We start from the raw sequence: 55,096 nt of genomic DNA on the forward strand, positions 1-55,096 counted from the left end.
CCACGCACCCCGAACCCCGCACCGGATTCGACTGGCGTGCCGCCGCCGACCAGGTCGGCGACGTGGTCCCGCCCCGCTTCGTCGAGGCCCCGCTCACCGCCGACGGCAGCGGCGACCCCGACGACGCGTCCGCCTGGGACGTCGACACCCCCGGCGCGGTGCGGCTCGCCGACGTCGGCGGGATGCGGGAGGTCAAGGAGCGCCTGGAGGCGGCGTTCCTCGCGCCCATGCGCAACCCCGAGCTGCGCAGGCTGTACGGCAAGAGCCTGCGCGGCGGCCTCCTCCTGTACGGGCCGCCGGGCTGCGGCAAGACCTTCATCGCCCGCGCGATCGCCGGTGAACTGGGCGCGGGCTTCCTTTCGGTGTCGGTCAACGACGTCCTCGACATGTGGATCGGCAACTCCGAGCGCAACATGCACGAGATCTTCAAGACCGCCCGCCGCCAGGCCCCCTGCGTCGTCTTCCTCGACGAGCTCGACGCGCTCGGCGCCAAGCGCAGCCGCACCCAGCACAGCGGCCTGCGCAACACCGTCAACCAGCTCCTGACCGAGCTGGACGGCATCGACTCCGCCGCCAACGAGGGCGTGTTCGTGCTCGCCGCCACCAACGCGCCCTGGGACGTGGACATCGCGCTGCGCCGACCGGGACGCCTGGACCGCACCCTGCTCGTGCTGCCGCCCGACGCCCCGGCCCGCGACGCGATCCTCCGCTACCACCTGCGGGAACGCCCCGTCGAGAACGTCGACGTGGCCAAGCTCGTCAAGGCCACGGACGGCCTGTCCGGCGCCGACCTGGCCCACCTGTGCGAGGCGGCGGCCGAGAGCGCCCTGCTCGACTCGGCGCGCACCGGAACGGTCCGCATGATCAACATGACGGACCTGCTGCACGCCGCACGGCAGATCGTGCCCTCGACCGAGCCGTGGTTCGCCGCCGCGCGCAACGTCGCCATGTACGCGAACGAGGGCGGCGTGTACGACGATCTGATCGCCTATCTGAAGAAGAAGCGGAAGCTGTGAGCACGCTGCACCCGACCGTCGAACAGGCCCAGGCCCTGATCGAACTCGACCGCTACGACCAGGCCCTGGCCCTCCTCGGCCGTCGTGTCGCCGAGGCTCCCGACGACGTACGCGCCTGGGTCAAGATCGGCTACTGCCACCTCAACACGGAGCAGCTCGCCCGGGCGGGGGAGGCGGCCGACGAGGCGCTCAAGCTGGCCCCCGAGGACTACGGCGCGCTCATGCTGCGCGCCCAGGTGATGGTGCGCGACAACGGCTGGCTCAAGGTCGAGCCCGTCCTGCGGGAGGCGATCCGTGTCGCCCCGTACGACTCGTACCCCCGTGCCATGCTCGCGGACGCCGTGTGGCGGCGCGCGCTCGTCGACTTCGCCAACGCGACCGGCGCCAAGCGGCTCAGCAACAGCGACATCGACGGCGTCTCGCGCGAGGCGGCCGACCTGGTCATGGAGGCGCTGCGGCTCGGGCCCGAGGACGTCTACGCGCACGAGGTCGCCCAGCGCATCGCCAGCGCCGCGGGCAACGGCACGGTCGCCGACCAGCTCGACGAAGCCATCCTCCGCATCAACCCCCAGCACGGCGAAGCCCTCGCCCGCCAGACGCACAAGGCCGCCGAAGCGCCGGGCGTGGGCGCCACCCAGGCCGCGGAGCTGTACGCGGACGCCCTCGCCGCGGAGCCCAACTCCCGCTCCATGCAGGAGCAGCTCGACCACGCCACCTACCGCCTGCTGCGCGGCACCCGGTGGCTGGCCGTGCTCTGCGTGCTTCTGGCGGGCGCCATGATCGACCTGTTCCCCTCGGACGACCGGCCCGCCACGGAGCTGCCCGTTCCGCTCGCCCAGCGTCTGTGGATCCTTGTGGTCATGGCGGTGATCTGGGCCTTCGGTGCCTGGCGCCGCTATCGCAGGCTCCGCGCGGGCGTCCAGCTCAACGTCCAGTCCCTGATCCGCCGCGGCCGCTGGGCCCGCGTCGTCCTGGCCCAGGCGGGGTGGGCGATGCTGTGCGCCGTGCTGATCGCCGAGGTCCCCTGGACGGACCGGTCGGCGCCGGTGTTCATCTTCTGGGCGGGGCTCGCGCCCACGGCGGCCACGATCTGGTTCGACAGGAAGAAGACCCGCTGAGCGAACACCCGCCAAAGGGTGTCCCGTTGGCGGTGGCGGGCGCGTCCGTCGTGGAGCTCCGCTGCTATCCGTTGGAGTCGGCCCGGACGGTGAACGGTTCGCCCGCGTGGATGATCGCGTCGAGCATGGTGTGGGCGGCCCGGAGCTCTTCGATGGAGCGGCTCAGGCGCTCGCGTTCGTGCGTGAGCTCCTGGGCCATTTCCTCACAGGTCGGCGCCAGGATGGCGCCCTCGTCGGCCATGCAGGGCAGTACCTCCCGGATCAGGTCGGTATTCAGCCCGGCCGTGAGCAGGATCCGGATCCGGCGCACGGTGGCCACGTCGGATTCGGCGAACTCGCGGTAGCCGCTGGCCCGTCGCTGCGGTCGCAGCAGCCCCTGCTCCTCGTAGTACCGAAGACCTCTGGTGCTGACGCCGGTGCGCCGCGACAGCTCGCCGATGAACATGTGGCTCCCGACACAGAAGTTTGACTCTGACGTCAACGTCAAGCTTTAGCGTAACCGCCATGACAACGAACCACAGCACCCACCGCTCTTCAGCCGTCGCCCCGAAGCCCCTGGAAGGCAAGAAGGCCGTCGTCACCGGCGGCACCGTCGGCATGGGCCGAGCCATCGTCCAGGCCCTGACCGACCGCGGCGCCGAAGTGCTGTACACGGGGCGCAGCGATCAGCGACTCGCCGAGGCCCAGGCGGCACTTGGCACCCCGCTGGCCCACCCGGTGCGCTCCGACGCCACGGATGCCCGTGCCATCGCCGCCCTCGGCGACGAGGTCGCCGACCGCCTCGGCGGCATCGACTACCTGTTCGTCAATCAGGGCATCGCCGAGTTCCAGACGCTCGAAGAGGTCACCGAGGAATCGTGGGACCGCATTTTCGACGTCAATGCCAAGGGCGCCTTCTTCACGGTGCAACGGCTGGCGCCGTTGCTGTCCGAGGGCGGCTCGATCGTGTTCACCACCGTCTCCAACGACCAGATCTTCCCCGGTCTCAGCGCCTACTCGGGAGCGAAGGAGGCCGTCGCCGCCTTCGCCAAGGTGCTCGCCGCCGAGCTGCTGCCCCGCAGGATCCGCGTCAACGCGATCGCCCCGGGCTTCATCCTCACTCCCACCATGGGCGTCGCCGAACTGACCGAGGAGCAGCGCGCCGAGTTCATCGAACAGGGCAACGCCTCGACGCCGATGGGCCGCGGTGGCACCGTGGACGAGATCGCGGCCGCCGCCCTGTACTTGGCCGTCGAAGCCACCTTCACCACTGGCGTGGAACTGCCCGTGGACGGCGGGTTCGGCCAGGGCATCGGCGCATGACGGACCGCGCCCGCTAAGCGAGCCCGGATCGAATCCGCTGCGCAGAAGCGAACTTACGCAGACGGCAACCTGTCCTCCGCGTGGTGGGGCGCGTCTCCCGGGGCGCGTCTCACCGCCAGGCGCCCGACGGCCAAGCAGGCAGGTCGCCGAGTTCCCCAACCTGACCTAGGAGGAAGGCCCCTCCCAGGTCAGGACATCCCGGACCGGTCGGGGTCCGACCCCTTGCGCGATTGACGCGAGCATGCCACGTTCCTGCTCGGTACGTCCCACACGTACCGCGGTACGTCACACGTCACCGGCAAAGGAGCCCCCCCACATGAGACGCACCACTTGTGCGCGCCTCGGCCTGTCCGCCCTGCTCGTCACCGGATCCCTCGCCCTGGGCGTCACCCCCGCAGGCGCGCAGGGTGAACCGGCCCCCGCTCCGTCCCGTATCAACGCCCTCAACGCCCAGGTCGAGCGGCAGCTCGGCGCCGACAGCGCCGGCACCTACCTCGACCGGACGACCGGGAAGCTCGTCGTCACCGTCACCAGCGACTCCGCCGCCGAACGCGTCCGCGCGACCGGCGCCACCCCCAAGCGGGTGCAGCGCAGCGCGGCCCAACTCGACGCGGCCATGGAGACGTTGGAGTCCCGCGCCAAGATCACCGGCACCTCCTGGGGCGTCGACCCGCGGAGCAACCGCATAGCCGTGCAGGCCGACAGGTCGGTCTCGGCCCGCGACCTGGCCCGGCTGCGCCGCGTCGCCGCGTCCCTCGACGGGGCCGTACACGTCAGCCGTGTGCCCGGCACCTTCCACCGCGAGGTCGCGGGCGGCGACGCCATCTACGGCGGCGGCTCGCGCTGCTCGGCCGCCTTCAACGTCTCCAAGGGCTCCACCCGGTACTTCGTCACGGCGGGGCACTGCACCAACCTCAGCGCCAACTGGTCGGCCACGTCCGGCGGCTCCGCCGTCGGGGTGCGCGAGGGCACGAGCTTCCCGACCAACGACTACGGCATCGTCCGCTACACCAACGGCTCGTCCCCCGCCGGCAACGTCAACCTCTACAACGGCAGCTACCAGGAGATCTCGTCCGCGGCCGACGCCGTCGTGGGCCAGCAGATCCGGAAGAGCGGCTCCACCACCAAGGTGACCAGCGGCTCGGTGACCGCGGTCAACGTCACCGTCAACTACGGCGACGGCCCCGTCTACGGCATGGTCCGCACCACCGCCTGCTCCGCCGGCGGCGACAGCGGCGGCGCCCACTTCGCGGGCACGGTCGCCCTCGGCATCCACTCCGGCAGCTCGGGCTGCACGGGCACCAACGGCTCCGCCATCCACCAGCCGGTGCGCGAGGCGCTGGCCGCGTACGGCGTCAGCGTGTACTGACGCACTGACGCGCGGACGGCCTGCCGCCCGGAAGGGGCGGCGGGCCGTCATGCCGTAGGCGGCGGGTCTCAGCCGTCGAGCAGGGCGCGCGTCCACAACTCCGCACGCCGCTCGATGTAATCGGTGTCGTTGCGCCAGGTGTCGCCGTGGCCCTCGGCCCAGAGGGTCGCCCAGGGCTGGTTGCCCAGGGCGGTCTGGTCGCGCAGGAAGTCGTGCATGGCGCGGGTGCGGCGCCCGAGGAGGGGCACCAGGTCACGCCGTTCGCCCTCGTCGAGTCCGTAGGCGTCGGCGAAGGCCCGCATGCGGGCCGGGGCGTCGCCGCGCTGCCAGTCGGGATCGGCGGACAGCGGGATGAAGCCGTGCAGGGCGTAGGCGACATCCCAGAGGCGGGTGCCGGGCGCGGCCACGTCCCAGTCGATGAAGGCCCACTCGTCCTCGCCGCCGACCACGAGGTTCCACGGCGCGAGATCGTGGTGGGCGATGATGTCGGCGCCGTCGGCGGGCATGAGCACTTGCCACTGCGCGTCGGGCGGTGGCGTGAAGCCCTGCACGGCATCGTGGAAGTCCCTGATCAGCCGCGCCACGCGGGCGAGCCGCGGCAGCGGCTCCAGGTCGGCGAACCGGTCGGGCCAGACCATGTCGCCCGGCATGAACGTCAGCACCTCCCGGCCCTGGTCGTCGATGCCGAGGGGGCGCGGGGCGGCCGTGAAGCCCGTCTCGTGAAGGTGGGTCAGCAACGCGTGCACGGCCGGCGTCCACGGCCCCGCCGGGCGGCGGACGGTATCGCCGACCCGGACGACACCGGAGCTCACGTTCCCGCCCGACAGCGGCTGCTCTTCCTCATGCTGCATGCGGCCAGTGTGGCCCGCGATGATCAAGAGTCCTAGCGAATATCCGAGGTGCCCCAGCCGTGCTGGAGGACATCGACCGGGACAACACCCCCGCGCGACGGCGCCGACCCCGCCCGGGCCCTCCCTCCGTACGGAACCCGGACCGCACGCGTGGATACGCTCAGCCCATGCTTTTTGAGACGCCCCGTCTTCACCTGCGCCGCGGGTGATCCCGGGCGGCCCGGCTGGTTCCAGTACGTGATCGAGCGCAGGACCGCCCCGGGCTTGATCGGCGACGTGGCGGTGTGTCCGCACGGCAACGGGATGCAGGCCGACCTCGGCTTCACCCTCGCGCCCCCGCGTCGTGACGGAGCGTCAGGCAAGCAGGTCGATCCGTTGCCCGATGCCGAGCCGCTCCGCCTGCCGATAGGCGGCCCAGGCCAGGGCGAGGTCCTGCCAGGGGAGGCCCACGGGAGCGTAGACGGAGCGGGCCTCGGCGCTGGTGCGCCCCGGATGGTCGCCGCGCAGGACGTCTCCGAGGGTGGCATCGGCGGCTGAGGCCGGGAGGTGGGCTGCCGCCAGGGCGCCCATGTCCGCGGCCAGTTCCCGGTCGTCGACGACGAGCAGCGCGGAGGCGAGGAGGTCGGCGGCCAGCTCCTGCTTGCCCGGCTCATCGGCTCCCAGGCTGGTGAAGTGCTGGCCGGGCCGGGTGTCCGCGCGGCGGAGCAGGGGGGTGCGGGCCCAGGTGGCCAACAGGACGGTGTCGGCCGCCGAGGCGACCGCCCGCGCGGACGGCAGTGCGCGGCCGCCGTGGCGGGACGCGAAGTCGGCGGCGCGGTCGGGATCCGTGTCATGGACGACGAGTTCACGGTGGCGCCGCAGGGTGCGCAGGCCGCGCACCATCAGCTCGGCCTGCGCGCCCGCCCCGATCACCCCGAGCACCGCGTCGCCCGCGGGGGAGGGGACGGCGAGGAGGTGCGTGCCGAGCGCCGCGGCAAGACCCGTGCGCCACGCCGTGACAGTGGCGGAGTCCAGCAGGGCCAGGAGCTCGCCGTCCCGGCCGCTGTGCAGACAGATCACTCCGCGCAGAGCCGGCCGTGCTCCGGGGAACTTGGCGTTGACCTTCACCGTGTACGCCTCGACGCCGGGCAGCACTCCGGGGATGAGCGCCGTGGCCGTACCCGGGAACGGCAGGTCGGTCCGCACCCGTTGCCCCGCCACCTCGGACGCCGCGCTGCGGAAGCCGTCGCTCAGCGCGGCGATGCAGGAGGCGGGATCGAGCACGGCGTGCAGGTCGCTTCGCGCCAGTATGCGGGTCACCCGGTCATGATCCATGCGGCGGGCGCGAAAACGTACCCCCGTCGTGCCGCCGCAGCAGCAGGCTCCCCAGCGCGGTACGCCGGTGCAGCACCGCCCGCCCGGCGCGGACCGTGGAGATCAGGCCGCCGCCGCGCAGCGCGGCGGTGTGGGCGGAGACGGTGGCGTTGCTGATGCCGAGTCGGCGGGCGAGACCGCTGGTGGTGTGCTCGTCGGCGAGCAGCAGCAGGATGTCCAGGCGGGTCCTGCCGAGCACGCGGGCCAGCGCGTCGTCCGCGCCGCCCGCCGCCGCGTCGGGTGCGGGCGGCAGGCCCGTACCGGCCGGGTACGTCAGGAACGCGGGGCTGTCGGGAAGGTCCGCGACGAGGGGGTGGCCGGTCCAGTGGAACGTGGGCTGGAGCACCAGACCACGCCCGCCAAGCACGAGATCCCCGTCGCGGGGTGCCTCGAACTCCCAGATGTCCTCGCGCAGTCGGCTTCCCGGAAGCAGCGCGGTGAGTGCGGCGGCCGTGCCGTGTTCGGCCACGGTCACGGCGTAGCGGGTGAATTCCGCCTGGTGCAGATCCTGGACCAGCGGCCAGACCGGGCGCAGCGCCGCCTCGAAGGCCGCCTGCTGCGCGCGGCGCAGGACGCGCCACGCATCGGCGTCACCCCGGTGCAGGCGGCGCAGCCACGGCGGAGGCGGGGCGGGGTGCCCGGCGTAGACCCGCTCGATCTCGGAGCGGACCAGGGCCGGGGCAGCGGCACGCACCGCGTCCAGGCCTTCCGCCAGGTCGGCGCTGAACACATCGATGAACCGGGGTGCCTGCGCGCCGGGCACCAGGTCCGCGAACGGCTCCGCCGCGGCCGGCAGGGACCGCAGCAGCCGCTGCCGCCACCGCCCGAACAGCAGCGCGTCGTCCGGGCGGCACAGCGTCATCAGGGCCACGTTCAGCTCCTGCAACGGCGCAGGCCGAGGCGCGAACCGGACCCGGGCGAAGTCGGCGGCCGTGAAGTGGATCCGTATCACTACTCTCCCCGGCGGCACCCCGCCATCGTTTCGGACCAGGCCTCAACCCTCGCCCGGCCTGCCCGCCGGACGACAGCATGCCCAGCATGTCAACTCCTCCCCACACCTTCAGCACGGACCGCCGCAGCGTCGTCAAGTACGCCGCGCTGGCGGCCGGGTCCCTGCTCATCGCGGGCAGCGGCAGCGCACGGGCCACGACGCCGCCCGGCGACGGCGTCACCGTACGGCTGCCCGCGCCGACAGGACCGCACCGCGTCGGGGTCACCACCCTCTACCTGGTCGACCGCTCCCGGCACGACCCGTGGGATCGCACGATCCCCGTGCGGGAGGTCGTGACCACGGTGTTCTATCCGGCCCGAACCGTCCACGGCCACCCGGTCGCGCCACAGCTGACCGCGAGCGCCGCGGCGCTGTTCCACGCCATCGACGTCCCCCTGCACGGGCTGCCCCCGTCCGGTGTGAACTGGGCCGCCACCCTCTCCCACGCGCACACGGACGCGCCCGCGCAGCCCCTACGCCGCCCGGTGCTCCTGTACAGCCCGGGCGGCGGCGACCCGCGCACCCTCGGCACCGGGCTCGCCGAGGACCTGGCGAGCCACGGTCACGTGGTCGTGACCGTCGACCACCCCGGCGACGCCAGCGCCGTCGAGTTCCCGAACACCACCGCGTACCGGGCGAAGCCCTACCGCGTCACGGTCTTCCGCGACGACCCCCGCAAGGACCCACGACGCTTCCGCACCATGATCAGATCCCGGATCGCGGACCTGCGCTTCGTCCTCGACCAACTGGCGGTCCTGGCAGCCGGGCGCAACCCCGACGCGGTGGGACGCGCACTGCCGGAACACCTGGGCCGGGCCCTGGACCTGCGGCGGGTGGGCGCCTACGGACACTCGGCCGGAGGCACCGCCGTGGCGCAAGCGCTGTACGAAGACCACCGCATCGCCGCCGCGGCCAACCTGGAGGGCCATCTGGGCCGACCGCCGGAGCGACCCGGCCGGCCGGGGGAGCTGTACCCCGTCGCCCGCCACGGAGTGGACCGGCCGCTGCTCCTCCTCGGCACCGACGGATTCATCGGCCAGGAGACGGCGGCCAAGGAGCTGGAACACTCGTGGCAGGCCATGCTCGCCCACCCCCACGGGCGCACCCGCCGCCGGCGGATCGACCACGCCCGACACTGGGTGTTCACCGACTACGCGGCGATGGCACCCCAGTTGCAGCGCGCCGGGCTCATGACGGCCGACGCCCGGCGCGCCCTGGTCGGCACGGTCGACCCGACCGTGTCGGTGCCCGCGGTGCGACGCCACGTACGGTCGTTCTTCGCCCGGCACCTGTAGGGAGGGGAACCGACAAGGATTCAGCCCTCCTGCGGGCGGCGCGCGACGAAGACGAACTCCCGGCCCGGCCGGTCCGGCGCGTCCCGCACGCCCTCCACCACGAACCCCTGCGCGGCGAGGTCCGCCGCGACCTCCTCGCGCTCACGGAAGCGCAGCGTCGAATCCGACGTGAGCACCTGCCCGTCCGCGGCGAACACATACGTCCAGCGGAACGTCACCAGCGGCTCACTCACCTCGACCAGCTCCACCCAGCTCTCGACCGCGCCGACGCCCGGGATCTCCGTCACCGCGTACGACGCCTCGCGGCGCCACTCCTCCCAGGCGCGCCGGGCCGGATCGCGGGTCTCGAACACCAGGCGCCCGCCGGGCCGCAGGGCGTCGTGGGCGCCGCGCAGGGTGCCGCGCCACTGCTGGGGACCGACGATCGCCTGGGCAACGTTCGCCGTCATGGTCGCGAGATCGACCCGCAGCGGCGGCAGCGCCGTCGCGTCCCCGTGGATCCACCGCACCCGTTCGCCGCCCGGCTTGCCCCGCGCCACCTCCAGGGACGCCCCGGCGGGATCGACACCGACGACCTCGACCCCGTCGGCGGCGAGCAGCAGCGCGAACACCCCGGTCCCGCAGCCGATGTCCAGGACGCGTCGCGCCCCGAACTCCCGCGCCATGCGGACGTACGCGTCGAGATCGCCGCGGTCGGGGTCGAGCACGTCGTAGAGCGCGGCGAGCCGTGGGTGCCCGAAGATCTCGTCAGCCATGCGGCCGAACGTAACCAGGGCTTCGGGCGCGGAGCCAGTCAGTTTTGCTCTCGGCCGGGCGCGGTGTCGGGGCCGAGGACGACGGGGAGCTCGCGGTGTCCGTTGGAGATGAACGAGGCGGTGGGGTGCAGCGCCGACGCGGGGACGGCGAGCTTCATGTGCGGGAAGCGCGTGAAGAGGCCGCGCAGCGCGATCTCGGCCTCGAGCCGGGCCAGGGCGGCGCCGAGGCAGACGTGGACGCCGTGGCCGAAGGCGAGATGGCTCTTGTCGAGGCGGTGCACGTCGAAGGCGTCGGCGGTGGGGCCGTAGAGGTCCTGGTCGCGCCCGGCGGCCGCGTAGGAGGCGAGGATCGCCTCGCCCTTGCGGATGACCAGGCCGTGGGGGAGCGCGATGTCCTCGACCGCGTAACGCATCGGGACATGGGCGACCGGCGCCTCGTAGCGCAGGGTCTCCTCGACGACGTCGTTCCAGGCGACCGCGCCCGACTGGGCGCGGGCGAGCTGGTCGGGGTGGGTGAGCAGGGCCGTGACGCTCTGGTCGATGAGGTTGACGGTGGTCTCGTAGCCCGCGCCGATCACGAGCAGCAGGGTGTCGAGGAGTTCCTGCTCGGTGAGCGCGGTGCCGTCCTGCTCGTCGCGGGTGGCGATGAGGACGGACGTCATGTCGTCGCCGGGCCGGGCGCGCTTGGTGGCGACCACGCCGGACAGGATCGCGTACAGGCCCTCGGTGTTGGCGATGGCCTCATCGGCGTCGAGCGTGGTGTCGAAGACGCCGTCGACCAGGGACCGGAAGGCGGCCCTCGCGTCCTGGGGCAGCCCCATGAGGTCGCTGATGACGCAGATGGGCAAGGGGTACGCGAAGTCGTCGCGCAGGTCCGTCGGTTCGCCGTCGGAGGCGGCGGCCAGGCCGTCGAGCAGGCTGTCGGTCAGCTGCTCGACGCGGGGCACGAGGGCGGCGATCCGGCGCGGGGTGAAGGCCGGGCTGACCAGACGGCGCAGCCGCCGGTGGTCGCCGCCGAACGCGGTGAACATGTTGTCCACGGCCACCCACAGGGCCAGCGGCCACCGCCCGACGATCTCCTCGGGGAACCGTGGCCAGTGCTGCCGCGGATCCTTGGACACCCGCGGATCTGTCAGGAGCCGTTTCAACAGGGCGGGATCGGTGACCGCCCACGCCTCCACCCCCAGGACGTCGACGCGGGAGACGGGACCACGGGCGCGCAGCGTGGCGTTCTCACCGTCGCGGTCACGGCCGGTGGGATCCAGGACAAGGATCGGGTGCTGGTTCATGCGATGCTCCTCGGGGACGGGGCGTTGGGTGCGACGAGTATTCAGTCGCCGCGTGGACAGAGGTAGGGAGCGAAAACCCCCTGCGTCGCGGCGTTGACGGATTTCCGACGCGGGAACGTCACGTCGTGCCCTGTCCCGGAGCTCTCCGGTCGGCGCCACCCGGCGCGGGCCGGGTGTGTTAGGCCGAATGCGGTGCCTTGGCCGCCACGGCGACGAGTGGCGTCCCCTTTCCGTCTACTGCCCGTTCGCATCATCGAGACGGTTTCACCTCTCCCGTCTCTCCTGTCGGAGTGACGGGCATGATGGTCGGCATGCGCATGAGCTGGACGCTGGAATGAGTACTTCCCGCGGTCCGAGCTCGAAGCGCTCCGGCGCCTCCGGAGCTCTCGGGGTGCGGGCGAGACGTAGTCCGCACCGCGGCTCGATGCCCGGGGCACACACCTACGTAGCATCTGCCCCCATGACGACACCGGCCGGCGCGGACGCGCACCCCCTCCCCATCGACCCCTTGCGTATCGACCCCTTCCGGCTCGACATCGGGCAGGACGACCTCGACGACCTCCACCTGCGGCTCGACCGGACCCGCTGGCCGGACGAGCTGCCGGGGGTGGGGTGGGCGTACGGCGTTCCCCTCGGCTATCTGAAGGAGCTCGTGAGCCACTGGCGGCACGCGTACGACTGGCGGGCCGCCGAGGCACGGCTGAACCTGTGGCCGCAGTTCACCACCACGATCGACGGCGCGAACGTCCACTTCGCCCACATCCGGTCGCCGGAACCGGACGCGACCCCGCTGCTCATGACGCACGGCTGGCCCGGCTCGATCGTGGAGTTCACCGACGTGGCGGGCCCGCTCACCGACCCGCGCGCCCACGGCGGCGACCCCGCCGACGCCTTCCACCTCATCCTCCCGAGCATCCCCGGGTTCGGCCTCTCCGGCCCCACGCGTGACACGGGCTGGGAGTTCAAGCGGGTCGCCGCCGCCTTCGCCGCGCTGATGGACGGCCTGGGATACGCGCGGTACGGGGTCCAGGGAGGCGACTGGGGCGCGGCCATCTCCCGCGAACTCGGCCGGACCCGGCCCGACCGCGTCATCGGCGTACACCTGAACCTGCTGCCGGACTCGGCCCAGACACACGAGCCGAGCGCGGACGACCTGGACGCGCTCGACCCCGCCGAACGCGAACGCACGCTGGCCTCCTGGCAGCGCATGCGCACATGGCGCCGGGAGCGGCAGGGCTACGCGGACCTCCAGTCGACCCGGCCCGCGACCCTCGCCTACGGCCTCACCGACTCACCGGTGGGTCAACTCGCCTGGATCGCCGAGAAGTTCAAGGAATGGACCGACTCCCGCGACCGCCCCGAGGACGCCGTCGACCGCGACCTGATGCTCACCAACGTGATGCTGTACTGGCTGACCGGCACCGCGGGCTCCTCCGCCCGCGTCTACTACGAGCGGGCACACGCCGACTACTGGGGCACACCGCCCGAGCCGTCAAAGGCGCCGACCGCCCTCGCCGACTTCCCGCGGGACAACTTCATTCCGCTGCGCCACATCGCGGAGCGCACGAACAACATCGTGCAGTGGACGACGTACGACCGCGGCGGACACTTCGCCGCCATGGAACAGCCGGAGCTGCTCGTCGGCGACATCAGGCGGTTCTTCCGGGAACTGCGGCGCGGAGGGCATGCACCCGCCGAGTGACGGCCGTCGCGGGGTGACGGCCGGAGCCCGGAGAACCGCGCGGTTCCCCGGGCCGAGGAGCAGCCGTCAGTCCTGGCGGACGACGTCCCGGCCGGGACCGCCGGAGAGCGTGTCCCTGCCCGCCCCGCCGTACAGCTTGTCGTCGCCGCTGTTGCCGTACAGCTGGTCGATACCGGCGTTGCCGTACAGCACGTCGTTGCCCTTGCCGCCGTACAGCAAGTCGCTGCCGGAACCGCCGTAGAGCTTGTCGGCGCCGTCGTCGCCGTACAGCTGCTGGTCGCCCGCGCCGCCGCGGATCACGTCGTTGCCCTTTCCGCCGTCCGCGACGGTGGCGTCGCCGTCGGCGCGGATGGTGTCCGCGCCGTCACCGCCGAAGGCCGTCGCCGCCGCGCCCACGGTCAGGGTGTCGTTGCCCGCGTCGCCCCGGACGAAGTTGCCGTCGACGCTGCCGGTGTCGTTCAGGGTGTCCTTGCCGGGGCCCAGGAAGAGGGAGTTGGTGTAGTAGGCCTGGTCGGTGGCGTTGTGGAAGGCGACGGTGTCGTCGCGGTCGCCGACGTCCATGCTCAGGGTGGCGTACGGGTCCTGGCTGTCCACGGCGTCGGCCGTGCACGCGACCTTGGTGCGGTCCGCCCCGTCGGGGTGGACGCAGCCGCGGCCCGCGCGGACCGGGACGACGTCGTCGATGACGTAGGCGATGTCCCGGGAGCCGTCGGCGGTGAACGACTGGGTGACGGCCACCTTGTTGGTCTGCCCGAAGGCGGCGGTGTACACGACCTGACGGCCGTTGTCGCTGACAACAGCGGTGGCCGACGGCACCGCGGCGGTGGCCGTGGACGCCAGGCCGGCCGGAAGGCCAACCCCCGCACCGACGGCCAGCGTCAGCGCGGACACGGCACGTAACACCCGGCGGCTGGTGGGACGAGAGGACATGACGCAACCTCCAAGAAGCACGTGTGAGTTCACCACGTGTGAGCTCAACGGGGACAAGGGGAGCGCTTGGCGCGCAAGCGACGTAAGTGCCCCTGGCTCAGGACTAGTCAGCCCGGCTTACGCCAGCCGCACGTCCAGGTGAACATCGTGCGACCCAAACCTTGGCAACATGGTCAACGAGCCGAGTGGGGAGGGGCGTCGGTCACGACGTCGGCGACCACGCAGCTGACGTTGTCGGGGCCGCCCGACGCGTTGGCGAGGGTGACGAGTTCGTGGACCGCGCGCTCCGGGGTCGGGGTCTCGGAGAGGACCCGGTGGATCTCCTCGGTCGGGACGACGGTCGACAGGCCGTCGGAGCAGAGCAGGTAGCGGTCTCCGGGGTGTGCGTCCTGGAGGCGCATGTCGGGGGTGGCGTCGGCTCCGTGGCCCAGGGCGCGTATCAGCAGCGAGCGTTGGGGGTGGGAGGCGGCTTCCTCCGGGGTGAGGCGCCCTTCGTCGACCATCGACTGCACCAGGGTGTGGTCGTGGGTGATCTGGAACAGCTGGTGGCCGCGCAGGAGGTGGACGCGGGAGTCGCCGATGTGGACGAGGGCGAGCTGCGATCCGGTCCAGAGCATCGCGGTCAGTGTCGTGCCGGCCTCATCGGGGGATGAACCGGTCCCTGCGACGCCGTGGACGGCCTGCGCGGCCTGGTCGATGGCGTCTTCGAGGACGTTGAGGAGGTTGCCCGCCGGGATGCGGTCGCTTTCGAGGTGCTTGAGCGCGTCGACGGCGGCCGCACTCGCGGGGGCTCCCTGGCGGCCGTAGCCGTCGGCGACGGCGAGCAGGCGGGAACCCGCGTAGGCGGTGTCCTGATTGCTCTCGCGGACAAGGCCCGTGTCCGACAGAGCGGCGTATCGGATGCCGAGGGGCGTGGCGGTCGGGGACATGGCGGGGTCCTTCCAGGACAGGTGGTCGATGAGGAAGGTGGCCAGCTCCCGCCGCGCGGCGGTGTCGGCCTCGACCTGGGCCCAGAACGCGCGCACCTCCTGGGCCGCCGGGCCCGCATCCAGCGTGCAGACGTGCTGGATGCGGGCGAGGGGCATCCCGAGACGGCGGAGCCAGGCGACCAGTCGGGCCTGGTCCAGCTGTTCCGGGGCGTAGAAGCGGTAGCCGGTCACCGGGTCGGTGCGAGCAGGGGGCAGCAGGCCGAGCTCGTCGTAGAGACGCAGCGCTTTCGGCGACAGACGGGACGCCTTCGCGAACGCCCCGATGGTCAGCAACCCCATGCTCACTCCTCCTCATGCCGAGCACACCGCCCGGCCCCACCGATGCTGGGCGTTTCCCCAAGGTGAAGGTCAACCACCGGCCCGGCGGGGAGCGGACGCGGCGTCCCGCCGCCGTCAGGAACTCGTGAGGATGACGAGTTGCTGCGTCGCCCGGGTCATCGCGACATAGCGGTCGACCGCCCCTTCGACGCCGTCGCCGAAGCCGTCCGGGTCGACGAGGACGACCAGGTCGAATTCGAGGCCCTTCGACAGCTCGGGGGTCAGGGAGCGGACGCGGGGCGTCGTACGGAACGTGGGGTCGCCGATGACGCAGGCGATCCCGTCGGCGTGGGCGGCGAGCCAGGCGTCGAGGACCGAGTCCAGGTCGGAGGCGGATCCGTGGGTGACAGGGACGCCGTTGCTGCGGATGGACGTCGGGACGTTGGCGTCCGGGAGCGCGGCCCGGATGACCGGCTCCGCCTCCGCCATGACCTCTTCCGGCGTGCGGTAGTTGACGCTCAGGGACGCCAGCTCGACCCGGTCGAGACCGATCCGTTCGAGCCGCTCCTGCCACGACTCCGTGAACCCGTGCCTGGCCTGGGCGCGGTCCCCGACGATGGTGAAGCTCCGGGACGGGCAGCGGAGCAGCAGCATCTGCCACTCCGCGTCGGTCAGTTCCTGCGCCTCGTCCACGACGATGTGCGCGAACGGACCGGCGAGCAGGTCCGGGTCCGCGGTGACCAGTTCGGACTCGTCGACCAGGCTGACCTGGGCGTCCGCGCCGCGCAACATCGTCACCAGACCTTCGCCGTCGTCACCGTCGGCGCCGGAGGTGGACGCGGCCTCGATGAGGTTGTCGACGACCTGCGCCATGCGTTCGCGCTGGGCGGCGAGCGTGGCCTCCTGCCTGCGCTTGCGCCGGGCCGCCTCCGGGTCGCCGAGCCGCTGCCGCGCCGCGTCCAGGAGCGGCAGGTCGGACACCGTCCACGCCTGGGCCTGCGCGCGCTGGAGCCTGCGCACCTCGTCGGGGCCGAGCCAGGGAGCGCACATCCGCAGGTAGGCGGGCACCGACCACAGGTCTCCCACGAGGTCGGCCGCTTCGAGCAGGGGCCACGCGCGGTTGAAGGCCGTGAGCAGCTCCCTGTCCTGCCGCAGCGACTTGCGGAGCAGGTCGGGTGCGACGTCGTCGCCGTCGTGCTTGTCCACCAGGATCGAGAGCAGTTCCTCCCAGACCTGGTCGCGCGCCTCGTTGTGCGGCGTGCCCGGCTCCGCCGCTGAGAACGCCACGGCCCAGTCGCCGGCGCTCAGCCGGATGTCGGACCACGGGGTCGTGACCGTCATCCCCTTGCCGGGCGGCTCCTCGTAGAACGCGACGGCTTTCTCGATCGCCTGCACCAGACCCGCGGACGACTTCAGGCGGGCCACCTCCGGGTCGGCCTCGACCGCTGCCGCGGCTCCCTCGGCGACGAGGTCCCGCAAGGTGCAGGTCTGCACCCCCTCCTCTCCGAGGCTGGGCAGGACGTCGGCGACGTAGGCCAGGTAGGGCCGGTGCGGACCGACGAACAGCACGCCGCCGCGACGGTGACCGAGACGCGGGTCGGAGTAGAGCAGGTACGCGGAGCGGTGCAGGGCGACGACGGTCTTGCCCGTGCCGGGGCCGCCGTCGACGACGAGGGCGCCGCGGGATCCCGCGCGGATGATGGCGTCCTGGTCGGCCTGGATGGTGCCGAGCACATCGCGCATCCGCGGCGACCTGTTGCTGCCCAGGCTGGCGATGAACGCGGACTGGTCGTCGAGCGCGGCGTGCCCGTCGAACCCGTCCGCGGTGAACACCTCGTCCCAGTAGTCGCTGATCCGGCCGTCGGTCCAGCGGTACCTGCGGCGGCTCGCGAGCCCCATCGGGTTGGCGTGGGTGGCGCCGAAGAACGGCTCGGCCGCGGGGGAGCGCCAGTCGACGAGCAGCCGTCGGCCCGTGCTGTCCGTCAGGCCGAGCCGCCCGACGTACACCGGCTCGGCGCTGTCCGCGCTGACCATGTGCCCGAGGCACAGATCAAGACCGAAGCGGCGCAGTGCGCGCAGGCGCGCGGTCAGGCGGTGGACCTCCGCGTCCCGGTCCATCGCCGCCCGGCCCGTGCCGCCGGGCGCCCTGCGCTCGGCGTCGAGGCGGTCGGACACTTCGGAGATCGCCTGCTCAAGGCTCTCCGCTATGGCGGCGAAGTGCTGCTCGTCGTCGGCGATCAGCTTCGGCTCGGCCTTGGCGGCGAGACGGTCGGGGAGGTCGAACGCGCTGGTGGTGAGGGGGTTCATGGCATCAGTTCCGATCTGAGGTCGCGGGCGACCGTGGTGCGGCAAGGCATGCGTGGTTACGTGGTTACGTGGTGGTGGGCCGCTGTCAGCGGGGGGCCGTGTCGAGCAGCAGCCGTGCGGCCACCGACGCCCCGTCGGTGCGGACCGTGTCGGCCACGGCGATGGCCCGTGCACGGGTCTCGGGGGTCAGGGCCGTCCTGAGCGCGGCCGACAGGGAAGCGAAGGTCGGGGTCGGGCCGTCGTGTGCCGCGCCGATGCCCAGGTCGGACACGCGGCCGGCCCAGTACGGCTGGTCCGTGGCCTGGGGCACCACCACCTGGGGCGCACCGGCCCCGGCGGCCGTGGTCGTGGTGCCCGCGCCGCCGTGATGCACCACGGCGGCCACCCGGCCGAACAGGGCCTGCTGGTTGACCTCGCCGACGACGAAGCAGTCGTCCCGGTCGTCGATCAGGGCCAGGTCGGCCCAGCCGCGCCTGAGGACGACGCGGCGGCCCTGCGCCCGCACCGACTCGATGGCCACCTGGGCGGCGTCCTTCGACGCGTGCAGGGGCATGCTGCCGAAGCCCACGTACACCGGCGGCGCACCGGCCTCGAGGAACGCCTCCAGGTCGGCCGGGAGCGGGCGCTCGTCGGGCAGCGTCCACGCGCCGGTCTGTACGACGTCGAAGTCCGGGGTCTCCAGCCACGGGTCCAGGACCGGGTCCGTCGCCAGCCACGGCCGGTCGCCGATGACGTAGTCGCGGACGTCGTCCACCGGCGGCAGGCCGTGCGCCACCCGGTTGGTGTTGAGCGCCGCACCGAACAGCGCGTTGATGCTCTGGGCGTCCAGCTTCCACAGCGTCCCGTTGTCGGTCACCCCCGGCGGGAACGGCCGGCCCGGATACGCCAGCGGCGGGTGGTGCGGCGACGGCAGCGTGAGCTGCTGGAAGGTCACGGACACGGAGGGGATGCCCAGCTTCTCGGCCACCGACCGCGCCCCGGCCACGGCGGGCATCATGCCGGTCGCCACCAGCACGTCGCAGCCCTCGGCTGCCGCCGTCACCGCGTCGAACTGGCCGGCGATCAACTCGGCCGCGCGCTCGGACAGGTTCGCCGCCGTCGGCCGCGGCGCACCCGTCGTCAGCGCACGCGCCGACCGGCCGACCGGCACCAGCGGCACATCGACACCGGCCAGGCGGTGCGCGAACTCCTCGTCCGGCGGCGCGCACATCCGCACCTCCGCGCCGAGCTCCCGCAGCCGCACCGCGAGCCCCACCATGGGTTCGACGTCCCCGCGCGATCCGTACGTCGACAACAGCACTCGCACCTAGTGACTCCCATTTCCGCAGGTAGTGGCCTCGGTGGGAGATTGTGCGGGACGACGGGGGCCTTGCCGCAAGCCCCCCGGTGCGCTATAAGTTGAGAGTGGCAAGGAGAGCGTGACCTCCTTGCCTTTGCTATGTGTGGGCCCCTGGGGTCATATGTGGGCCCCTGGGATGTGTGAGCCTCCGTCCTGTGTCAGGCGCGCGGCCCGTCATGCGCGCGGCCCGAGGAACAACCCTCCGCTCGCGTCGATGACCTGACCGGTGATCCAGCGCGCCGCGTCGGACGCGAGGAACGCGACGACGTCGGCGACGTCGTCGGGCCCGCCGAGGCGGCCGAGCGCCGTCGTCGACGCGATGAGCTCGGCGAGCCCCGGCGCTTCGAAGGCCGAGCCGTTGGTCGCCGTCCGCGTGGCGCCGGGGGCGACCGCGTTCACCGTGATGCCCCGGCCCCCGAGTTCGAGTTCGTTGGCCAAGGTCCTGCTCATCGTCTCGATCGCGCCCTTCGTCATGGCGAAGGACGTCTGGCCGGGGTTGGCCATCCGGGTCGCCACGGACGAGATCGTGACGATGCGGCCGCCTTCGCGCAGCAGGGGCAGGGCCCGCTGGATGATGAAGTACGGCGCTCGTACATTCACCGCGAAGAGGTGGTCGAACTCCGCCCGTGTCGTGGCACCGAGCGGCCCGGCGGGCGGGGCCGCCGCGTTGTTGACGAGGATGTCGAGCGGCCGCCCGGCCAGGCAGGCCTCGACTCCGGCGAACAGCGTCTCGACGTCGCCCTCCACGCCCAGCTCCGCGCCGACGGCGTACGCGCTGCCACCGGCACGCTCGATCGCGTCGACCGTGGCCGTCGCGCCGTCCTTGTCCGTACCGAAGTGCGCGATGACCATGGCCCCTCGGGCCGCGAGCCGGGTCGCGACCGCCTGCCCGATACCGCGCGACGCCCCGGTCACAAGAGCTGTCCTGCCGGTCAGATCACTCATGTCCACCACCCCTGGATGCGAGTGACTATCAATCTGGTAGTCACTATCACTACGGTAGGGTCTACCACATGCCCGACCAGCACTCAACCGACCAGCACGCGACTGATCAGCACTCGACCGGCCAGCGCTCGACCGGCAGGCCCGCAACGCTGCGAGCACAGCGGCGAGCCGAGACCCAGCGCACGATCCAGGCGCACGCCGTACGGCTGTTCAGCGAGCGCGGCTACGACGCCACGACCGTGACCGACGTCGCCGAAGCGGCGGGCGTGTCGCCGATGACCGTGTACCGGCACTTCCCCACCAAGGAAGATCTGGTCCTCGCCGACCAGAACGGTCGGCTCGTCGCCGAGCGGATCGTCGCGTCGTCCGCCGCGCAGCCCCTGGTCCGCCGCATCGGCGGCGCACTCGTCGACTCGGCCGCGGCGCTGACCGGCGGCGGCCACGGAGACGGCCCTGGAGACGGCCCCGGAGACGGCACGGAGGCGGGCAAGCAGTTCCTGCTCGCCCGCCTCCGGCTGATGATCTCGACACCCGCGCTGCGGGCCAAGCACCTGGACAACCAGTACGTCCTCCAGCAGGCGATCGTCGACGCCCTCGGGGCCGACGCCGCCGATCCCGACGCGGCGTTCCGCGTCCGGGCGGCGGCCAGCGCCTGTCTGGCCGCCCTGCACACGGCCCTGGTGCGCTGGGCCGAGGACGACGGGCGGACCGACCTGCCCGACCTGATCGCGCGGGCGCTCGCCGCCGCGTTCGGCGATGACGCCGTCGGTAGGGCCCCCAACGCGTGAGACCCCGGGGCGGGGAGGGGAGTTCGGCCCTGCTCCCCCTCGCGCCCCGGGGCCGGTCTGTCCTGCGAGTCCTGCGGGGGCGTGGTTCCCCCGCTTCGCGGCTACTGGCAGACCGCGAAGGCCGTCAGGTTCTGTTCCGTGCTACCGGTGTTCGTCCCGCGGATGACCCAGTCCGAGCCGGAGGCGAACGAGTCGGTGAAGAAGATGTCGTAGCCGCTGGTCGAACCGCCGCCGCCCGTCGGGGCCGTGCCCCCGGGGCAGGTCACCGTCGCGTACCCGTGCCCGCCGTTGGGAGCCACCGGCACCGCCGTGCCGAACACCGGAGTCCCGGCCTGCGCCACCGGCGCCTTGATCGCCCGCGGCCTGGGCTTGGGAGCGTCGGAGCTGTCCGAACCCGACGACGCCGAAGCCGCCGTGGCGATCCCGATGGCCGCGATGACGGCGGTGGCGACACTGGCTGCTCGAAAGCGAGTGTTCATGCGTGCACACCCTTCTGTAACGGTGAGGAGCACCGGGCCCGATCGACCCGGCATGGCCCTCACCGTGCACGCCCTTTGCGCCGGTATGCCACCGTAGTTCCGCTCAGTGGAAACCGTTCCGCTCAGCGGACCGGAAGCTTTTCACCCGCGCTCAGGAGGGGGCATCCTCCCGCACGTACAACTGCAGGAACGAGCAGATCCCCGCGGCCCCCGCGATGACGCACACCGCCTCGGTGACGTCGGTGCCGAAGAGTTCCATCAGGTGCCGGTCGCCCGCCGCGAGGGCGAAGGTCTGGCCCGCCACCACGACCAGGCCGCCGAGGAGGAAGGCGATGAGGAGGACACGGGTCGCGTCCCTGAGGAATCGGTGGGCCACTGTGCGCATGGGGCTCTCCATCTCTTCGTAGGTCAACTCGCGTAGGTCAACTCGTGTCGGCCAACTCGTCGTCGGCCAACTCGTCGTCGGTCGACTCGACGGCGCGGCCGGGCCGTTCAGCCCGGAATCCACAGGGCGCCCACCGCTATCAGGACGCCGAACAGATAGGACGGCACCAGGTAGTAGAGGGCCACGGGCAGGAAGATGCGGGCCGGGTTGATGTCGGCGATGCCCGCGGCCACGTACAGCGGTGCCGCGCCCGGCGGTGAGCAGCCCTCCGACGAGGCCCACACGATGACCGCCGCGAAGGCCACGTGCGCGGGGATGCCGGCGGCCGTGAGCGCGGCGAAGGCGACCGGGCCGACCGCCGCGAGCGTGGAGGTCGTGTTGAGCGGGCCCGCGACGACCACGATGACCAGGCCCACCACGAGCGCCGCCACCACCGGCGGCACGTCCCGCAAATCCTCGAGATAGGGCGTGAGTTGATCGCCGAGGCCGAGGTGTTCCAGGACCTCCGAGGCGGCGAACGCCGAGACCATCGTCACGCCCACCAGGCCGAGCTGCGGGCCGATCTCAGCAAGGAGCCGCCACCACGCGGAGCCGCCGCGCGGCAGGGCCCGGCGCTCCACGAGCAGCCCGGCGACCAGCATCACGATCGGCAGCCACACCAGGAGCGGCACCGCGTCGGCGGCGTCGAGCCCGCCGAGCCGGTCCGTCGCCCAGTCGTCGCCCGGCGACGTGGTCAGCAGCACAGGTACGGCGACGGCGGCCAGGACCAGGAGCGAGGTCCAGCCCGCGCCGAACGACTCGCGCAGCGGCCGGATGTCCTCCGGTGCCATGGTGCCCACGCCCCGCCACCGCACGATCGCGTACGCGATGACCAGGCGCATCGCGACCATCCACGCGCCGGTGACGAACAGCGTGGCGACGACGTCCGACGAGGAGAGCACGGGCACCACGGTCGGCGCGGCGAGCAGCACGAAGAACGCGCCGCTGAAGGGGAAGGTCGCGCCGACCCCGGCGTTGCCGGACAGGACGAGCGCGGCCGTCTCCCCGCTGGCCCGCGACCGCTTCATCCACGGAATGGCCAGCGAGCCCACGGTGGCGACGATCGCCGCGCCGTTGTGCGCCACGGCCCCGAACAGGCCGGAGGCGACGGTCGCCGCGTACGCGGACCCGCCCTTGCGGCGGCCGAGCAGCGAGCTCAGGATGTCGATCATCCGGTGCACCAGGCCCGTACGAGTGAGGAGTTCGCTGACGAAGACGAACGCGAGCGCCGCGAACGTGATCTCCGACTTCAGGCCCTCGACCAGGCTCTCCCAGGCCACACGAGGCGCGTCGGCGCCGCCGAACGCGGCGCTCGCGAGGAACCCGAGGCCCATGGCCTCACCGATGTTCCGCTTGAACGTCACGTTCCACACGATGATGACCCCGATGAACGCCACCAGGGCGAGGATCGCGTTCATGACCGTGGCTCCTCGAGCCCGGCCGCGCGGTACGCCGCCCGCGCGGGACCGTCCGTGAGGTGCCGCAGCAGCGCGGCGGCCTCGGCGCTGCCCTGGGCGTGCGCGCCCAGGGCCACCGACAGATCCGTGTAGTGCTGGAGCTCCTCGGGCAGGGGGCCGACGACCTGGACGCCCGGGACGAAGCGCAGCTCGCTCAGCTGCTGCACCGCCAGATCGGCGCGCCCGTCGGTCACCGCGAGCGCCGTGAAGCCCTTCTCGACCACGGTGGCACGGGAGTTGACCTCGTCCGCGATGCCAAGGCGTTCCAACAGGGCCGCGAACGCGACGCCGCTCGCGCCGGTACGGGAGTACGCCACCGACCGCGCCGACGTCAGCGCCCGCACGAGCGCGTCGGTGCCGTCGATGTCCGGAAGGGCCGCGCCCGGCGGTACGGCCACGCCGATCCCCACCCGGGCGAGCGGCCGCAGCGACGACGGGCTGAGCACCCCGGAAGCGGCCAGCTTCTCCAACGCGCCCGTCACGCCGACCATGACGTCCGGGCGCGCGCCGTCCTCGACCAACCCCAGCAGGACGTTCGTGGGCTCGTAGGCGCCGTCGACACTGATTCCGGAGGTGCTCGTGAAGGCCTCCAGGACGACGTCGTCCAGTGCCTTCTTGATGGCCAGAGCGCTGAACAGGGCCACCGGGCGCGGCGGCCGGGGGGAGAGGGCGGCGCGCTGCTCGGCAGACAGGCAGGCGTGATCGGTGCCCGTGCCGCCGCGCAGCAGCAGAAAGATCCGCGCTGTCTCTTCGAGCTCCGCCACGGCATCGAGCGCCGCGTCGAGCCCGGCGGCCGCCACGACGGGCCCGTGGTGGCGAAGCAGCAGCGCCGCATGCGTACGGGCCCGCTCCTCGGCGGCGGCCGCGAGCCGCGCGTCGCCGGGGGCGAAGTACGGAAGCAGCGGGAGCCGTCCGACGCGCATCGCGTAGTAGGCGGTGAGCGGCGGCAGCGCGTCGTCGGTGTCGAGGCCGTTGAGGCAGGACACGGCGGCGGCGTGCGTCGAGTGCGTGTGCACGACGGCGCGCGCGTCGGGCCGGGCGCGCAGCACGGCCGCGTGCAGGAACGCCTCCTTCGACGGCGGCGGCCCTTCGAGGTGGCGCCCGTCGGCGTCGACGAGCGAGAGGTCCTGCGGGCGGAGGTCCGCGAGGTCGGCGCCGGTCGGGGTGACGAGGATCAGGCCGTCGCGGGTGCGCAGCGACACGTTGCCGGTGCGGCCGTGGACGAGGGATCGGGCGGCGAGCGCGTGGGCGGTGGCGACGACGGCGGCGCGCCCGGCCGGGTGGGACAGGGCCGGGTGGGACAGGGACGGGTCGGCGGCGGCCATGGGCGAGACGGTCATGGGCGGGCTCCTGGGCGTCGGCTGTGCGGGTGCGGGTGCGGGTGCGGGGAGTCGGAGCGGTCCGGGCGTGGCGGGGACGTGGCGGAGGCGGTGGCGAGGAAGTCGGGGGCGCCGAAGTTGCCGGACTTGAGCAGCAGCGCGATCCGTGGCCCCGTGATCGGATGGATCCAGGGCACGCCCGGGGCCGCGGCGCGTCCGATGCGGCCGCCGGTCACGCCGAGCGCGGCCACCACGGCGCCCGATGTCTCGCCGCCCGCCGCGATGACACGCCGCACTCCGCGCGCCACGAGCCCGGCGGCGACGCGCCCGACGGCCTCCTCCAGCACGGCCGCCGCCCGCTCGACGCCCAAGGCCTCCTGGATGGCGCGCAGGTGGTCGGACGGTACGGAGGAGTGCAGGACGGGCGCGCCCCGGGCCCCGTCGCGCGGCAGTGCGTCGTACCAGCGCAGCGCCCGCTCGGCGAGGGCCCCGGGATCCGGCTCGGCGACCGGATCGAGCCGGTGCACCGGCCTGTTCATGGCGCGCAGGACGTCGAGTTGCTCAAGCGTGCGGGCCGAGCAGCTCCCGCAGAGCACGGCCGCGGGCCCGGCCGCCAGGGGATCCTCCTCTTCGTCCGCGTCCGCGTCGCCGCCCGGGACGGCCTGGGCGAGCCCCGCGGCGAGCCCGGCGGCACCGGCGGTCAGCGGGGCGTCGGCGGCGACCCGGCCCAGCGCGCGCAGGTCGTCCTCGTCGAGCGCGTCCGCCAGCAGATAGCGGATGCCCTGCGCCGCCGCGTCGGCGACGGCCGCGCGGACGGCTCCCGTGCCCGCGCGCACGGTGTCCCGGCGGACGAGCCCGACCGGCCGGTCCGTCTGCGCCCGCAGCAGCCGGGGCAGCGACGAGTCCGTCATCGGCGTCAGGGGGTGGTGCCGCATGGGCGACTCGGCCAACGGCACGCCGTGCACGAAGAGCTGGCCCTCGTACTGGGTCCGGCCGTGCTGCGGCGAGCTCGGCGTCAGGAGGACGACCGGCGCGTCCAGGGCGTCGGCGAGCGCGTCGAGGACCGGGCCGATGTTCCCGTCGGCGGTGGAGTCGAAGGTCGAACAGAACTTGAAGTACACCTGCCGCACCCCGTGCCCGCGCAGGACGCGCAGCGCGTCGAGCGACGCGGCGACGGCCTGCCCGGGTGCCGCCGTGCGGCTCTTGAGCGCGACGACCACGGCTTCATACGGCGGTGCTTCATACGGCGGTGCTTCATACGGAGCTGCTTCATGCGGTGCGATGGGCGCCGCTCCGAGGCCCGGCACCCCGAAGTACAGGACGGTACGCAGACCGCTCTCATGCAGGGCGAGGGCCACATCGGTCGCCCCGGTCACGTCGTCGGCGATCACTCCGAGCACGGCGCACCCCCTCCGTGGACGGCGCCACGCAGAACGCGGGCCGCCGCGTACGGGCCCGCGTACACGGGCAGCCCGAGGTCCGCCGACCAGGCATCGGCGTACGGCGCAAGGGAGTACTGGGCGGGCAGAACGGCGTCGGCGTCGCCGGGCTCCGGCCGGTCGCCCGGGGCGATGACCTGGCCGACGGCCTCGGTGGGGGAGTGGGCGGCGCGTGCGGCGGCGCGGAAGCGGGCCAGGGAGTCGTCGAGCGCCGCGGTGAACGCGGCCACGACCAGGACACGGCGGTGACCGCCCGCCAGTGCCGCGGCGAAGGCGGCGGCATCCGGCGCCAGGACCGGAACCCCCGCCTCGAATCCCTCCGCGACCGGCCCGTACAGGGAGCACGTGAGGAGCACCCCCTCCGCGCCGCCCTCGACGGCGTACGCGATAAGGCGCCGCATGCGGTCGGCGAGCTCAGGGGTGAGCCCGCCCCGCGCGTCGGCGTCGGTGAGCAGGGCGTCGTCGAGCAGGTTCCACGGCTCGGCCTCGGGGAAGGCGGCGGTGAGCCCGGCGACGGCGGGGCCGATGGCCGCCGGTGTGGCACTGATCAGCGCGATGCGGTGCATGCGGCGGACGCGGCGTCGGGCGGGCGCGGTCATGCCGTCACCTCCGTGACCCAGCCGAGCCCCGGCACCGTGCCGCGCGCAGGCCCGTACTCGCAGCCGACCCAGCCCTCGTACCCGGCCTCGCCCAGCGCCGCGAAGACGCGCGGCCAGGGGATCTCGCCGGTGCCCGGCTCGGTGCGGTCGGGCGGGTCGGCGATCTGGACGTGCAGCGCGTACGGCAGCTGCGCCCGGAGCGTCCGGACGAGGTCGGCCTCGGTGACCTGCGCGTGGTAGACGTCCAGCAGCAGGCCGAGCCGGTCGTGCCCGACGGCCTCCGCGACGGCGGCGGCGCGGGCCTGGGTGCGCAGGAAGTAGCCGGGTGCGTCACGCTCGTTCTGCGCCTCCACCACGAGCCGTACGCCGGTCCCGTGCGCGCGGTCGGCGGCCCAGGCCAGGTTGGTGACGTACGTGGCGAAGGCGCGGTCGGCGCCCACGTCCGGCGGTACGACTCCGGCCAGGACATGGAGGAGTCCGGCGCCGAGCTCGGTCGCGTACTCCAGACCGCGGTCGATCCCGGCACGGAAGTCCGCGGCGCGCCCCGGGTGGCAGGCGAGCCCCGCACGCTCCGCCGAACCGGCCTCCCCGGCGGGCGAGTTGATGAGGACCTGGCACAGCCCCGCGTCGCGCAGCAGCGTCCGAAGGCGCGCCGCCGGGTACGGGTAGGGCGCGGCGTACTCGACCCCGGCGAAGCCCGCGTCCGCCGCCGCGTCGAAGCGCCGCTCGAAGGGCAGCTCGGTGAAGAGCCACTTGAGGTTCGCCGCCAGGCGATGCCCGGTCGGCAGGCACAGCGGCCGCGCCTGCGGCCTGCCCCGGTCCCGCATCGCCGGTATGCCGGAGCCCCGCATCACCGCACCTCCGCCCGCGCCGCCGCCCCGTCGGGGTTGACCAGGTGCGCGGGCGGCTGGCCCGACAACACGTCGACCACCTGCTGCGCGGCCAGGAGGCCCGAGCGCGACCTGGCCTCCGCCGTCGCACCCGCGATGTGCCCGGTGACCAGCACGTTGTCGAACGCGCGCAGCCTGGAGTCCGGCGGCAGCGGCTCATGCTCCGTCACATCCAGGGCCGCGCCCGCCAGATGGCCCGCGGCGAGGGCGTCGGCGAGTGCCTCCTCGTCGACGACGCCGCCGCGCGCGGTGTTGATCAGATATGCGCCGGGCCGCATCCGGCGCAGCGCGGCCCCGTCGATCAGATGCCGGGTCGACGCGTCGAGACCGAGGTGCAGCGTCACGAAGTCCGCCTCGCGCAGCACGCCCTCCAGCGAAAGGGCGGCCACGCCCGTCTCCTCGAGGAACGCCGGGTCCGGGAGCGGATCGTGCCCCACGACCCGCATGCCGAGCGCCAGGCCCAGGCGCGCGACGGTCCGCCCGATCGCGCCGAGCCCGACGACGCCGAGCGTCGCCCCTGCCAACTCCCGCCCGCTGGGCTGCGACCAGCCCCCTTCCCGTACGTCGGTGACGCTCCGCGGGATCCCGCGCGCGCAGCTCACCAGGAGGCCGAGCACGTACTCGGCCACCGACTGCCGGTTGACGCCGGGCGTGTGGGTGACCGCGACGCCGTGCCCGGTGGCGGCGGCCACGTCCACGTTGTCGTAGCCGGCCCCGCAGCGGCCGATGACCCGCAGGCCGGGGGAGGCCCCGATCACCTCGGCCGTGAACGGATCGGTCCCCGCGACGATGCCGGCGGCCTCCGCGTCGGCCACGGCCGCCCGCAGCGAACGGCCCGCCGCGCGCCGGTCCGCGGCCCGCGCGAAGACGGTACGCAGCCCGGCGGCGCGCAGCAGCTGGTCGACCTCGTCGCCGGGTTCGAGATACGCCGTGGTCACGAGCACGCACAACGTCTTGTCGTCGCCCATCAGATCCTCCACGATCTCTCGCTATACTATAGCGATGAGCAAAATAGTATAGGATTGGACGGTGATCAAGAGGGTGAGGAGCTGCGCTAGGGTCGGGCACCGAAGGAGGCATTGATGGCTACGACTCGCCCGTCCGGGCGCCAACCCCTGGCCGACAAGATGTACGAGGTGCTCCTCGGCCAGTTCATGGACGGTCTGTGGTCCCCGGGCCAGTCCCTCAACATCGGCGCGCTCTCCCGCGAGCTCGACGTCAGCCAGACGCCGCTGCGCGAGGCCCTCGCCCGCCTCGAACACACGGGCCTGGTACGCCGCGAGGCCCTCAAGGGCTACCGCGTCGCCCCGCTCTTCACCGAGCGCGAGCTGATCAAGCTGATGGACGCCCGCCTCGTCCTGGAACCGGCGATGGTCCACGAGGCGGCCCGCCGCACCACGCCGGAGTTCCTGGACGAGCTCAAGGAGAGCATCGAGGAGCTGAAGCGCTGCGCGGCCGCGCCCCGTTCGACCTCCGTACGTGCCTACTGGGCCGCCGACGAACGCTTCCACCTGCGCATCGCCGCCCAGTGCGACAACCCGTTCCTGGAGACCGCGTACCGCTCTCTCGGCGGCCACGTCCAGCGCTTCCGCCTCTTCACTGAGCTGGGTTCCTCGGAGGCCGAATCCCCGGCGCGGGAGCACGCCGCCGTCCACGAGGCCATGGCGTCGGGCGACGCGGAGGGCGCGGCGAAGAAGATGCGGCAGCACATCGAGAACGCCAAGGCGCGGGCCTTGAGCGACCGGCAGGCGGTGGCGGAGGGCTGAGCGGCGGGCCTGCCTGGGCCCGCCGGGGCCGACTTGGGCCCGCCGCTCGCCGTGGCCGGTCAGCCCTGCGGCGGCTCGACGGCTCAGCCCTGCGGCAGCTCGACGACCTGGTCCCCGTCGGGGACGTCCGTCACCGTCACGGCGCCCTCCGGCACCCCGAGCCCCTGCGCCACGGCCTTCGTGAGCCCGGCGAAGTCCTGCCCCTCGGGCACGGGCACCTGCTCGCCCTCGCCATAGCTCTCGATGGCCTTGATGAAGTAGCTGGGGTGCCAGGCGCCGACCGCGCCCTTGACCTCCACCGAGGCCGCCGCATGGTTGCCGAGCACGCTCTTGACCCGGCCCAGGATCTGGTCCGAACGCAGCTCGCCCGGCACCTGGAAGAGGCTCGCATGCGCGGCCACCGCGCCGCCCGAGCGCAGGTGGACGGTGATGGTCAGACAGCTGGTGACACTGGGATACCGGATGACGCCACCGGCGGGCGCCTCCTTGACCTGGCCCTCCGTCACCACGGTGTCGGCGGAGGCGGTTGTCTTGGACACCCCGTGCACCCCGTGCACCCCGTGCACCCCGTGCACTCCGGGCACCTCGGATGCCGAGGACACCGCGGCCGTGACCGGACGACCGCCGACCGAGGTCCCGGTGGCCGCGTGGGCGGTGGCGGAGCCCGCGAGGCAGACCACGGCCGCGAGGCCGGCCACCGCGGCCGAGGGGACGAGCCGCCGGGCCCGGCGGGGTACGCGTACGGACAACTCACGTATGGACAAGAACGGCTCCTGGCTGAGAGACCTGCAGGGATCACCCGCGGCGGACTCAGCCGGGGGCGACCGGCCACTCTATGCTCCGGAGCGCGGTCGGCGGATCTTGGCGCCGTACGCGTGGCTGACGGCCATCGTCATGAGCACCCTGCGGTCGGAGGGTGGCCGCCGGGCTTGTGGGCCGATCGGGCGAGATGGCGTGCGGGCCGGCGCGGAGGAGGTACAGGCAGTACGTGACCCAACACTTCATCCTCGCGGCGGGCGCCGGCACATCCGTGCTGCTCGTCATCATCGGGCTCGTGATCGTGGCGTTGCTGCTCCTTCTCCTCCGGAACGGCAAGCGGCGCGTGCAGCAGCGCCCCAACCCCCCACAGACACCGCAGCCGCGTGCCGACTCGTGGGACACGCCGGACTCGGAGGACAAGGACTGAGCGGGCGCCGGGCCCTCACGCCGGTGAGCCGACGCGCTGCTCCGCCTTCTCCGCCTTCTCGGCCTTCTCTGAGCGGAGCTGGCGGATGGACAGCGGCGAGGTCCACACCTCGTGGCCGTCGGCGGTCAGCTCCTTGAGCTTCTTCAGGTGGTGCTCAAGGACGGACGCGTCCGCCCCGGCGTCCCGGGACGCGTCCACCATGTTGGTGACGCCCGCGATCTGGACGTCGAGACCCTGGGAGATCCGGGCCGGAGTGCCGTCCGCGCGCTCGGCGTCGATGTCGGCGGCCAGGGCGGGGAAAATCTTGATCATGTTGGTGAACCAGGGCACCACATGCTCGGTGACGCCCACCGCGCTGCCGCCCGTACGCGAGACGGCCATCGCGACGGCTTGGTGGAAGCCGCTGAACAGCGCCTCCATGCCGCTGAGCAGGGCGAGGTCGTAGAGCGACGCGAGACCGACGTCGGTGCCGAGGTACGTGGCGGCACCCATCACCTCAAGGTCCCCTTGGTGCGCGTCGAACACCCGCCGCTCACCGCTGTAGAAGACGAACGCCTCCGGGGAGGCCACCGTCGACGGAATGGCCATGATCCCGCCGTCGAGATAGTCGGCGCCGAGCCCCGTGACCCACACGGCGGTCTCGGCGGCCTGGGCGGGCGTTCCGTTGGTGAGGTTGACCAGGGTCCGCCCCCGCAGTTCCCCGGCGACGGGCCTGAGGGACTGCCGTACGACGTCGTAGTCAAGGAGGCAGACGATCAGCAGCGAACTGCCGCGCACCGCCTCGCCGATGGACCCGGCCCGCACGGCCCCGCGCTCGACGAGGTCGTCGGCCTTGGCGGCCGTGCGGTTCCAGACGACGACCTCCCGTCCCGAGTCGAGCAGGGCGGATGCGAGCGCATGCCCCATGTCCCCGAGCCCGATCACACTCACACGTGCCGTGCCGCTCATGGCGTACTCCTGTCCTCATGGCAGTGAACGTCGGTGCGTTCCACCCTTGTTGGCCGCATGCCGGAGGACAAGTACGCACTAAAAAGTCAGGTACGCACTGATCGGTATGTGTCCGGAGCGCCGGGCTCAGGTGTGTCGGCCCCAGTGTCCGCGGTGGACGACCTCATCCGCGCCGCGGCGGCGCGCGTCGATACGAGGGCTCTGCGGGGGTGCGTCGTCGGCGCGGTAGCCGACCGTGATCCCGCCGATGGGGGCGTACGCGTCGGGGATCCCGAACTCGGTACGGAACGGCCCGAGATGCTCGGGCGCGATGCCGAAGAAGCACGCGCCCAGACCCTCGTCGACGGCGGTCAGGAGCATGAGCAGGGCGGCCATCCCCGTGTCGATGTGCCAGTACGGCGCGGGCCAGCGGGCCTCGGAGCGGTCCTCCCACCCCTTGTCCGGCTCGGCGTAGCGCTCGAGGTAGGCCGCCTTGTGGGCCAGCGGCACCACGACCAGCGGGGCGTCCTGCATGGTCGGCGTCTGCTCGACCCGGGTGGGCACGAACGGCCAGAAGCGGGCGCGGTCTGCTGGGGCGGTCAGGGCGAGGAACGCCCAGCCCTGGGAGAAACCGGCCGACGGGGCACGCAGGGCGGAGGCGAGCACGCGCTCGACCACGTCAGGGGCGAGCGGCTTGTCGGAGTAGTGCCGAACCATGCGCCGCCGACGGACCACTTCGGAGAACTCCATGGCCAGGCATCCTGCCACGGGTGCCTGGCGGGGCCCAGACAGGTGACCGGGTTCACCGTACGAGGGCAACCTCAGACGACGCGGATGCACGCGGGTGGGATGTCGATGCTGGTGCCGATATGCCCGAGGGCTTTGGTGGCCGCCCCCGGGCATCCTCCAACTCGGCTGCCTTCAGCGGGATGATCCTTGGCGAAACGCCCACCCCGATGGGGTCACCGACCGGAACCCGGGAAGTCGTTGGTCAGGTGGCGTGCCACTGCTGATGGCTTGCACCCGAGCAGTCCTTGAGTATGACCGAGGCTCCCTGCCACCAGTTCGCTTCAGCGATGGTCAGACACCGATGGTTGAGGTCGCTGTGGAGCTCGGTGCCGTTCCAGTGCCAGCCCTGCCGGGGCAGCCCGGCGCAGCCGAACACCTGGATCGCCGCCCCGTTGTCACCGTTGTCGATGGCTGGCTCAAGGCATTTGTTGCTCAGGTCGCTGCGGTACCCGGTGCCGTTTCGCGTCCAGAGCCGGCTGGGAGAACCGTCGCAGTCGTACATCTGCACGGAGGCGCCGTCGCCGGTGTTCAGATGGGCGACGTTGAGGCATCTGTTGTTGTAGTTGGAGACGATCTGCGAACCGGCCGCCGCCTTGTGTCTCTCCTTGCGGGCTGTGTCCGCGGACGCCGACGACGAGACGGAGGCGAAGGTGATCGCCAGCCCAACCGCCGCCAGCAATCCCACTGACTGATACGTCTTGCGCATGTTCTCCCCCTCAGGGACATGTGCACGGAAACACCTCGCCCGACGATGCTCCCGGCGGCGCGGCTCTACAAGGCGTGTTCCACTCAGCAGACCAGCGCCCGGCGAATGTCCGACTATCACCGGGCCTCGGCTGGAAACGCCCAGCGGTGCCGCCCTCGGCAACCTCCGCGAAGCCGTCGAGAGCATCGCCGAGGCGTATGCCCGTGGGTCGCCGGGCCAGCCAGTTCGATCCGTCGGTATGCGGCACCTACGCCCAGCCCTTGCACTTTGCGTCACCACCGAATGTGCTCCAGGGCCGTCACATTGACCGTCCCGTCCGGGACGACACGGCTGAAAGTGAAAAGTACCTCGATCACATCGATAAGTGACATGACTTCAGAATCCAGGATTCATACGCTGGTTGCGTCGCTCGTATATCAGTCTCGCGCCACGGAAACCCAAGCGGCCACGAGTATCCTCGGGAGCCTCCAGTGAGAAGTGCAAGGATTGCGCTGTGCGCTCTGCTCATCACCGGAGCCGTCGGCCTCTCGCCCACCACCGCATCGTCGACCTCGTCGGCGCCGTCGGCACCCCGGAGCGCGTTCGCCCTGTCCAGCACGGCTTTCGCCAACGGCGGCGTCATTCCCAAGGTCCACGAGTGCACCAGCGGCGGAGGCAGCGACCCCGCCAAGAGGAACGAATCCCCTCCCTTGACCTGGTCGGGTGCTCCGGCCGCCGCCAAGAGCTACGCCATCGTGATGCGCGATCTCGACAACTCCAACCTCATCCACTGGGTCATCTACGACATCCCGGCGAGCACCACCTCGCTCTCGCAGAACGTCGACCATGAATACCGGCCCTCGACCCCGGCAGGAGCCAGGCAGGTCTACTACCGCGGCAGCGCGAACCTCTACGGCTACCAAGGGCCGTGCTCGCCCTCGACGGTGAACACCTACGAGTTCGTCGTCCACGCGCTCAACCAGGCGTCGTTGACCAACCTGAACTCCAGCTCGTCGACCCGGACCGCCGCCAGGGCGATCGACGCGGCGACGATCGGCTCGGCCAGGATCACCGGCGAGTCATAGCGCTGCCGACCGCTCCCACCGCGGCCGTCCGTCTCGCGCGGCCTCTTGCGCGTCAGTCCGGCAGCCAGTGCAGCTCGTGCGCCAGGGTTTTGGCGACGGCACGGATGCGGTGGTGCAGCGGCGACTGCTCGTGTGGGAGGACCAGGTGGATCGTCAGGCTGGGCGCGCCCCGCAGCGGTCGCCAGGTGAGACCGTCCGGTTGTGCCGTGGCCGCGGCTTCTCCGGCCGGGGCGAGGGTGACCCCGTCGCGCAGGTCGCGCTGAGACATGTCGAAAGAGACCGCGGGCGTGTGGAACCGGGGGTGTGGTCGGGTGTCTCGGAACAGTGCGGACAGCTGATCGTGGATCACGGGGTTGGCCGCACGGTCCGGGAGGCGCAGCGGATACGCGGCCGCGTCGGCGATCTCGATCTCCGGGTGTTCGGCCAGCGGATGGTGCCGCGCCAGCTGGACCCCGATGCGCGCACGCCGCAGCAGGAACCGGCGCACGCCACGGCCCGGCTGTTCACCGCGGGTGATCCCGGCATCGATGCGGCCGTCGGCGACCGCGGGGGAGATCTCCGGTGTCGCCATCGGGACCGCGCCGACCTCGAGTCCGCTGTTGCCGCGAATCAGCCTGTCCACCAGGGCCGGTACCGTCTCGGCCCCCGTGCTGAGGCTGTATCCGATGCGCAGCGTGCCCAGTTCACCGGCCGCCGCGCTCCGGGCGGTGTCCCATGCCCGGTCCAGCGCCGCCAGGGCGGGCGGCGCGGACTCCGCCAAAGCCGTACCGGCCGTGGTCAATACGACGCTGCGCGTGTTGCGGACCAGCAGGGCCGTACCGAGTTCCGCCTCCAGTCGGCGCATCCGGGCGCTGAGTGCGGGCTGTGCGATACCGATCCGTGCGGCCGCGCGGGTGAAGTTCAACTCCTGTGCCAGCACCAGGAAGTACCGCAGGCTCACCGTATCCGGCGCCACGTGCCCTCCCCGCCGATTGATAACGATCCGTTCTGAGTCTATCCCGCACCGGTCTTTCCCTCGGCCGCACATCGAGCCCTAACCTGCGCATACGACGATCCAACTGGCCGCAGTACCCGTCGCCGGGATCGATCGATCCGAGTGTCAATTCGAAGTCGGACGTGTCCGGCCGAGCACAGGAGGTTTCCATGGCCAAGGGCTACTGGGTCAGTGTCTACCCCGCCATTTCCGACCCTGAGAGCCTGACTGCCTACGACAGGCTGGCCGGTCTGGCCGTCCAGGCCGGGGGCGGGCGCGTCCTGTCCCGGATCCCGTCCCGTGGCGGTCGAGTCGTCGCCTACGAGGCCGGAATCACACAACGCGTCGTTCTGATCGAGTTCGACAGCCTTGAACAGGCCGTCGCGGCATACGAGAGCGAGGCATACCAGAAGGCGCTGGTGGCTCTCCCCGACGGCGTCGAACGCGACTTCCGCATCATCGAAGGCATCGACTGACCGGCGGCCCAGCCATCGCTGAGCATCCGTAAGCCGGCCGCCTGGCCACACCACAGGCACCACTCTCACCCGAAAGCTCGGGCAGGGTGTCACACACTGCCCAGGCCACGCCCTTGCGCAGGACATACACGATCCCGGCCGGCGCAGCACGGTCGTCGACCGGCTTCCGTCCAGCAAACCGGTGCCGCCGCAGCGGCCGGGTCGGAATCAGCGGGGCTGTCCGCTCCCACAGGTCATCGGGCACAAGATCGCTGTTCACGCCGGAAGCGTGCCGGAACAAAGCGGTTGAGGGGGGCGAATCGGCCCGGCACACTCGCCCGATGAGCCACAGCACAACGCCGGGCGGCTGGGACGGACCCTGGTACCGCGTCCACACAGAGCAGTTCGAGGCCGCGTTTCTGCCGAATGCCGGCGAGGACTTGGAGTTGGTGGACAACGTCGACGTCTTCGTGGACCTCACGGACGGCTCCCGGTGGAGCGCGACGATCATCACCCTCGCCCAGGTCGAAGGCCTCATGAAGCGATGGGCCACCGACGGGGAAGCCCTCACGGGCCGCTACTTCTGGTGCCCGGACGGGGTCATCGTCCGCGATCCCGGCATCAGCAACATGGCCCAGGTCCTCACCGGTCTGATCGAGAACGGCGAGTTCACGCAGATCCTTCAACGCCTGGACGACTGATAGCCGCCCGGCCTGCACGTCTCATTCTGAAACGATGAGTAAGCCTTGCTCATGTGGGGTTGCATCCACATCTTCCGGAGGTGTCTCGCCAAGGCCCGCACCAGATCAGAACGGCAGCGGCTCGGCACTGAGTGATTCTCTGTAACCCAGAGACCAGTTCCCAGGGACGGTCTCGCAGATCGCATCCAGATCAGTGCGGGTCCGGCCCCGGACGTGCAGCCAGCTGTGGACGCCCGAGCCGTCTTGGCGTTGTACAGCCGTCCGTCACCGCCGGACAGCGTCTCGCTCAGCACAAGCTCGGCGCAGGCCAAGGACACCGCCGCAGTCGTCACGCACGCACACCTCGTACGGCGACAACAGCGGGTCCTGGTTGGCAACAAAGTCGGGCCGGGTGCCCACGAGCCCGTAGAACTCCCGCAGTGCAGTGGGGAGGGGGGCGGCCGAGCATCGCCTTCGCCTGCGCCAGTTCCACCGTGGACGTGCCGTCGTCCTCGGTCAATCGAGGACGACCCGCCATGGATCCGAGCGGGCCATGCCCCGACCACCAAGATCGTGTTTACGACCTCAAAGAATGGTGCTCAGGAGTTGAGCGTCGCCTGCAAGTCGTCCCGGCCGCATGTGCCCGTCTTGCGGAACATGGCCTTGAGGTGGGTGTTGACCGTGTGTACGGACACGTCAAGGATTCTGGCGATCTGTTTGGGTGCCGCGCCCGAGCACAGCCGCTCGACGACTTCGCGCTCGCGGGCCGTCAGGCGGTGCCACGCCGCGAACGTGGGCAGCAGCAGTGCTCCTGTCGCCTCTTGGATGACCACCGCGACCTCGCCCTTGCCCGCGTCGTCCAGGCACTGGGCGTGCACCGCGATGCGGCGGCCGAGGAACGCGGCGGGGCTGCAGGCCAGGGCGGGCGGGGCGGCCGGGTCGGCGGCGTGGCGGCGGGCTGCCAGCGAGATCTCGCGCATCGACGCGCTCGGCATCCACTCCGGTGCCAAGCCCCGCCCGGGGTGGATCTCGTCCAGCCACGCACGTGCTTGCGGACTTGCTGAGCGCACCTGGTCATCGGCGCCGACGAGGACCACCCCGGGCGGCAGATAGCGGCCGCCCGCGCGCGGGGCGCTCGCGGTGGCGTACCCGCGCAGCAGGGCGATCAGCGGGGCGGAGAGCTCGCCGACTCGCCGTGCGTCGTCCTGCTCGAAAGGGCTGCGGCCCGCCTCCCGCACGAGGGCGAGCAACCCCCACGGCAGCCGAGGGCCCTCGCGCAGCAGCAGCCGCAGTTCACTGCCCGCACCGTGCGCCGCGAGAGTGCGCGACGCCTGCCGGTGCCCTGGGGCGGCGCCGTGGTCCCTGGCGACGTCGCCGCCGAGCAGGCCCGTCGGCGTCGCAAGGCGAGCGATGTCCGCCGGGCTGAACGGATCGTCCCCGAGGTAGGAGTCCCGCAGCTGCGCGTGGAGCAGCGAGGGCGGAAACCCGTGCAGGAATCCGTACGAGACCGCCCCCGTGGCGGGGTTCATCCCGAACAGGCGTAACGCGTCGTGCGCGATCCAGGGTCTGAGCACCTGCGAGACGAGCTCGGCCAGCTCGTCCCGGACGAAGCGCTCCCCGGTCGCACCTTGCAGAGTACGAGCCAGTCGGCTCACGTCCCCCATGCGGTGCAGTATCCGCAGAATCCGCGCAGCCGGTGACCGGACGGACGCGAACGAGCCAGTGCGCGGGCGGACCGGCGCGGGGCCGGGTCAGGCGTGCGGGACCACCGCGACGGGGCAGGGAGCGTGGTGCAGGGCGGCATGCGCGACGGAGCCGATGCGCGTGCCGATGGGGGAGCGGTGTGCCCTGCGGCCGACGACGAGCAACTGTGCGTCGGCGGCGGCCGCCAGCAGGACCTGGCCCGCGCTGCCGATCTCCACATGTTCGGTCACCGGCACGTCGGGGAACCGCTCACGCCACGGGGCGAGGGCCTGGGACAGGGCCTTCTTCTCGTACGGCTCCAGACCGCCCGCCTCGTCCGCCAGGCGCATCGTGTCGGGCGTGTAGGCGTACAAGGGCGGCAGGTTCCACGCCCTGACCGCGCGCACGGCCGCACCCCGGACGGCCGCGGCTTCGAAGGCGAACCGCAGGATCGCCTCGCTGTCGGCCGCGTCCCCGTGCTGCCCCACGACCACGTCGCCCTCCGCCGAGCCGACCCCGGCCCGTACGGACACCACGGGGCACGCCGCCTCGGCGATCACCTGCTGGCCTACGGAGCCGAGCAGGAAGCCGACGAGAGCCCCGTGCCCCCGCGAGCCCAGGACCAGCATCTCGGCCCCCTCGGCGCCCTCCGCTCCCTCGGCCGCGCCGGACAGCGCGGCGACGGCCGTGTCGTGCACGAGCTCGGAGTCGACCGCGAGATCCGGGTGCCGTCCGGCCACCCGTGTGACGGCCTCGCGCAGGATGCCGTCGGCGGCCTTCGCCTGCTCGCCCTCGTCCTGGGTGACGGGCACGCCGAGGGTCTGCCAGAGCCAGGCGTGCACGATGCGCAACGACACGTCGCGAAGAGCGGCCTCGCGCGCCGCCCAGTCGGCCGCTGCCAGGCTCTCTGCGGATCCGTCCACTCCGACGGCGATGACGCGGGTCATGGAACCTCCGTACGCTCCGGGGACGGCCCTCCGGCCGGCCCTCCTGTTGCTGTCCTCTCTCTGTTCTCCTTCTCGTCTTGAGGATCGGCAACCGGGACCTTTGGCACGGATCGGTGTGCCTGTTCCACCGGGCGGGCGGACGAGCCGTGGGACGCGCGGGCCGCGGTGGGGCCAATTCCTCGGCCAGGGCGCGGAGTTGCCGACTCCGCCGCATCGGCGGCACGCCGCTAGAGTGAACCGATGACCTCCTCGCCGGACCATCCGCCGCGACTGATCAGCGAAGACGACCGCGACATGGCCGTGCGGCGCCTTCAGGAGGCGTACGCCGAAGGGCTCATCTCGCACGAGGAGATGGACGAACGCCTCCACCAGGCGCTCATCGCCAAGGTGCACACCGAGCTCGTCCCTGCGCTGGCCTCGCTCCCAGAGGTCCCAGAGGTCCCAGAGGTCCCAGAGGTCCCAGAGGTCCCAGAGGTCCCGGAGCCCCCGGAGACCCCGGAGGAGAAGGAGGGCGCCGCCTCGACGATCTCCGTCGCCAGCGGGCGGATCCTGCGCCGCGGCGCATGGCGGGTGCCGCGGTTCCTCAAGGTCGAGTCCTCGTTCGCCAGGGTCCACCTGGACCTCTCCCGCGCGGTCATCGAGCACGAGGTGGTCGACATCGAGCTGCAGCTCGGCTCCGGCAGGGCCAGGATCACGGTGCCCCGCGACGCGATCGTCGACATCGATGATCTGCGGACCACGTGGAAGGACGCGCGCTACGTACCCCGGCGGCCCGCGGGCCCCGGCGGGCCGAGGATCCGGATCTCCGGGACCATGGGGTTCGGACGGCTGAGGGTCCGCCACGCGCGACGCTAGGTGCTCAGGCCTCGCGTGAGCCGGGCGAGCTGCTTGTCGATCACCACGTCGAGCGGGAACCGGGGAGCGTGCTGAGCGCCCCGGTCGCTGATGTCCACGGTGAGGGCGCCCACGCGTACCAGGGTGTGGTGGTCGGTCAGGACGGTGCCGTTCGGGCCGGTCATGCTCAGGGCGAAGGCGACGGCCTCGTCACCGAGCGCGGGGGCCTTGGCCGGTGTGATACGGGAATTGAGCGTTCCCTCAGGGGTCTTCCCGCGCAACGTCCCGCAGGTCGTGAGGCCTTCCTTGAGCCGTTGGAACTGCTGCGGCGCGTCGGCGTCGGGGTACGAGGCCAGCCAGGTCCGGGCGGCCCAGCGGTTGTTCCGCCACCAGAAGTCCTGGATCACGGAGGTGGACGCGTGCTGCGCCACGAGCGTGTCGAACACCTTCTGGCAGTCCCGGCCCGTGACCCGAACCTCCGGGTCGTACCGGCGGACCGGGCCTTGCACGGGCGCGCTGTCAGCCTGCGGCACGTCCTGCTTGCGCAGCAGCAGGGACTTCAACTGCGCGGCCGTCAGCGGCCGAGACGCCGAGGGCGAGGGCGAGGACGCGGGCGTGGGCGACGCCGATGTCGACGCGGATGCCGACTCCGACTCCGACTCAGACACCGACGGGGCATCCGTCTGCTTCTTCTCCGGGTGCGCGGTCGAATCCTCCGCCGCGCACCCGGAGACGACGAACACCCCGGCCGCTATCGCCGTGCTCGCTGCTCTGCCATACCTCGTCCACACGGCCCTACCCCTTGATCTGTTTCGCTCGGGACGGGCAGACGTTACGGCCCGGCGGCACTGTTTGACCACCGGGACCAGCCTGACCACCGGGACCGGCACACCCTGAGCCGTGCCGTACCGCATGGGTCAGCGCAGCCGGGCCCGTACGTCCGCCGCCTGGGCGCGGCGGCTCTGCGCCTCGTACAGCGCAAGGGCCTGCTGCCAGGCCGCGCGGGCCTGCGCGGTCTGGCCCAGGGCGTGGCGGGTCTCGGCCAGGTTGGCGAGGGTGTCGGCCTCGTTGGTGGCGTCCGCGTGCTCGCGGAAGAGGGCCAGGGCCTGCTCGTAGTACTCCACGGCCTGGGGGAGCCGACCGGTGTGGTGGGCGATGTAGCCGAGGCTGTCGAGCGTGGAGGCGGTGTCGGCGGGGCGGGCGTGTTCACGGTAGAGGCGCAGCGCCTGCTCGCAGTGGGCGCGCGCCTGCGGATAGCGGCCGAGGCGGGCGTGCATCCAGCCGACGGCGTTGAGCTGGTTGGCGTGCCAGAAGGGGTTGTCGAGGCGCCGGTACAGGTCGAGGGCGCGCTGCGCGTGCGCGAAGGCGCGCCCGTCGTCGCCGTACTGCTCCCAGACCCGGCCGAGGGTGCGGCAGATGTGGGCCTGGCCCGCGATGTCGTCGGTGCGTTCGGACAGGGCGAGGGCCTGGCCGAGGTGGTCGAGGGCCTCGCTGTGGTCGCCGGTCAGGGAGCGGGCGTGGCCGAGGCGCCAGTGGGCCAGGGCCCGTGGGGCGGGGCTTTCGCCGTGGTGTTCGGCGGCCGTGAGGGCGGCCCGCCAGGCGGTGAGGTACTCGGTGAGGTGGTAGCCGCCCTGGTGGTACGAGATGAGTGTCCAGGCCAGTTGCCAGACCTGGGGAAGGCGGCCGGTGGCCAGGGCGAGGGACTGGACGGCGAGCAGGCAGGCGTGTTCGGCGTCGAACCACTGGAGGGCGGTCGCGGTGTCCGGCGGACGCAGCGGGCTGCACCCGGGGGCGGGCGGCTCCGGCTTGAAGGCGAAAGGCGTGTTCGGCCCGTCGAGGAGCCGGTTGGCCGCGTACGCGGTGTGCAGGTGGAAGTCGACGAGCCGGTCGAGGGCGGCTTCGGTGACCTGGCCGGGCTGATGGCGGGCGGCTTCGGTGGCCTGGGCAGCCTGGGGGCGGGTGGGTCCGGTGACCGGGTCGGGCTGCTGGCGGGCGACTTCGGCGGCGTACAGGCGGACCAGGTCGTGCATGCGGTAGCGCCCCGGGACGTCCTGCCGCACCAGGTGGGCGGCCTCCAGCTCCGCGAGCAGCGGGCGGGCGTCCGGCTCGTGGAGTGCCGCGAGGCTCGCCGCGGCGGCGAGGCCGATGTCCGGGCCCGGCACGAGGCCGAGGAGGGCGAACAGGGTCGCGGCCCGCGGCGTGAGCGCGCGGTACGAGGCGGCGAAGGCCGCGCGCAGGCTCGCGGTGAGGTCGCCCGCGTCCAGGGCGTCGAGGCGGTCGGTGGCCTCGCGCAGCTCCGCGGCCAGGACGGCGAGCGGGAAGTCCGGGTGGGTGGCGGCGCGGGCGGCCACGATGCCCAGGGCCAGCGGCAGGCCCGCGCAGTGGTCCACGAGCGCGGCCACGGCCTCGGGCTCGGCGCCGACGCGGGGCACGCCGAGGTGGCTGACCAGCAGGTGGTGCGCGTCGGTCCGACCGAGGACGTCGAGCGGCAGCGGCCGGGCGCCGTGCGTGGTGACGAGTGCGGTCAGGCGGCTGCGGCTGGTGATCAGGACGGTGCTGGCGGGGCTGCCCGGCAGCAGGGGGCGTACCTGGTCGGCGTCGCGGGCGTTGTCGAGGACGATGAGGATCCGCCGCTCGGCGACGAGGCTGCGGTAGAGCGCCGTCTGCGCGTCCAGGTGCGGCGGGATGCCGTCCGGGTCGGCGCCCAGCGCGTCGAGGAACCCGCGTACCGCCGTGGCCACGGGCATCGGCCGTGCGGCCGGGTCGAAGCCGCGCAGGTTCACATACAGCTGTCCGTCCGGGAAGCGGTGCGCGTTCTCGTGCGCCCAGCGCACGGCGAGCCAGGTCTTGCCGACGCCGCCGATACCGCCGATCGCCGAGATCACCACGGTCCCGCCCGGGCCGCCGCCCGCGTCCGCCGAGCCGTCCAGGGCCTTGGTGAGCTGGTCCAGTTCCTTGCCGCGCCCGGTGAACACCCCGGGTGAGGCGGGCAGTTGACGGGGTACGGGCGGTGGCGGGGCGGCGGCGGTGGGGGAGTGCGGCGGGGTGAGGTGGGGGTCGCCGGTGAGGATGCGCTGGTGGAGTTCCTGCAAGGGGGTCCCGGGGTCGACGCCGAGCTCCTCGGCGAGGCGTTCCCTGGTGCGCCGGTAGTGGCCCAGGGCGTCCGCCGACCGGCCGGACCCGTGCAGGGCGAGCATCAGCTGGCCGGCGAGGCGCTCGTCCAGGGGGTGCGCCTCCGCTGTCGCGGTGAGTTCGGCGAGGAGTGCGCCGTGGCGGCCCTGCCTCAGGGCGAGGTCGTTGCGGTCGAGCTCGGCCGCGAGCCGTTCGCGGGCGAGGGTCTCGCGCAGCGCGTTGAACCAGGGCGTGTCCAGGCCTGCGAAGGCCTCGCCCCGCCACTCGCCGAGCGCCTGCCCGTACCGGGCCAGGGCGGCTTCGCCGTCCCCGGCGGCCCTGGCCTGTGCCACCAGGTCACGGAAGCGGTGCAGGTCCACGGCCGCGGGGTCGACGGTGAGGCGGTATCCGCCGGGCTCCTTGTCGATGCGCGCCCCGGCCCCTTCGGCCTGCTGCAGGGCTTGGCGCAAGCGGGACAGATAGCTGTAGAGGGTGGAGCGGAAGCGCTGCGGGGGCCGGTCCGCCCAGACGCGGTCGGCCAGTTGGTCCACCGGAACGGTGCGGTTGGCGTCCACCAGCAGCGCCGCGAGGACCTGGCGCTGCCTCAGGTGCCCGATGGCGAGCGGGTGACCGTCCACCCGGACCTCGATGTCGCCGAGTACCGCGAATCGTGCCGTCACCGCGCCGGCCCTCCTGCCCCCGTCGCCCGCTCGCCGTCGCCCGGACGTCCCGGACGTCGAGGAGGCGCTGCCTCATGAGTTGCTGCCTCATGAGTTGCTGTCTCATGACGCGCTGTCTCATGAGCTGCCGCCCCATGAGGCGCTGACTCACCACCCTGAGCTGGTCATTCAAGGTTTGTCCAAGGTTTGTCCAGGGTCAAGGTTTGTTCGGGGTCGGCCGAAAACGGCGGCCCGGGCGGCTCGCGCACACGGCGGACGCTCCGCCACCGGTGTCCCCGGGCCCCGAGCAGGAACTGTGAAGCGAATCACAGGCGCGGCCTGTCACGGTTTCCCGACGCGACGTGTCTCGATGGGCGTCCGTAGAGAGGAGCCGGATGTGATGACGGACCTGACGTCGGCGTCGATGCCCGAGTCGATGCCCGCGTGCCCCTGTGTGCCCGGGGTGGGGGCAGGTCATGGCTGAGGACGCCTTCACCGAGCACCGCGCGCTGCTGTTCACCATCGCCTACGAGATGCTGGGCAGCGCCGCCGACGCCGAGGACGTGCTGCAGGAGAGCTATCTGCGGTGGAGCGCGGTCGACCAGGGCACGATCGAGCACCCGCGCGCCTATCTGGTGCGCATGGTGACCCGACAGGCCCTCAACCACCTGCGCGCGGTCAAGGCGCGGCGCGAGGAGTACGTCGGCACGTGGCTGCCCGAGCCGATCCGCACCGCGCCCGAGGTGAGCGACGACGCGATCCTGGCCGAGTCGGTGTCGATGGCCATGATGCTGGTCCTGGAGACCCTGAACCCGACCGAGCGCGCAGTGTTCGTGCTGCACGACGTGTTCGGCTACACCCACGGCGAGATCGCCGACTCGGTCGGCAAGAGCGAGGTCACCGTCCGGCAGATCGCCCACCGCGCACGCCGCCACGTGCACGCGCGCCGCCGCCGCTTCGAGCCCGACTCCGACGGCACCCGGGAGATCGTCCAGCGGTTCATGCTCGCCGCGGCGACCGGCGAGGTCCAGGTCCTGATGGACCTGCTCGCGCCCGACGTCGTGCAGATCTCCGACGGGGGCGGGAAGGTGATCGCCGCCCGGCGCCCCGTCACCGGCGCCGCCGACGTCGCCCGTTTCGTCCTCGGCGTCATGCGCACCACCACCGCGACCACCCAGGTCGAGCACGCCGTCTACAACGGCATGCCCGCGGCGCGGTTCGTCACCGACGGCGAACTCGACTGGCTGGTCGCCTTCGAGATCCACGACGGGCGGATCACCGGCCTCTACGGCATCCGCAACCCGGACAAGCTGCACCGCGCCGACGCGGTGCGTTCCCTCGACCGAGGAGAGGACACGACATGGAGACCGTGACCGTCGAGCGCACCATCGACGCCCCGATCGAGGACGTGTTCGCCTGGCTCACCACGACCACCAACTACACGCGCTCGCCGCTGGTCCTGCGCTGCCGCCTGACCCGGCGCGGCGACGGCGCGCCCTACGGGGTCGGCGCGGTACGCAGCCACCTCTGGCTGATCGGCTGGCTCCGGGAGCGCATCACCCGCTACGACGCGCCGTACGCCACCGAGTACGTCGTCGAGCGCAGCCTGCCGCCGTCCCGGCACGAACTCGGCCGCATGACCTTCACGGAGGTGGACGGCGGCACCCGGGTGTGCTGGACCACCCGCGCCGAGATGCGGATGCCGCTGCTCGGCCCCGTCCTCACCCGGCGCCTCGTACGGCCGATGATCACCCGTTCCTTCGCCAGCATCCTCGCCGCGGCCGACGCGGCGCTCGCCCGGCCGAAGACGTTTGACCTTGACACTGGCGGCAGGGTTTGAGACTCGCCGCATGAACAACGCGGAGCACGACAACAACGCAGCGCACGACAACAACGCAGACCGCGACAACAACGCGGCGCACGACGTCGAACAGAACACAGAGCAGCACGCCGGGCAGCACGCCGGGCAGCACGCGGAGGCCGACAGGGTCGTCATCGTCACCGGCGCCGGTACGGGCATCGGGCGGGCCACCGCCCGCGCGTTCGCGGCGGCGGGCGCGCGGGTGGTCGCCGTCGGCCGGCGGCCGGGCCCGCTGGCCGAGACGGCACAAGGCCACGAGGGGATCACTCCGTACGCCGCCGACATCACCGCCGACGGCGCCCCCGAGGACATCGTGGGGCACGCGCTCACGCGGTACGGGCGACTGGACGTGCTGGTCAACAACGCCGGGATCGTCCTCGGCGGCGACGGCACCCTGAACAAGGAGGCCATCACTCCGCTCCTGGCGACCAACCTCGTCGCGCCCACGCTGCTGACCCAGGCGGCCCTGCCCCACCTGGAGAAGACCGGCGGCGTCGTGGTCAACGTCTCCACCTCGATCGGCCAGCGCGGCTGGCCCTGGCCGGGCACCGCCCTGTACGCCGCGACGAAGGCCGGACTCGAACTGCTCACCCGCAGCTGGGCGGTGGCGTTCGCGCCACGCGGCGTCCGCGTGGTGGCCGTCGCGCCCGGCGCCGTCGAGACCCCGATCAGCGAGCACCAGGGCCTGTCGCCCGAGACCGCGGCCGCCATCCGGGACTGGCAGATCGCCCACACCCCCATGGGCCGCAGGGGCCGCCCCGAGGAGGTGGCCTGGGCCGTCACGGGACTGGCCGCGCCGTCGGCCTCGTTCGTGACCGGCGTGGTCCTGCCCGTCGACGGAGGGGCGGTGCTCGCCTGATAGAACAGGTGGGGAACGGGCGGGGGAGGTGGGGCCGGTGCGGATCGGCGAGCTGGCGAAGGCCACGGGGGCGACCCCGCGGGCGCTGCGCCACTACGAACAGCAGGGACTGATCGAGTCGGTGCGGGCGGCCAACGGGTACCGCGACTACGACGAGCGCGCCGCCGTGCGCGTACGCAACATCCGCTACCTGCTCGACGCCGGCCTCATCCTCGCCGACATCCGGTACTTCGTCAGCTGCCTGGACGGCGACATCACCTCGGTGCCGCCGTCCCCCACGGCACTGCGCCTGGCCGAGCAGCGCCTCGCCGTCATCGACGCGCGCATCGCCGCACAGATCGAGGCCAGGGACCGCCTCGCGCGCGTGCTCCTGGACCACACGAACGCACCACAGGTCACAGCCTTCGCGTAGCCGCACACAGCCGCCTCCGCACCCGGTCCGTCCGGCGGCCGCCCCCGTTTGCGAGGCCCGCGGCGGAGTGCTGCACTGAATCGAACACCGGCTGTGGCCGCCAAGACCCCGGCTCGCCCCTGACGGCGCGCACCGTCCGGCCGGTGAGGAGGCGCTGACCTATGCCGGAATTCGACCGGGGGCCGACGGACCAGTTCGCCGAGCTCCTCACCCAGGTGCCCGATCCGCCCGTCCCCGAAGCGTTCTGGTCCGACTGGGGGCCGATCTTCTACCGGGGCCGGCTCGACGGCTCGGCCCGTGTCCTGGTCGTGGCCTCGGACCCCGGCCCGACCGAACGGATCGCCGGGCGCAGCCTCGTCGGCAACGCGGGCCAGCGCGTGCAGGGCTTCCTCGGCAAACTCGGACTGACCCGCTCCTACGTCTGCCTCAACGCATGGGCGTACGCGGTCCACCCGGGCCAGGCCCTCGCGATGAAGGACGAGCTCGACCGGCCGGAGCAGCTTGCGTGGCGCAACGCGGTCTACGACCGGGCCACGGACACGACGCTGCAGGCCGTCGTCGCGATGGGCTTCATGGCCCAGGAGGCCGTGCGCCTGTGGACCACCCGGCCCCAGGTCCCGCTCGTCGAAGTGCCCCACCCGTCCAGCCACGACGAGACGGTGCTGCTCGACGCCTGGCGCGCCGCGGTCACCCAGCTCCGCGCGCTCGTGACGCCGGACGACGACGGCGACAACACGGGCCCCACCTACAGCACCACCTTCCAGGAGTCCGACTACGGCGCGATTCCCCGCCGCGACCTGCCCTTCGGCGCGCCGGAGTTCCTGGGCGACGACGCGTGGGTACGCGCCCAGGGCGGGGCGAACTCCGTCAGCCGGCCCCGGCCGGACGACAACCACACCCTGATATGGAAGGCGCCGAGCTGATGGCGCTCATACTCCTCGGCACGGTCGTCACCTGCGACAGCGACCACCGGATCCTCGACCCCGGAGCGGTGTACGTCGATGACGACGGCCGCATCGCCGCGGTGCGGGAGGCCGGGCAGGACCCGCCCGCCGGGTTCACGAACGCGCCGCGGGTCGACACGGGCGCGCTGATACTCCCCGGCCTGATCGACCTCCACAACCACCTCCTCTACAACACGCTCCCGCTGTGGGAGGCCGTCGGCGTCCCCTACCAGCACCACGACCGCTGGGTCGCCGAGAAGGACCCGCCCGACTACTCGACGTCGGTCACCTGGCCCGCGAAGGTGCTCGGCCAGGCCGCGCCCGAGGCACTGCTCAAGTACGTCGAGGTCAAGGCGCTGGTCGGCGGGACCACGGCCATCCAGGGCGCCCCGCTCTCGACCCGGGCCGTCGACGGCTGGCTGCTGCGGATCATCGACAACGAGAAGCTGCCCGCGGGCGTCGACATGGTGATGACCGCGGCGCTCCAGCTCGACGCCGAGGTGCTGCGCGACGAACGGGCGCCGAAGCTCGACGGCACCCGGCTGCTGATCTACCACGTCGCGGAGGGCAAGCCCGGATCGATCGTCCACCGCGAGTTCGACGACCTGGAGCCGTGTCTGAAGCCCGGCCTCATCGGCGTCCACGGCACCGCCCTGACCGCCGCCGACTTCAAGAAGTGGCGGGACGCGGTGACGGCGATCAACCCCGAGGAGAAGGGCACCGTCGTGTGGTCGCCGTTCTCCAACTACTGGCTCTACCACGACACGACGGACGTCGTCGAGGCGGACAGGAAGGGGCTGCGCATCGCGCTCGGCTCCGACTGGTCGCCGTCGGGCACCAAGAACGTGCTCGGAGAGCTCAAGGTCGCCGACGCCGTCAATCGCCATGAACTCGGCGGCCGGTTCAGCGACCGCGACTTGTGCGACATGGTCACCGCGAACCCCGGCGACGCCCTCGCGACGGCCTGGGGGCCCCAGGTGGGACGCCTGCAGCGGGGCAGCGCCGCGGACCTCCTCGTACTCGAACGCCACGACCCGGGCACGGATCCGTACCGCAACCTGATCGACGCGACCGAGCGCCACATACGCCTCGTCCTGGTGCGCGGCCGCCCCTTCTACGGAACGTCGTCGTTGATGACCGCCGTCGGCGCGACGGACACCGACTCGATCACGGTGGCCGGGCTCAAGCGCCGCGTGGCCGTGCGCCAGCCGGACCGGGCCGACGCCACGCTCGACTGGCCCGGCGTCAAACGCGCCCTGGAGAAGGTCCGCGACGACCCGGTGGCCGCGTGGCGCGCCTCGCAGGACGCGCTCGCGGACTGGGGCGGGTCGCTGGACGACCCCGACGCGCCGCTCGCGCTCTTCGGCGACATGCCGGAAGGCGACACCGGTGCCTTCGCCGCCGCCGGAGAGGTCCCCCTGGACCTGGTCGTCCCGCGCCTGGACCCGCTGGTGCACGACGCCGCGTACTTCGCCGCCGTGGCCCGCAGCGGAGTGCCGCAGCTGCAGCACCTCGCGGGCTACTACCCATGAGCAGGCACACCGGGGAAGTCCCGTGAGCGCGCACACCCGGGAAGTTCCGTGAGCGTGCGCACCCGGAGCAAGCCCATGGGCAGCCTGACGATCCGGCAACCGTCGCGGACCCTGCCGGACTCGATCGGGCTCGACGCGTTCATGGCGCGGGTCGACACCGACCCGCTGCCGTCGGCGGACCGCTACCAGCTCGTGGCCGCCGCCCGCGTCCTGCTCGAAGAGCTGTACGTCCACCTCCCGCTGAAGCGGGCGATGCACGCCACCGACCCGGTCCAGCGCCTGCGCCTGCTGGAGCGCCGCCTCCAGCCCCTGAGCGAGCTGCAGTTCCACGCCGAGCTCACGCACATCTTCCGGGGCCTGCGCGACCTGCACACCGTCTACCAGCTCCCCGACCCCTACCGCGGCCATGTGGCCACCCTCGGCTTCCTCGTCGAGCGCTACGTCGACCCCGACGGGACACCGCACCACATCGTCTCCAAGATCGACCGCTCCCTCGTCCACGCGGGCTTCGACGTCGGCGCCGAACTCCACGCCTGGAACGGGGTCCCCATCGACCGCGCGATCGAACGCAACGCGGCCGTCCAGGCGGGCTCCAACCTCGACGCACGCCTGGCGCGCGGCCTCGAATCGCTGACCCTGCGGTCCCTGCGGACCGGGCCCCCGCCCGACGAGTACCAGGTCCTCCTGTCGTACCGCACCCGGGGCGGCCGCCGCCGCGAGACGCTTGTCCCCTGGCGCGTGTGCACCGCAGGACAGTACGCGGGGCGCGCGCAGGATCCCGTCCCCACGCTCGCGACGAACCTGGGCATCGACGCGGGCAACGAGACCACGCGCCAGATCAAGCGCACCCTGTTCGCGCCGCTCCCGGCGGGGCGCTCGGCCACGCAGGTTCCACGCGGCGTCGTCGAGCACCGGACGCTGCGCATCCGCGGCCGCTCCTACGCCTACGTGCGCATCTTCTCCTTCAACGTCTCGGGCGCGCGGCAGTTCGCCGAGCAGGTGGCGCGCATCGTGGCGCGCGCCCCGGCGGCCGGTCTGATCGTGGACATCCGCGGCAACCCCGGCGGCCACGTCCCGGCCGCGGAGTCCGCCCTGCAGGTCCTCAGCGAACACCCGGTCGCCCCCGTCAGCTTCTCGCTGCCCACGACCCGCGCCGCCCTCGCCCTCGCCCGGTCCAACCCCGGCTTCCGCGCCTGGACGCACTCCATCCGCGACGCCGTGGAGACCGGCGAGGCGTACTCCCAGGGCTTCCCGCTCACCGACCCCGAGGCCATCACCGCCGGTCTGCCGCGCCACACCGGCCCGAAGGTCCTCATCACCGACGCCCTGTGCTACTCGGCCGCCGACATCTTCGCCGCCGGTTTCCAGGACAACGGCCTCGGGCCCGTACTCGGCACCGCCCGGCGCACCGGCGCGGGCGGCGCCAACGTGTGGACCCATGAACTGCTGCGCGTATGGCTGCCCGAACTCCTCGGCGACCTGCCGCGCGGCGCAGGCTTCCGCGTCGCCCTGCGTCGCGCCACCCGCGCACGCGGCAACGTCGACGTCCCCCTCGAAGACCTCGGCGTCGAGGCGGACGAGCTCCACGAACTGACCGAACGCGACGTCACCGGCCACAACCGCGACCTCCTGGAGGCGGCCGCGACGCTGCTCGCCGCGCTCTAGCCGGGCTCGCCGCGCTAGATGGGCTCGCCGGGGTTCGCGGGCAGGAAGAAGTTCCAGCTGCCCTGACCGTGGTGCTGACCGTCAGGGGAGTTCCTGGAAGGGCAGGCGCCGTTGGTGGGAGCGCCGTTCCACCAGAGGCTGTAGCAGTGGACGCAGAATCTCCAGTTGTCCTGATAGGCCGTCACGCGGTCCGGTATGGGGGCGCCGGCGGTGGCTCCTCTGTCGCGGGGCGGCGACGCGGAGCCGGGCGACTCCCTGTCCTGCCCGCCCGCCTCCGCGGCCTGAGCGCCGGACGCACCGAGCGCCACCGCTCCGGTAGCCGCGGCAATGCCGCCGCCCACGGCCCGGACGACCGACCGCCGCGTCCGCTCCCGCTCGGCCTCAGCCTGCGGCGCGACCCTCTCGTTCTCGTTGTTCCCGGCCACTTCGATGACTCCCTTGTCGTGAGAAGGCGTGAGAAGGGGTGCAACTCATCGTCGTGGCCGTCACTCCCGGCCGGCCATACCGAAGGTTGGGTATGGCGGCGCGGGCCTTTCGCGGGAAAGGGCGTCAGTGCGCGCGGTCAAGTGCCGCTTGCCGCCGGGGGTCTGCAGCCCCCCGGCAGTGTGAGCCGTGTGCGCTGTGTGCGCCGTCGGTCAGCTCAGCCGCGCGTCCGCGTAGGCGACCATCGCGTCGCGCTGGTAGGCGGCGAGCCCGTCAGCGACCTTGTCGAAGTTCGCACGGAACTGCGGGTCGTCGACGTACGTCTGGCCCAGTCCCTTGTACGCGACCGCGGTCGGGGTCCAGAAGCGGCACACGCCCTCGTAGTGGGCCGCCACCTCTGCCTGCACGGCGGGGTCGGTGACCGGGGTTTCGGCCACCATGAACTCCGCTATGCGGATCATCTGCGCCGTCACCTCGCGCTGCCAGCGCTCCGTGTCCTCGGCGGTCATCGTCTCGACGGCCTGCCGGGACTGCTCCCAGGCCTCCGGCCAGCGCTCGCGCGCCTCAAGCTCGGAGCGGGAGAGCTCGGCGCGCGTGGCGTCGAAGCCCTCGAAGAGGTTCTCCGGCCTGTTGATCCGTGTCGCCATGTCGTTGGTGTCCTTGCCTTCCTCCAGTTCGGCGATGGTGCGGCCGACCGTGCGGGCGAGCGTCTCGAGCCGGTCCCGCTCCGCCAGGAGCCGTTGGTGGTGCTCACGGAGCATGGCCACCTGGTCGGCCTGGCTGTCCAGGACCGCCCGGATCTCGCGCAGCCCCACGTCCAGCTCCCGCATCAGCAGGATCTGCTGGAGCCGCAGGAGCTCGGCCTGCTCGTAGTAGCGGTGCCCGTTGCTCCCGATCCACGCGGGCGGCAGCAGGCCGATCTCGTCGTAGTGCCGCAGCGTCCGGGACGTCACCCCGGACATCCGGGCCACATCCGCGATCGACCAGGCCATGCCCTTGCCTCCCATCACCGGGCCGGTCTCTCCGGCCACATGGAGAACCGTAGAAGTTGACGCAACGGAAAGCGCAAGCCGCACCTCACGCACCGCCGCCGCCGACGGTGCCGCTGGTCCGGAACGCGTCCCCGGTGTCCAGGCCGAGGCGGGCCGCCCAGGCGAGGGCCTCGTCGAAGTCGAGGTCGCAGGGAGCGCCGCTGTCGGCCAGGTGGGCGGCGGCGAGGGTGAGCGGCGCCTTGCCCTGGTCCAGGAGGAGCGTCCACTGCCGCGCGGTGAGGGACAGATAGCGCAGGTCGGGAAGGTCGGCCAGGACGGTCAGATCGCCGACGTCGGCCCGGGAGAGGTCCAGACAGCGCAGCTGCGGGACGCCGCGCAGCGGGGCGAGGTCGACCGGGGCGGCGGTCCCCAGGTCCAGCGAGGTGAGGTGGCGGTGGCCGTCGAGCGGGGCGAGGTCGCCGCCGTCCAGCGTGACGCGTACGGACTCGACGGGCAGGCCGCGCAGTGGCGTCAGGTCGGCGGTGGCGGAGCGGTTGAGGTGCAGCAGCCGCAGGGCCGGGGCGGCGGTGAGCGGGGCGAGGTCGACCGTCCCGACGGCGTCGTTGATGTGGATGGCCTGGAGGGCGGGCGGGACCGGGTCGGGGATCGCGCCGACGATCCGCTCGGGCCCGCATCCGTGGCCGCGCCTCAGCAGGGCGAGGTGCCCCTCGTCCAGCTCGTACGCACCCTGCTCCAGCGACTTCAGGTGGTTGCCGAGCAGTGAGGTGACCGAGTCGGCGACGTACGCCGGACCCCTGTCGTGGTCGCGGCCGATGCGGATGACCTGGCCGGGGCGCCCGTCGCGGGCCGGGGCCAGGTCCACCGCCAGGTAGTTGCCGTCCTCGCCCGTGGCGAACGGCAGCCAGGCCGGGTGCCCGCCGCAGCGCCGGACCGTGTCCGGCGGGTCCGCGTCGAAGACGACCGCGTCCCGGCCCAACGACCAGCCGTGCCAGGCCGGTTCGCTCTGGTACGTGTGGACGGCGACCAGGTCCTCAAGGCTCATCCAGGCGTAGCCGTCGAGCAGATAGCGGTGCTCGAACTCGATGCAGTCGCCGTCGGCGATCGCGTACAGCGCGCGCAGGTCGGCGGGAAGCGGGCGGCCGATGCGGCGTTCGGCCTCGTCGAGGGCGGCGGCCGACGCGGGCGGCGGCAACTGCTCGGGCCGCCCCAGGATCGTGGCACGTCGCTCCAGATACGCGTGGAACCGCGCCACCGCGAGGTCCGGATCGCCTCCCGCGCACGCCGCGCCCGCCGCCTGCGCGAACCCGGGCTGAGGCAACCGGTAGCCGCTGTCCAGGACGGCCTGGAAGCCGCCCCCCACCCCGGACAGGCTGCTGACCGCGTCCGTGAACGCGACCATCCGATACGCCCCGGACGGCAGGCACACGATCTCCAGGCTGGTGTGCTCCCACCCCCGGGCCTCCCGCAACGCCTCCGCCACCTGGCCGAGCTCCGCGAACGGGCTGGGCGCCGGGTGCTCCCACGGACGCGCGCCGGGCACCGCGTACCCGCCGGACACCGATACGCCACCGCCGCCCGCGGTGCTGGCAAGCACCGCCCTGGTCCAGCCCGCCGGCGCCCGCGCGACGATCCCTTCGGCGATCTGCCGCACGGTCTGCTCCAGCGGGGCGAGTCCCCCTCCCGTAGACCTGGCCGATTCCTCAGACACAGCCGATTCCCCAGGCACCGCCGATCCCTCAGACACTTCCGACCCCTCAGACACTGCTGATTCCCCTCCCACAAGCACTGCCGAGCATCATCGCAGTGACCTCCGACAGAACGGACGGATCACGTCCGCTTGAGCTCGACGGGCGGGCAGCCCCGCCTCCGCGTACCGCGCCCACCCCTCCGGAGTGATCTGGCTCACGCGCTGTCACAGGGATCGGTCACGCGGTGTCTTAAGGGCATCCGAGACGCGAAGGAGAGCGACACCATGACCGGGAACACTGAAGTGGTCGTGATCGGCGGCGGGTACGCCGGAGTGATGGCGGCCAATCGCCTGACGCAGCGCGACGACGTGACCGTGACGCTGATCAACCCGCGGCCGACCTTCGTGGAGCGCATCCGCCTGCACCAACTGGTGGGCGGTTCCCACGAGGCGGTCGTCGAGTACCGGAAGGTCCTCGCCGAGAGCGTCCGGCTGGTGGTCGACACCGTGACCCGGATCGACACGGCCGGGCTCGGCGTCGAGCTGGCGGCCGGCGGCATGGTCGCCTACGACTACCTGATCTACGCGGTGGGCAGCGGCAGCGCGGACCCGCGCGTGCCCGGAGCGGCCGAGTTCGCCTACCCGATCGCCGGTCTGGAGGAGGCGGAGCGGCTGCGGCCGGTCCTGGACGCCACGCCCGCGACGGACCCGGTGACCGTCGTCGGAGCGGGCCCGACCGGCATCGAGACCGCGGCCGAACTGGCGGAGCAGGGCCGCACCGTGACCCTGGTCTGCGGCGAGGTGCTCGGCCCGTACCTGCACCCGCGGGGCCGACGCTCGGTCGCCAGGCGGCTTGCCGGACTCGGCGTGACCGTGCTCGCGGGCGCCGACGCGAAGGCGACGGCCGTGCGGCGCGACGCCGTGCTGCTCAGCGGCGGCCGCGAGCTGCCGAGCCGGGTGACCATCTGGACCGCGGGCTTCGGCGTGCCGGACCTGGCCGGGCGCAGCGGGCTGAGCACCGACGCCTTGGGCCGTCTGCGCACGGATGAGACGCTGACGAGCGTGGACGACAGCCGTATCGTCGCGGCCGGGGATGCGGCGGCGCCGTCGGACCTGCCGTTCCGGATGAGCTGCCAGGCCGCGCTCCAACTCGGCCCGCAGGCCGCCGAGACGGTGCTCAGCCGGATCGCGGGCGAGCAGCCCAGGCAGATCGACGTGGGGTTCATCAGCCAGTGCATCAGCCTGGGCCGCCGCACCGGCATCTTCCAGTTCTCCGACAAGAACGACACCGCCAAGAAGTACTACTTCGCGGGCCGTCCGGGCGCGAAGGTCAAGGAGCTGATCTGCAAGGGCACCGTCTGGCAACTGGGGTACGAGGCACGCAAGCCCGGAGCGCGCAGCTGGTGGTCCAAGGACCCCGAGCGCCCGCAACTGCTGCAGGCCAAGCGCGCCGAGGCCCAGGGCAGCACGGTCGAACGGGTCGCCTGAGCAGTGGGCCGCCGGGAGCGACGGATCGCCTCAGGAACGGCTCGTCAGGAGCGGCTCGGCATGTCACAGTCATGCGCCGGGTGATGTCCTTGACGGCCCACCGGGCGCTGTCCCCTGACGGCCCACGGGAACCAGGCCCGGCCGTGCGGAAGAGAGAACGAGGCATGAGCGACCAAGCCAGCGACCCGGCGACCGAGACGTTCGTCGCCCACCGCAACCTGCTCTTCACCGTCGCCTACGAGATGCTCG

The 55,096-nt window shown here is 72.4% G+C and carries 54 protein-coding genes (2 of these 54 running past the window's edge); 22 read left to right on the plus strand and 32 right to left on the minus strand.

Annotated features, from left to right (window positions below; all coding sequences use genetic code 11):
* Together ACFWZ5_RS03765 and ACFWZ5_RS03770 are read left to right on the plus strand one after the other, a co-directional pair.
* Window positions 1-1,016, plus strand: partial view of an ATP-binding protein gene (locus tag ACFWZ5_RS03765; RefSeq protein ID WP_384786486.1) — the 3' portion only. 346 nt of this gene lie to the left of the window's left edge; only the last 1,016 of its 1,362 coding nucleotides appear in the window; its start codon lies off the left edge, out of view; the stop codon is at window positions 1,014-1,016.
* The gene (locus tag ACFWZ5_RS03770; protein ID WP_384786488.1) at window positions 1,013-2,134 is read left to right on the plus strand and encodes a tetratricopeptide repeat protein; all 1,122 of its coding nucleotides are present in this window, start codon (window positions 1,013-1,015) and stop codon (window positions 2,132-2,134) included. Before ACFWZ5_RS03765 ends, ACFWZ5_RS03770 begins: the two co-directional genes overlap by 4 nt.
* Window positions 2,135-2,198: 64 nt before the next feature.
* Here ACFWZ5_RS03770 and ACFWZ5_RS03775 read toward each other — a convergent pair whose 3' ends face one another.
* Window positions 2,199-2,579: a MerR family transcriptional regulator gene (locus ACFWZ5_RS03775; RefSeq protein ID WP_384786491.1), complete on the minus strand. Its 381-nt coding sequence runs from the start codon at window positions 2,577-2,579 to the stop codon at window positions 2,199-2,201.
* 59 nt (window positions 2,580-2,638) lie between these two features.
* On the opposite strand from ACFWZ5_RS03775, the gene ACFWZ5_RS03780 reads away from it, so the two are divergent.
* A complete protein-coding gene (locus tag ACFWZ5_RS03780) occupies window positions 2,639-3,436 on the plus strand; it encodes an SDR family NAD(P)-dependent oxidoreductase (protein WP_384786494.1) in 798 nt (265 codons plus the stop codon).
* Between the two features lie 316 nt (window positions 3,437-3,752).
* Window positions 3,753-4,805: a S1 family peptidase gene (locus ACFWZ5_RS03785; protein ID WP_384786497.1), complete on the plus strand. Its 1,053-nt coding sequence runs from the start codon at window positions 3,753-3,755 to the stop codon at window positions 4,803-4,805.
* 68 nt (window positions 4,806-4,873) lie between these two features.
* Here the strand turns inward: ACFWZ5_RS03785 and ACFWZ5_RS03790 are convergent, their stop codons facing one another.
* The 3 genes from ACFWZ5_RS03790 to ACFWZ5_RS03800 all read right to left on the minus strand — a co-directional run bounded on the left by ACFWZ5_RS03790 (window position 4,874) and on the right by ACFWZ5_RS03800 (window position 7,961).
* A complete protein-coding gene (locus ACFWZ5_RS03790; protein ID WP_384786500.1) occupies window positions 4,874-5,656 on the minus strand; it encodes a phosphotransferase enzyme family protein in 783 nt (260 codons plus the stop codon).
* Between the two features lie 354 nt (window positions 5,657-6,010).
* Window positions 6,011-6,955, minus strand: a complete 945-nt coding sequence (locus ACFWZ5_RS03795) for an ornithine cyclodeaminase family protein (protein ID WP_384786503.1) — start codon at window positions 6,953-6,955, stop codon at window positions 6,011-6,013.
* A gap of 4 nt (window positions 6,956-6,959) precedes the next feature.
* Window positions 6,960-7,961 (minus strand): ArsR/SmtB family transcription factor, encoded by a 1,002-nt coding sequence (locus tag ACFWZ5_RS03800; protein WP_384786506.1) that lies wholly within the window; start codon window positions 7,959-7,961, stop codon window positions 6,960-6,962.
* An 86-nt stretch (window positions 7,962-8,047) separates the two neighbouring features.
* Here ACFWZ5_RS03800 and ACFWZ5_RS03805 point away from each other — a divergent pair, with 86 nt between their 5' ends.
* Window positions 8,048-9,295, plus strand: a complete 1,248-nt coding sequence (locus tag ACFWZ5_RS03805; protein ID WP_384786508.1) for an alpha/beta hydrolase — start codon at window positions 8,048-8,050, stop codon at window positions 9,293-9,295.
* A 20-nt stretch (window positions 9,296-9,315) separates the two neighbouring features.
* On the opposite strand, the gene ACFWZ5_RS03810 is transcribed toward ACFWZ5_RS03805, so the two are convergent.
* On the minus strand, window positions 9,316-10,050 hold the full coding sequence (locus ACFWZ5_RS03810) for a class I SAM-dependent methyltransferase (RefSeq protein WP_384786511.1): 735 nt from the start codon (window positions 10,048-10,050) through the stop codon (window positions 9,316-9,318).
* 38 nt (window positions 10,051-10,088) lie between these two features.
* Complete coding sequence (locus tag ACFWZ5_RS03815) at window positions 10,089-11,339, minus strand: cytochrome P450 (protein WP_384786514.1); 1,251 nt, start codon at window positions 11,337-11,339, stop codon at window positions 10,089-10,091.
* 460 nt (window positions 11,340-11,799) lie between these two features.
* Here ACFWZ5_RS03815 and ACFWZ5_RS03820 point away from each other — a divergent pair, with 460 nt between their 5' ends.
* The gene (locus ACFWZ5_RS03820) at window positions 11,800-13,041 is read left to right on the plus strand and encodes an epoxide hydrolase family protein (RefSeq protein WP_384786517.1); all 1,242 of its coding nucleotides are present in this window, start codon (window positions 11,800-11,802) and stop codon (window positions 13,039-13,041) included.
* Between the two features lie 66 nt (window positions 13,042-13,107).
* Here ACFWZ5_RS03820 and ACFWZ5_RS03825 read toward each other — a convergent pair whose 3' ends face one another.
* From ACFWZ5_RS03825 to ACFWZ5_RS03845, 5 genes are all read right to left on the minus strand, one after another.
* Window positions 13,108-13,971, minus strand: coding sequence for a calcium-binding protein (locus ACFWZ5_RS03825; protein WP_384786520.1), 864 nt, complete (start codon window positions 13,969-13,971; stop codon window positions 13,108-13,110).
* A 173-nt stretch (window positions 13,972-14,144) separates the two neighbouring features.
* Window positions 14,145-15,239 (minus strand): MerR family transcriptional regulator, encoded by a 1,095-nt coding sequence (locus ACFWZ5_RS03830; protein WP_384786522.1) that lies wholly within the window; start codon window positions 15,237-15,239, stop codon window positions 14,145-14,147.
* Window positions 15,240-15,353: 114 nt separating this feature from the next.
* Window positions 15,354-17,525, minus strand: coding sequence for an RNA polymerase recycling motor ATPase HelR (gene helR, locus ACFWZ5_RS03835; RefSeq protein ID WP_384786525.1), 2,172 nt, complete (start codon window positions 17,523-17,525; stop codon window positions 15,354-15,356).
* 85 nt (window positions 17,526-17,610) lie between these two features.
* Window positions 17,611-18,825 (minus strand): glycosyltransferase, encoded by a 1,215-nt coding sequence (locus ACFWZ5_RS03840; RefSeq protein ID WP_384786681.1) that lies wholly within the window; start codon window positions 18,823-18,825, stop codon window positions 17,611-17,613.
* Window positions 18,826-19,038: 213 nt separating this feature from the next.
* On the minus strand, window positions 19,039-19,809 hold the full coding sequence (locus tag ACFWZ5_RS03845) for an SDR family NAD(P)-dependent oxidoreductase (RefSeq protein WP_384786528.1): 771 nt from the start codon (window positions 19,807-19,809) through the stop codon (window positions 19,039-19,041).
* A gap of 68 nt (window positions 19,810-19,877) precedes the next feature.
* Between ACFWZ5_RS03845 and ACFWZ5_RS03850 the strand changes: the two genes are divergently transcribed.
* On the plus strand, window positions 19,878-20,597 hold the full coding sequence (locus ACFWZ5_RS03850) for a helix-turn-helix domain-containing protein (RefSeq protein WP_384786530.1): 720 nt from the start codon (window positions 19,878-19,880) through the stop codon (window positions 20,595-20,597).
* Window positions 20,598-20,698: 101 nt separating this feature from the next.
* Here ACFWZ5_RS03850 and ACFWZ5_RS03855 read toward each other — a convergent pair whose 3' ends face one another.
* The 8 genes from ACFWZ5_RS03855 to ACFWZ5_RS03890 form a co-directional block, all read right to left on the minus strand.
* Window positions 20,699-21,076 carry a hypothetical protein gene (locus ACFWZ5_RS03855; protein ID WP_384786533.1) on the minus strand — a complete coding sequence of 126 codons (378 nt, stop codon included), beginning with the start codon at window positions 21,074-21,076 and terminating at the stop codon, window positions 20,699-20,701.
* A 151-nt stretch (window positions 21,077-21,227) separates the two neighbouring features.
* On the minus strand, window positions 21,228-21,461 hold the full coding sequence (locus tag ACFWZ5_RS03860) for a hypothetical protein (protein ID WP_384786536.1): 234 nt from the start codon (window positions 21,459-21,461) through the stop codon (window positions 21,228-21,230).
* A gap of 107 nt (window positions 21,462-21,568) precedes the next feature.
* The gene (locus ACFWZ5_RS03865; RefSeq protein ID WP_384786539.1) at window positions 21,569-22,918 is read right to left on the minus strand and encodes a TRAP transporter large permease subunit; all 1,350 of its coding nucleotides are present in this window, start codon (window positions 22,916-22,918) and stop codon (window positions 21,569-21,571) included.
* Window positions 22,915-24,297 carry a class II aldolase/adducin family protein gene (locus ACFWZ5_RS03870; RefSeq protein WP_384786542.1) on the minus strand — a complete coding sequence of 461 codons (1,383 nt, stop codon included), beginning with the start codon at window positions 24,295-24,297 and terminating at the stop codon, window positions 22,915-22,917. Before ACFWZ5_RS03870 ends, ACFWZ5_RS03865 begins: the two co-directional genes overlap by 4 nt.
* Window positions 24,294-25,676 carry a 3-oxo-tetronate kinase gene (otnK, locus tag ACFWZ5_RS03875; protein ID WP_384786544.1) on the minus strand — a complete coding sequence of 461 codons (1,383 nt, stop codon included), beginning with the start codon at window positions 25,674-25,676 and terminating at the stop codon, window positions 24,294-24,296. The genes ACFWZ5_RS03870 and otnK overlap by 4 nt, the downstream gene beginning before the upstream one ends.
* Window positions 25,664-26,314: a hypothetical protein gene (locus tag ACFWZ5_RS03880; RefSeq protein WP_384786547.1), complete on the minus strand. Its 651-nt coding sequence runs from the start codon at window positions 26,312-26,314 to the stop codon at window positions 25,664-25,666. The genes otnK and ACFWZ5_RS03880 overlap by 13 nt, the downstream gene beginning before the upstream one ends.
* Window positions 26,311-27,165 carry a hydroxypyruvate isomerase family protein gene (locus ACFWZ5_RS03885; protein WP_384786549.1) on the minus strand — a complete coding sequence of 285 codons (855 nt, stop codon included), beginning with the start codon at window positions 27,163-27,165 and terminating at the stop codon, window positions 26,311-26,313. The genes ACFWZ5_RS03880 and ACFWZ5_RS03885 overlap by 4 nt, the downstream gene beginning before the upstream one ends.
* A complete protein-coding gene (locus tag ACFWZ5_RS03890; RefSeq protein WP_384786552.1) occupies window positions 27,165-28,184 on the minus strand; it encodes an NAD(P)-dependent oxidoreductase in 1,020 nt (339 codons plus the stop codon). The genes ACFWZ5_RS03885 and ACFWZ5_RS03890 overlap by 1 nt, the downstream gene beginning before the upstream one ends.
* A 102-nt stretch (window positions 28,185-28,286) precedes the next feature.
* Between ACFWZ5_RS03890 and ACFWZ5_RS03895 the strand changes: the two genes are divergently transcribed.
* On the plus strand, window positions 28,287-28,970 hold the full coding sequence (locus ACFWZ5_RS03895) for a GntR family transcriptional regulator (RefSeq protein WP_384786555.1): 684 nt from the start codon (window positions 28,287-28,289) through the stop codon (window positions 28,968-28,970).
* An 83-nt stretch (window positions 28,971-29,053) separates the two neighbouring features.
* Here the strand turns inward: ACFWZ5_RS03895 and ACFWZ5_RS03900 are convergent, their stop codons facing one another.
* Window positions 29,054-29,734 (minus strand): hypothetical protein, encoded by a 681-nt coding sequence (locus tag ACFWZ5_RS03900; RefSeq protein ID WP_384786558.1) that lies wholly within the window; start codon window positions 29,732-29,734, stop codon window positions 29,054-29,056.
* Between the two features lie 224 nt (window positions 29,735-29,958).
* Here ACFWZ5_RS03900 and ACFWZ5_RS03905 point away from each other — a divergent pair, with 224 nt between their 5' ends.
* A complete protein-coding gene (locus tag ACFWZ5_RS03905; RefSeq protein ID WP_384786561.1) occupies window positions 29,959-30,156 on the plus strand; it encodes a DUF6479 family protein in 198 nt (65 codons plus the stop codon).
* 15 nt (window positions 30,157-30,171) lie between these two features.
* On the opposite strand, the gene ACFWZ5_RS03910 is transcribed toward ACFWZ5_RS03905, so the two are convergent.
* The 3 genes from ACFWZ5_RS03910 to ACFWZ5_RS03920 form a co-directional block, all read right to left on the minus strand.
* Window positions 30,172-31,104, minus strand: a complete 933-nt coding sequence (locus tag ACFWZ5_RS03910; RefSeq protein ID WP_384786564.1) for an NAD(P)-dependent oxidoreductase — start codon at window positions 31,102-31,104, stop codon at window positions 30,172-30,174.
* A gap of 126 nt (window positions 31,105-31,230) precedes the next feature.
* Window positions 31,231-31,833 carry a nitroreductase family protein gene (locus ACFWZ5_RS03915; protein ID WP_384786567.1) on the minus strand — a complete coding sequence of 201 codons (603 nt, stop codon included), beginning with the start codon at window positions 31,831-31,833 and terminating at the stop codon, window positions 31,231-31,233.
* Window positions 31,834-32,074: 241 nt separating this feature from the next.
* On the minus strand, window positions 32,075-32,578 hold the full coding sequence (locus ACFWZ5_RS03920) for an RICIN domain-containing protein (protein WP_384786570.1): 504 nt from the start codon (window positions 32,576-32,578) through the stop codon (window positions 32,075-32,077).
* Between the two features lie 470 nt (window positions 32,579-33,048).
* Between ACFWZ5_RS03920 and ACFWZ5_RS03925 the strand changes: the two genes are divergently transcribed.
* A complete protein-coding gene (locus ACFWZ5_RS03925; protein WP_384786574.1) occupies window positions 33,049-33,642 on the plus strand; it encodes a YbhB/YbcL family Raf kinase inhibitor-like protein in 594 nt (197 codons plus the stop codon).
* Between the two features lie 52 nt (window positions 33,643-33,694).
* Here the strand turns inward: ACFWZ5_RS03925 and ACFWZ5_RS03930 are convergent, their stop codons facing one another.
* Entirely contained in the window at window positions 33,695-34,597 is a 903-nt protein-coding gene (locus tag ACFWZ5_RS03930) for a LysR family transcriptional regulator (RefSeq protein WP_384786576.1), read from the minus strand.
* Window positions 34,598-34,785: 188 nt separating this feature from the next.
* On the opposite strand from ACFWZ5_RS03930, the gene ACFWZ5_RS03935 reads away from it, so the two are divergent.
* Complete coding sequence (locus ACFWZ5_RS03935) at window positions 34,786-35,091, plus strand: DUF1330 domain-containing protein (protein ID WP_384786579.1); 306 nt, start codon at window positions 34,786-34,788, stop codon at window positions 35,089-35,091.
* Here ACFWZ5_RS03935 and ACFWZ5_RS03940 read toward each other — a convergent pair.
* The gene (locus tag ACFWZ5_RS03940) at window positions 35,072-35,467 is read right to left on the minus strand and encodes a transposase (protein WP_384786582.1); all 396 of its coding nucleotides are present in this window, start codon (window positions 35,465-35,467) and stop codon (window positions 35,072-35,074) included. The genes ACFWZ5_RS03935 and ACFWZ5_RS03940 overlap by 20 nt on opposite strands.
* Between ACFWZ5_RS03940 and ACFWZ5_RS03945 the strand changes: the two genes are divergently transcribed.
* On the plus strand, window positions 35,412-35,771 hold the full coding sequence (locus ACFWZ5_RS03945) for a hypothetical protein (RefSeq protein ID WP_384786585.1): 360 nt from the start codon (window positions 35,412-35,414) through the stop codon (window positions 35,769-35,771). The two genes, ACFWZ5_RS03940 and ACFWZ5_RS03945, sit on opposite strands and share 56 nt — an antisense overlap.
* A gap of 578 nt (window positions 35,772-36,349) precedes the next feature.
* Here ACFWZ5_RS03945 and ACFWZ5_RS03950 read toward each other — a convergent pair.
* Entirely contained in the window at window positions 36,350-37,414 is a 1,065-nt protein-coding gene (locus tag ACFWZ5_RS03950) for a helix-turn-helix transcriptional regulator (protein WP_384786588.1), read from the minus strand.
* Between the two features lie 87 nt (window positions 37,415-37,501).
* A complete protein-coding gene (locus ACFWZ5_RS03955; RefSeq protein ID WP_384786591.1) occupies window positions 37,502-38,380 on the minus strand; it encodes a universal stress protein in 879 nt (292 codons plus the stop codon).
* 240 nt (window positions 38,381-38,620) lie between these two features.
* Here ACFWZ5_RS03955 and ACFWZ5_RS03960 point away from each other — a divergent pair, with 240 nt between their 5' ends.
* Window positions 38,621-39,235 (plus strand): DUF1707 domain-containing protein, encoded by a 615-nt coding sequence (locus ACFWZ5_RS03960; RefSeq protein WP_384786593.1) that lies wholly within the window; start codon window positions 38,621-38,623, stop codon window positions 39,233-39,235.
* On the opposite strand, the gene ACFWZ5_RS03965 is transcribed toward ACFWZ5_RS03960, so the two are convergent.
* Window positions 39,232-40,005 carry a hypothetical protein gene (locus ACFWZ5_RS03965; protein WP_384786596.1) on the minus strand — a complete coding sequence of 258 codons (774 nt, stop codon included), beginning with the start codon at window positions 40,003-40,005 and terminating at the stop codon, window positions 39,232-39,234. The genes ACFWZ5_RS03960 and ACFWZ5_RS03965 overlap by 4 nt on opposite strands.
* A 126-nt stretch (window positions 40,006-40,131) precedes the next feature.
* A complete protein-coding gene (locus tag ACFWZ5_RS03970) occupies window positions 40,132-43,005 on the minus strand; it encodes a BTAD domain-containing putative transcriptional regulator (RefSeq protein WP_384786599.1) in 2,874 nt (957 codons plus the stop codon).
* Between the two features lie 455 nt (window positions 43,006-43,460).
* Here ACFWZ5_RS03970 and ACFWZ5_RS03975 point away from each other — a divergent pair, with 455 nt between their 5' ends.
* The 7 genes from ACFWZ5_RS03975 (at window position 43,461) to ACFWZ5_RS04005 (ending at window position 50,257) form a co-directional block, all read left to right on the plus strand.
* Window positions 43,461-44,357, plus strand: a complete 897-nt coding sequence (locus ACFWZ5_RS03975) for an RNA polymerase sigma-70 factor (protein WP_384786601.1) — start codon at window positions 43,461-43,463, stop codon at window positions 44,355-44,357.
* Window positions 44,345-44,824 (plus strand): SRPBCC family protein, encoded by a 480-nt coding sequence (locus ACFWZ5_RS03980; RefSeq protein WP_384786604.1) that lies wholly within the window; start codon window positions 44,345-44,347, stop codon window positions 44,822-44,824. The genes ACFWZ5_RS03975 and ACFWZ5_RS03980 overlap by 13 nt, the downstream gene beginning before the upstream one ends.
* Window positions 44,825-44,834: 10 nt before the next feature.
* Complete coding sequence (locus ACFWZ5_RS03985; RefSeq protein WP_384786607.1) at window positions 44,835-45,704, plus strand: SDR family NAD(P)-dependent oxidoreductase; 870 nt, start codon at window positions 44,835-44,837, stop codon at window positions 45,702-45,704.
* Window positions 45,705-45,741: 37 nt separating this feature from the next.
* Window positions 45,742-46,116, plus strand: a complete 375-nt coding sequence (locus ACFWZ5_RS03990) for a MerR family transcriptional regulator (protein ID WP_384786610.1) — start codon at window positions 45,742-45,744, stop codon at window positions 46,114-46,116.
* A gap of 161 nt (window positions 46,117-46,277) precedes the next feature.
* Window positions 46,278-47,039 carry a hypothetical protein gene (locus ACFWZ5_RS03995; RefSeq protein WP_384786613.1) on the plus strand — a complete coding sequence of 254 codons (762 nt, stop codon included), beginning with the start codon at window positions 46,278-46,280 and terminating at the stop codon, window positions 47,037-47,039.
* Entirely contained in the window at window positions 47,039-48,592 is a 1,554-nt protein-coding gene (locus tag ACFWZ5_RS04000; protein WP_384786616.1) for an amidohydrolase family protein, read from the plus strand. Before ACFWZ5_RS03995 ends, ACFWZ5_RS04000 begins: the two co-directional genes overlap by 1 nt.
* Window positions 48,593-48,640: 48 nt before the next feature.
* On the plus strand, window positions 48,641-50,257 hold the full coding sequence (locus tag ACFWZ5_RS04005) for a S41 family peptidase (RefSeq protein WP_384786619.1): 1,617 nt from the start codon (window positions 48,641-48,643) through the stop codon (window positions 50,255-50,257).
* 14 nt (window positions 50,258-50,271) lie between these two features.
* Here the strand turns inward: ACFWZ5_RS04005 and ACFWZ5_RS04010 are convergent, their stop codons facing one another.
* The 3 genes from ACFWZ5_RS04010 to ACFWZ5_RS04020 form a co-directional block, all read right to left on the minus strand.
* A complete protein-coding gene (locus ACFWZ5_RS04010; RefSeq protein ID WP_384786622.1) occupies window positions 50,272-50,682 on the minus strand; it encodes a hypothetical protein in 411 nt (136 codons plus the stop codon).
* A 210-nt stretch (window positions 50,683-50,892) separates the two neighbouring features.
* Window positions 50,893-51,672, minus strand: coding sequence for a MerR family transcriptional regulator (locus ACFWZ5_RS04015; RefSeq protein WP_384786684.1), 780 nt, complete (start codon window positions 51,670-51,672; stop codon window positions 50,893-50,895).
* Window positions 51,673-51,757: 85 nt separating this feature from the next.
* Window positions 51,758-53,380 carry an SMI1/KNR4 family protein gene (locus tag ACFWZ5_RS04020; protein ID WP_384786625.1) on the minus strand — a complete coding sequence of 541 codons (1,623 nt, stop codon included), beginning with the start codon at window positions 53,378-53,380 and terminating at the stop codon, window positions 51,758-51,760.
* 264 nt (window positions 53,381-53,644) lie between these two features.
* On the opposite strand from ACFWZ5_RS04020, the gene ACFWZ5_RS04025 reads away from it, so the two are divergent.
* Window positions 53,645-54,847, plus strand: a complete 1,203-nt coding sequence (locus ACFWZ5_RS04025) for an NAD(P)/FAD-dependent oxidoreductase (RefSeq protein ID WP_384786628.1) — start codon at window positions 53,645-53,647, stop codon at window positions 54,845-54,847.
* 164 nt (window positions 54,848-55,011) lie between these two features.
* Window positions 55,012-55,096, plus strand: partial view of an RNA polymerase sigma-70 factor gene (locus ACFWZ5_RS04030; protein WP_384786631.1) — the 5' end (the start) only. Its footprint extends 812 nt past the window's final position; only the first 85 of its 897 coding nucleotides appear in the window; the start codon lies at window positions 55,012-55,014; its stop codon lies beyond the right edge, outside the window.

Source organism: Streptomyces sp. NPDC059003 (genome assembly GCF_042740445.1).
Taxonomy (GTDB): domain Bacteria; phylum Actinomycetota; class Actinomycetes; order Streptomycetales; family Streptomycetaceae; genus Streptomyces.

What these genes read in the sequence shown, in the direction of transcription:
- ACFWZ5_RS03775 (WP_384786491.1), bottom strand. Translation starts at nt 2,579, where the DNA reads ATGTTCATCGGCGAGCTGTCGCGGCGCACCGGCGTCAGCACCAGAGGT.
- ACFWZ5_RS03780 (WP_384786494.1), top strand. Translation starts at nt 2,639, where the DNA reads ATGACAACGAACCACAGCACCCACCGCTCTTCAGCCGTCGCCCCGAAG.
- ACFWZ5_RS03785 (WP_384786497.1), top strand. Translation starts at nt 3,753, where the DNA reads ATGAGACGCACCACTTGTGCGCGCCTCGGCCTGTCCGCCCTGCTCGTC.
- ACFWZ5_RS03790 (WP_384786500.1), bottom strand. Translation starts at nt 5,656, where the DNA reads ATGCAGCATGAGGAAGAGCAGCCGCTGTCGGGCGGGAACGTGAGCTCC.
- ACFWZ5_RS03805 (WP_384786508.1), top strand. Translation starts at nt 8,048, where the DNA reads ATGTCAACTCCTCCCCACACCTTCAGCACGGACCGCCGCAGCGTCGTC.
- ACFWZ5_RS03810 (WP_384786511.1), bottom strand. Translation starts at nt 10,050, where the DNA reads ATGGCTGACGAGATCTTCGGGCACCCACGGCTCGCCGCGCTCTACGAC.
- ACFWZ5_RS03815 (WP_384786514.1), bottom strand. Translation starts at nt 11,339, where the DNA reads ATGAACCAGCACCCGATCCTTGTCCTGGATCCCACCGGCCGTGACCGC.
- ACFWZ5_RS03820 (WP_384786517.1), top strand. Translation starts at nt 11,800, where the DNA reads ATGACGACACCGGCCGGCGCGGACGCGCACCCCCTCCCCATCGACCCC.
- ACFWZ5_RS03825 (WP_384786520.1), bottom strand. Translation starts at nt 13,971, where the DNA reads ATGTCCTCTCGTCCCACCAGCCGCCGGGTGTTACGTGCCGTGTCCGCG.
- ACFWZ5_RS03830 (WP_384786522.1), bottom strand. Translation starts at nt 15,239, where the DNA reads ATGGGGTTGCTGACCATCGGGGCGTTCGCGAAGGCGTCCCGTCTGTCG.
- helR (WP_384786525.1), bottom strand. Translation starts at nt 17,525, where the DNA reads ATGAACCCCCTCACCACCAGCGCGTTCGACCTCCCCGACCGTCTCGCC.
- ACFWZ5_RS03845 (WP_384786528.1), bottom strand. Translation starts at nt 19,809, where the DNA reads ATGAGTGATCTGACCGGCAGGACAGCTCTTGTGACCGGGGCGTCGCGC.
- ACFWZ5_RS03850 (WP_384786530.1), top strand. Translation starts at nt 19,878, where the DNA reads ATGCCCGACCAGCACTCAACCGACCAGCACGCGACTGATCAGCACTCG.
- ACFWZ5_RS03855 (WP_384786533.1), bottom strand. Translation starts at nt 21,076, where the DNA reads ATGAACACTCGCTTTCGAGCAGCCAGTGTCGCCACCGCCGTCATCGCG.
- ACFWZ5_RS03860 (WP_384786536.1), bottom strand. Translation starts at nt 21,461, where the DNA reads ATGCGCACAGTGGCCCACCGATTCCTCAGGGACGCGACCCGTGTCCTC.
- ACFWZ5_RS03865 (WP_384786539.1), bottom strand. Translation starts at nt 22,918, where the DNA reads ATGAACGCGATCCTCGCCCTGGTGGCGTTCATCGGGGTCATCATCGTG.
- ACFWZ5_RS03870 (WP_384786542.1), bottom strand. Translation starts at nt 24,297, where the DNA reads ATGACCGTCTCGCCCATGGCCGCCGCCGACCCGTCCCTGTCCCACCCG.
- ACFWZ5_RS03880 (WP_384786547.1), bottom strand. Translation starts at nt 26,314, where the DNA reads ATGACCGCGCCCGCCCGACGCCGCGTCCGCCGCATGCACCGCATCGCG.
- ACFWZ5_RS03885 (WP_384786549.1), bottom strand. Translation starts at nt 27,165, where the DNA reads ATGCGGGGCTCCGGCATACCGGCGATGCGGGACCGGGGCAGGCCGCAG.
- ACFWZ5_RS03895 (WP_384786555.1), top strand. Translation starts at nt 28,287, where the DNA reads ATGGCTACGACTCGCCCGTCCGGGCGCCAACCCCTGGCCGACAAGATG.
- ACFWZ5_RS03910 (WP_384786564.1), bottom strand. Translation starts at nt 31,104, where the DNA reads ATGAGCGGCACGGCACGTGTGAGTGTGATCGGGCTCGGGGACATGGGG.
- ACFWZ5_RS03915 (WP_384786567.1), bottom strand. Translation starts at nt 31,833, where the DNA reads ATGGAGTTCTCCGAAGTGGTCCGTCGGCGGCGCATGGTTCGGCACTAC.
- ACFWZ5_RS03920 (WP_384786570.1), bottom strand. Translation starts at nt 32,578, where the DNA reads ATGCGCAAGACGTATCAGTCAGTGGGATTGCTGGCGGCGGTTGGGCTG.
- ACFWZ5_RS03935 (WP_384786579.1), top strand. Translation starts at nt 34,786, where the DNA reads ATGGCCAAGGGCTACTGGGTCAGTGTCTACCCCGCCATTTCCGACCCT.
- ACFWZ5_RS03945 (WP_384786585.1), top strand. Translation starts at nt 35,412, where the DNA reads ATGAGCCACAGCACAACGCCGGGCGGCTGGGACGGACCCTGGTACCGC.
- ACFWZ5_RS03950 (WP_384786588.1), bottom strand. Translation starts at nt 37,414, where the DNA reads ATGGGGGACGTGAGCCGACTGGCTCGTACTCTGCAAGGTGCGACCGGG.
- ACFWZ5_RS03955 (WP_384786591.1), bottom strand. Translation starts at nt 38,380, where the DNA reads ATGACCCGCGTCATCGCCGTCGGAGTGGACGGATCCGCAGAGAGCCTG.
- ACFWZ5_RS03960 (WP_384786593.1), top strand. Translation starts at nt 38,621, where the DNA reads ATGACCTCCTCGCCGGACCATCCGCCGCGACTGATCAGCGAAGACGAC.
- ACFWZ5_RS03975 (WP_384786601.1), top strand. Translation starts at nt 43,461, where the DNA reads ATGGCTGAGGACGCCTTCACCGAGCACCGCGCGCTGCTGTTCACCATC.
- ACFWZ5_RS03980 (WP_384786604.1), top strand. Translation starts at nt 44,345, where the DNA reads ATGGAGACCGTGACCGTCGAGCGCACCATCGACGCCCCGATCGAGGAC.
- ACFWZ5_RS03985 (WP_384786607.1), top strand. Translation starts at nt 44,835, where the DNA reads ATGAACAACGCGGAGCACGACAACAACGCAGCGCACGACAACAACGCA.
- ACFWZ5_RS03995 (WP_384786613.1), top strand. Translation starts at nt 46,278, where the DNA reads ATGCCGGAATTCGACCGGGGGCCGACGGACCAGTTCGCCGAGCTCCTC.
- ACFWZ5_RS04000 (WP_384786616.1), top strand. Translation starts at nt 47,039, where the DNA reads ATGGCGCTCATACTCCTCGGCACGGTCGTCACCTGCGACAGCGACCAC.
- ACFWZ5_RS04015 (WP_384786684.1), bottom strand. Translation starts at nt 51,672, where the DNA reads ATGGCCTGGTCGATCGCGGATGTGGCCCGGATGTCCGGGGTGACGTCC.
- ACFWZ5_RS04025 (WP_384786628.1), top strand. Translation starts at nt 53,645, where the DNA reads ATGACCGGGAACACTGAAGTGGTCGTGATCGGCGGCGGGTACGCCGGA.